At 60.3% G+C, this 56,751-nt stretch carries 50 protein-coding genes and 1 tRNA gene (2 of these 51 running past the window's edge); 28 read left to right on the top strand and 23 right to left on the bottom strand.

Translation table 11 applies throughout. The features are described from left to right. Positions 1–1,246 carry the 3' portion of a hypothetical protein gene (locus ACNAZA_RS14130; RefSeq protein WP_415797188.1) on the top strand. The gene continues 401 nt to the left of window position 1, outside the view, so only the last 1,246 of its 1,647 coding nucleotides appear in the window; the start codon falls outside the window, past its left edge; its stop codon occupies positions 1,244–1,246. Here ACNAZA_RS14130 and ACNAZA_RS14125 read toward each other — a convergent pair whose 3' ends face one another. After that, complete coding sequence (locus tag ACNAZA_RS14125; RefSeq protein ID WP_415797187.1) at positions 1,247–1,609, bottom strand: hypothetical protein; 363 nt, start codon at positions 1,607–1,609, stop codon at positions 1,247–1,249. Between the two features lie 145 nt (positions 1,610–1,754). Between ACNAZA_RS14125 and ACNAZA_RS14120 the strand changes: the two genes are divergently transcribed. After that, positions 1,755–2,009, top strand: coding sequence for a type II toxin-antitoxin system Phd/YefM family antitoxin (locus tag ACNAZA_RS14120; RefSeq protein ID WP_415797186.1), 255 nt, complete (start codon positions 1,755–1,757; stop codon positions 2,007–2,009). Further along, on the top strand, positions 2,003–2,272 hold the full coding sequence (locus tag ACNAZA_RS14115) for a Txe/YoeB family addiction module toxin (protein WP_415797209.1): 270 nt from the start codon (positions 2,003–2,005) through the stop codon (positions 2,270–2,272). The genes ACNAZA_RS14120 and ACNAZA_RS14115 overlap by 7 nt, the downstream gene beginning before the upstream one ends. 108 nt (positions 2,273–2,380) lie before the next feature. Here ACNAZA_RS14115 and ACNAZA_RS14110 read toward each other — a convergent pair whose 3' ends face one another. Further along, positions 2,381–2,761, bottom strand: a complete 381-nt coding sequence (locus tag ACNAZA_RS14110) for a hypothetical protein (protein ID WP_415797185.1) — start codon at positions 2,759–2,761, stop codon at positions 2,381–2,383. A gap of 256 nt (positions 2,762–3,017) precedes the next feature. On the opposite strand from ACNAZA_RS14110, the gene ACNAZA_RS14105 reads away from it, so the two are divergent. From ACNAZA_RS14105 to ACNAZA_RS14025, 17 genes are all read left to right on the top strand, one after another. Beyond that, the gene (locus ACNAZA_RS14105) at positions 3,018–10,340 is read left to right on the top strand and encodes a phosphoribosyltransferase (RefSeq protein ID WP_415797184.1); all 7,323 of its coding nucleotides are present in this window, start codon (positions 3,018–3,020) and stop codon (positions 10,338–10,340) included. A 124-nt stretch (positions 10,341–10,464) separates the two neighbouring features. Further along, entirely contained in the window at positions 10,465–10,866 is a 402-nt protein-coding gene (locus ACNAZA_RS14100; protein ID WP_415797183.1) for a hypothetical protein, read from the top strand. A 12-nt stretch (positions 10,867–10,878) separates the two neighbouring features. Then, positions 10,879–12,045: a hypothetical protein gene (locus ACNAZA_RS14095; protein ID WP_415797182.1), complete on the top strand. Its 1,167-nt coding sequence runs from the start codon at positions 10,879–10,881 to the stop codon at positions 12,043–12,045. 18 nt (positions 12,046–12,063) lie between these two features. Then, positions 12,064–12,588: a hypothetical protein gene (locus tag ACNAZA_RS14090; RefSeq protein WP_415797181.1), complete on the top strand. Its 525-nt coding sequence runs from the start codon at positions 12,064–12,066 to the stop codon at positions 12,586–12,588. Beyond that, positions 12,582–13,748, top strand: a complete 1,167-nt coding sequence (locus tag ACNAZA_RS14085; RefSeq protein ID WP_415797180.1) for a hypothetical protein — start codon at positions 12,582–12,584, stop codon at positions 13,746–13,748. The genes ACNAZA_RS14090 and ACNAZA_RS14085 overlap by 7 nt, the downstream gene beginning before the upstream one ends. Beyond that, positions 13,745–16,072 carry a hypothetical protein gene (locus ACNAZA_RS14080; protein ID WP_415797179.1) on the top strand — a complete coding sequence of 776 codons (2,328 nt, stop codon included), beginning with the start codon at positions 13,745–13,747 and terminating at the stop codon, positions 16,070–16,072. Before ACNAZA_RS14085 ends, ACNAZA_RS14080 begins: the two co-directional genes overlap by 4 nt. Beyond that, positions 16,069–16,503, top strand: a complete 435-nt coding sequence (locus tag ACNAZA_RS14075) for a hypothetical protein (protein WP_415797178.1) — start codon at positions 16,069–16,071, stop codon at positions 16,501–16,503. The genes ACNAZA_RS14080 and ACNAZA_RS14075 overlap by 4 nt, the downstream gene beginning before the upstream one ends. 2 nt (positions 16,504–16,505) lie before the next feature. Continuing rightward, a complete protein-coding gene (locus ACNAZA_RS14070; RefSeq protein ID WP_415797177.1) occupies positions 16,506–18,326 on the top strand; it encodes a hypothetical protein in 1,821 nt (606 codons plus the stop codon). Between the two features lie 80 nt (positions 18,327–18,406). After that, positions 18,407–18,769 (top strand): hypothetical protein, encoded by a 363-nt coding sequence (locus ACNAZA_RS14065; protein ID WP_415797176.1) that lies wholly within the window; start codon positions 18,407–18,409, stop codon positions 18,767–18,769. Beyond that, positions 18,762–19,334, top strand: coding sequence for a hypothetical protein (locus tag ACNAZA_RS14060; protein ID WP_415797175.1), 573 nt, complete (start codon positions 18,762–18,764; stop codon positions 19,332–19,334). The genes ACNAZA_RS14065 and ACNAZA_RS14060 overlap by 8 nt, the downstream gene beginning before the upstream one ends. A 3-nt stretch (positions 19,335–19,337) precedes the next feature. Further along, positions 19,338–19,868, top strand: coding sequence for a hypothetical protein (locus ACNAZA_RS14055; protein ID WP_415797174.1), 531 nt, complete (start codon positions 19,338–19,340; stop codon positions 19,866–19,868). Beyond that, on the top strand, positions 19,868–20,692 hold the full coding sequence (locus ACNAZA_RS14050; RefSeq protein ID WP_415797173.1) for a collagen-like domain-containing protein: 825 nt from the start codon (positions 19,868–19,870) through the stop codon (positions 20,690–20,692). The genes ACNAZA_RS14055 and ACNAZA_RS14050 overlap by 1 nt, the downstream gene beginning before the upstream one ends. Continuing rightward, positions 20,689–21,897, top strand: coding sequence for a phage head spike fiber domain-containing protein (locus tag ACNAZA_RS14045; protein WP_415797172.1), 1,209 nt, complete (start codon positions 20,689–20,691; stop codon positions 21,895–21,897). Before ACNAZA_RS14050 ends, ACNAZA_RS14045 begins: the two co-directional genes overlap by 4 nt. Next, a complete protein-coding gene (locus ACNAZA_RS14040; protein ID WP_415797171.1) occupies positions 21,894–22,181 on the top strand; it encodes a hypothetical protein in 288 nt (95 codons plus the stop codon). The genes ACNAZA_RS14045 and ACNAZA_RS14040 overlap by 4 nt, the downstream gene beginning before the upstream one ends. 55 nt (positions 22,182–22,236) lie before the next feature. Further along, on the top strand, positions 22,237–22,527 hold the full coding sequence (locus ACNAZA_RS14035; RefSeq protein WP_120967064.1) for a hypothetical protein: 291 nt from the start codon (positions 22,237–22,239) through the stop codon (positions 22,525–22,527). Next, on the top strand, positions 22,524–23,168 hold the full coding sequence (locus ACNAZA_RS14030; protein ID WP_415797170.1) for a glycoside hydrolase family protein: 645 nt from the start codon (positions 22,524–22,526) through the stop codon (positions 23,166–23,168). Before ACNAZA_RS14035 ends, ACNAZA_RS14030 begins: the two co-directional genes overlap by 4 nt. Positions 23,169–23,317: 149 nt before the next feature. Then, positions 23,318–23,818 carry a hypothetical protein gene (locus ACNAZA_RS14025; protein ID WP_415797169.1) on the top strand — a complete coding sequence of 167 codons (501 nt, stop codon included), beginning with the start codon at positions 23,318–23,320 and terminating at the stop codon, positions 23,816–23,818. On the opposite strand, the gene ACNAZA_RS14020 is transcribed toward ACNAZA_RS14025, so the two are convergent. Continuing rightward, the gene (locus ACNAZA_RS14020; protein ID WP_415797168.1) at positions 23,806–24,207 is read right to left on the bottom strand and encodes a hypothetical protein; all 402 of its coding nucleotides are present in this window, start codon (positions 24,205–24,207) and stop codon (positions 23,806–23,808) included. The two genes, ACNAZA_RS14025 and ACNAZA_RS14020, sit on opposite strands and share 13 nt — an antisense overlap. A 77-nt stretch (positions 24,208–24,284) precedes the next feature. Here ACNAZA_RS14020 and ACNAZA_RS14015 point away from each other — a divergent pair, with 77 nt between their 5' ends. Beyond that, positions 24,285–24,746, top strand: coding sequence for a DUF2829 domain-containing protein (locus tag ACNAZA_RS14015; RefSeq protein ID WP_415797167.1), 462 nt, complete (start codon positions 24,285–24,287; stop codon positions 24,744–24,746). 293 nt (positions 24,747–25,039) lie between these two features. On the opposite strand, the gene ACNAZA_RS14010 is transcribed toward ACNAZA_RS14015, so the two are convergent. After that, entirely contained in the window at positions 25,040–26,584 is a 1,545-nt protein-coding gene (locus ACNAZA_RS14010; protein ID WP_415797166.1) for a methyl-accepting chemotaxis protein, read from the bottom strand. 232 nt (positions 26,585–26,816) lie between these two features. Between ACNAZA_RS14010 and ACNAZA_RS14005 the strand changes: the two genes are divergently transcribed. After that, the gene (locus ACNAZA_RS14005) at positions 26,817–27,167 is read left to right on the top strand and encodes a hypothetical protein (protein WP_415797165.1); all 351 of its coding nucleotides are present in this window, start codon (positions 26,817–26,819) and stop codon (positions 27,165–27,167) included. 39 nt (positions 27,168–27,206) lie between these two features. Here ACNAZA_RS14005 and ACNAZA_RS14000 read toward each other — a convergent pair whose 3' ends face one another. The 9 genes from ACNAZA_RS14000 to ACNAZA_RS13960 form a co-directional block, all read right to left on the bottom strand. Then, entirely contained in the window at positions 27,207–28,184 is a 978-nt protein-coding gene (locus ACNAZA_RS14000; RefSeq protein ID WP_415797164.1) for a reverse transcriptase family protein, read from the bottom strand. A gap of 145 nt (positions 28,185–28,329) precedes the next feature. Beyond that, positions 28,330–29,058, bottom strand: a complete 729-nt coding sequence (locus ACNAZA_RS13995; RefSeq protein ID WP_415797163.1) for a hypothetical protein — start codon at positions 29,056–29,058, stop codon at positions 28,330–28,332. Beyond that, entirely contained in the window at positions 29,048–29,542 is a 495-nt protein-coding gene (locus ACNAZA_RS13990; RefSeq protein ID WP_415797162.1) for a hypothetical protein, read from the bottom strand. Before ACNAZA_RS13990 ends, ACNAZA_RS13995 begins: the two co-directional genes overlap by 11 nt. Positions 29,543–29,819: 277 nt before the next feature. Then, positions 29,820–30,317: a thermonuclease family protein gene (locus tag ACNAZA_RS13985; RefSeq protein ID WP_415797161.1), complete on the bottom strand. Its 498-nt coding sequence runs from the start codon at positions 30,315–30,317 to the stop codon at positions 29,820–29,822. A 106-nt stretch (positions 30,318–30,423) separates the two neighbouring features. After that, a tRNA-Thr gene (locus ACNAZA_RS13980) sits at positions 30,424–30,499 on the bottom strand. 26 nt (positions 30,500–30,525) lie between these two features. Further along, entirely contained in the window at positions 30,526–31,533 is a 1,008-nt protein-coding gene (locus tag ACNAZA_RS13975) for a class 1 fructose-bisphosphatase (RefSeq protein ID WP_120967550.1), read from the bottom strand. Positions 31,534–31,605: 72 nt separating this feature from the next. Continuing rightward, positions 31,606–34,329 (bottom strand): aminopeptidase N, encoded by a 2,724-nt coding sequence (gene pepN / locus ACNAZA_RS13970; RefSeq protein WP_415797160.1) that lies wholly within the window; start codon positions 34,327–34,329, stop codon positions 31,606–31,608. 20 nt (positions 34,330–34,349) lie between these two features. Then, positions 34,350–35,454, bottom strand: a protein-coding gene (gene prfB / locus ACNAZA_RS13965) for a peptide chain release factor 2 (protein ID WP_415797159.1) whose coding sequence is annotated in 2 segments (ribosomal slippage) — positions 34,350–35,372 and positions 35,374–35,454 — 1,104 coding nt in all. Because the reading frame shifts where the segments join, the coding sequence is not laid out codon by codon here. Positions 35,455–35,626: 172 nt separating this feature from the next. After that, the gene (locus ACNAZA_RS13960; protein ID WP_415797158.1) at positions 35,627–36,580 is read right to left on the bottom strand and encodes a LysR family transcriptional regulator; all 954 of its coding nucleotides are present in this window, start codon (positions 36,578–36,580) and stop codon (positions 35,627–35,629) included. A 119-nt stretch (positions 36,581–36,699) separates the two neighbouring features. Here ACNAZA_RS13960 and bla point away from each other — a divergent pair, with 119 nt between their 5' ends. Further along, the gene (bla, locus tag ACNAZA_RS13955) at positions 36,700–37,602 is read left to right on the top strand and encodes a class A beta-lactamase (RefSeq protein WP_415797157.1); all 903 of its coding nucleotides are present in this window, start codon (positions 36,700–36,702) and stop codon (positions 37,600–37,602) included. A gap of 76 nt (positions 37,603–37,678) precedes the next feature. Here the strand turns inward: bla and ACNAZA_RS13950 are convergent, their stop codons facing one another. From ACNAZA_RS13950 to ACNAZA_RS13935, 4 genes are all read right to left on the bottom strand, one after another. Continuing rightward, positions 37,679–38,002, bottom strand: coding sequence for a hypothetical protein (locus ACNAZA_RS13950; RefSeq protein WP_415797156.1), 324 nt, complete (start codon positions 38,000–38,002; stop codon positions 37,679–37,681). Between the two features lie 71 nt (positions 38,003–38,073). Beyond that, positions 38,074–40,461, bottom strand: a complete 2,388-nt coding sequence (locus ACNAZA_RS13945) for an adenosylcobalamin-dependent ribonucleoside-diphosphate reductase (RefSeq protein ID WP_415797155.1) — start codon at positions 40,459–40,461, stop codon at positions 38,074–38,076. 107 nt (positions 40,462–40,568) lie between these two features. After that, positions 40,569–41,060 carry a peptide-methionine (R)-S-oxide reductase MsrB gene (msrB, locus tag ACNAZA_RS13940; protein WP_415797154.1) on the bottom strand — a complete coding sequence of 164 codons (492 nt, stop codon included), beginning with the start codon at positions 41,058–41,060 and terminating at the stop codon, positions 40,569–40,571. 224 nt (positions 41,061–41,284) lie between these two features. Next, entirely contained in the window at positions 41,285–42,649 is a 1,365-nt protein-coding gene (locus tag ACNAZA_RS13935; protein WP_415797153.1) for an OprD family outer membrane porin, read from the bottom strand. A gap of 125 nt (positions 42,650–42,774) precedes the next feature. Between ACNAZA_RS13935 and ACNAZA_RS13930 the strand changes: the two genes are divergently transcribed. Further along, the gene (locus ACNAZA_RS13930) at positions 42,775–43,944 is read left to right on the top strand and encodes a DUF1624 domain-containing protein (RefSeq protein ID WP_415797152.1); all 1,170 of its coding nucleotides are present in this window, start codon (positions 42,775–42,777) and stop codon (positions 43,942–43,944) included. Between the two features lie 69 nt (positions 43,945–44,013). Then, positions 44,014–44,397 carry a Fur family transcriptional regulator gene (locus ACNAZA_RS13925; RefSeq protein WP_415797151.1) on the top strand — a complete coding sequence of 128 codons (384 nt, stop codon included), beginning with the start codon at positions 44,014–44,016 and terminating at the stop codon, positions 44,395–44,397. 234 nt (positions 44,398–44,631) lie between these two features. Here ACNAZA_RS13925 and argA read toward each other — a convergent pair whose 3' ends face one another. Continuing rightward, a complete protein-coding gene (argA, locus tag ACNAZA_RS13920; protein WP_415797150.1) occupies positions 44,632–45,978 on the bottom strand; it encodes an amino-acid N-acetyltransferase in 1,347 nt (448 codons plus the stop codon). A 286-nt stretch (positions 45,979–46,264) separates the two neighbouring features. Beyond that, on the bottom strand, positions 46,265–47,482 hold the full coding sequence (locus ACNAZA_RS13915; RefSeq protein ID WP_415797149.1) for an MFS transporter: 1,218 nt from the start codon (positions 47,480–47,482) through the stop codon (positions 46,265–46,267). A gap of 142 nt (positions 47,483–47,624) precedes the next feature. On the opposite strand from ACNAZA_RS13915, the gene ACNAZA_RS13910 reads away from it, so the two are divergent. Then, positions 47,625–48,983: an XAC2610-related protein gene (locus tag ACNAZA_RS13910; RefSeq protein WP_415797148.1), complete on the top strand. Its 1,359-nt coding sequence runs from the start codon at positions 47,625–47,627 to the stop codon at positions 48,981–48,983. A 186-nt stretch (positions 48,984–49,169) separates the two neighbouring features. Here the strand turns inward: ACNAZA_RS13910 and ACNAZA_RS13905 are convergent, their stop codons facing one another. From ACNAZA_RS13905 to ACNAZA_RS13895, 3 genes are all read right to left on the bottom strand, one after another. Continuing rightward, positions 49,170–50,864, bottom strand: a complete 1,695-nt coding sequence (locus ACNAZA_RS13905) for a zinc ribbon domain-containing protein (RefSeq protein ID WP_415797147.1) — start codon at positions 50,862–50,864, stop codon at positions 49,170–49,172. A 110-nt stretch (positions 50,865–50,974) separates the two neighbouring features. Then, entirely contained in the window at positions 50,975–51,637 is a 663-nt protein-coding gene (locus ACNAZA_RS13900; RefSeq protein ID WP_415797146.1) for a hypothetical protein, read from the bottom strand. Between the two features lie 116 nt (positions 51,638–51,753). Next, entirely contained in the window at positions 51,754–52,650 is an 897-nt protein-coding gene (locus ACNAZA_RS13895) for a zinc ribbon domain-containing protein (RefSeq protein WP_415797145.1), read from the bottom strand. Here ACNAZA_RS13895 and ACNAZA_RS13890 point away from each other — a divergent pair. Continuing rightward, positions 52,569–52,856 carry a hypothetical protein gene (locus ACNAZA_RS13890; protein ID WP_415797210.1) on the top strand — a complete coding sequence of 96 codons (288 nt, stop codon included), beginning with the start codon at positions 52,569–52,571 and terminating at the stop codon, positions 52,854–52,856. The two genes, ACNAZA_RS13895 and ACNAZA_RS13890, sit on opposite strands and share 82 nt — an antisense overlap. A gap of 129 nt (positions 52,857–52,985) precedes the next feature. Here the strand turns inward: ACNAZA_RS13890 and ACNAZA_RS13885 are convergent, their stop codons facing one another. After that, positions 52,986–54,155: a metallophosphoesterase gene (locus tag ACNAZA_RS13885; protein WP_415797144.1), complete on the bottom strand. Its 1,170-nt coding sequence runs from the start codon at positions 54,153–54,155 to the stop codon at positions 52,986–52,988. A gap of 123 nt (positions 54,156–54,278) precedes the next feature. Between ACNAZA_RS13885 and hrpA the strand changes: the two genes are divergently transcribed. Next, positions 54,279–56,751, top strand: the 5' portion of a protein-coding gene (gene hrpA / locus ACNAZA_RS13880) for an ATP-dependent RNA helicase HrpA (RefSeq protein ID WP_415797143.1). It continues 1,601 nt past the right edge of the window; only the first 2,473 of its 4,074 coding nucleotides appear in the window; it begins with the start codon at positions 54,279–54,281; its stop codon lies off the right edge, out of view.

Raw genomic sequence — 56,751 nt, 5'->3', positions numbered from 1 at the left:
TGCTGCCGCGCCAGCCGCTCCGGCTAAAGCCGCTGGCACACCGGCCACCGTGCCTGGTGATGCAATGACTCCAAGCCTGAAGCCTGGCTTGACGAACAATCTAGGTACCATGCCTGACACCCCTATGCAGGCAGCGCCAGCCGCGCGCACCACTGCATTACCGGATGGCGTTTACCAGCATGGGCGCGGCCAGTTCAGTGATCAGGCTGGCAGCATGGGCTTCGCTCCAGGCTTTACTGGCAAGCCAAGCCAAGAAAATGATGCGGCAGCAGGCGCGCTCGACCGGCGCACTGCGCTTGCGAGGATGGGCGGCTATTCCTATGCCCCCGAAAGCAATACCGCTCCGAGTTCACCCAATCCGTCAGCGGCTGGGACAGCTTCTACGAGTAGCGGAGTCTCCCTAGCACCTTCATCGGCCCCTTCGAGCCAGCCCGCTCCCCAAAACCAGCGCGCGGCCAGCAGCCTCGCAGCAATGAATTCGCCCATCTTGGCGGAGCAACAGGGTGGAGTTCCCGCATTCAATGCTCCGAGTGTGGCGCACAGCGGCAATGACTGGTCGGCGCGGCAGCGCCTGAAGGATATGGAGACATCGGCCAGCTCGATCACCAATACCGAACGCTGGGGCGGCAGGGGGGCGTCTCACAATCCTGCAGTACTGAACTTTGTGGATGCCAGCCGCGCCGACCTGGCCGCCCAGGGCAAGGTGCCTGACATGCAGCTCAAAACCAATGAAATCAATGCCGGCTTGAAGCGCACGGCCATGGCCGAAGCAGGCGCGGACCGACGCGCGACCCTGGCCGAGTCGGGTGCCAGTTCCCGTGCAGCAGGACAGTTGGGGCTGGGTTTGCGGCGCCTGTCTCTTGATCAGCAGCGCGCCGGCAGCGAAGACCGATTGCGCGAGCCGCAGATTCGGGCCGCTGAGCGTCAGGGGCAGTTGCAGGAGGCCTATTTCAACGCCAAGACACAAGGAGAGCGGGACGCAATTGCAAGCCAGATGCGCGCCTACTCTGGCAAGGATGAGGCTGATTGGAAGGTGCAAGTCACGCCAGCCACCAAAAATGTGGATGGCTCCACTACCGCAGGGTCCGTCATTCGCTACAACAGCCGTACCGGGGATGTGCAGGACGTAGGTGGAGTTGGAGGCAGTTCTCAGTCCTTGCCACCAGGTATGAACAAGCAGGTCGGAACGGCGGGAGGTAAGCCGGTGTACGAGGACGCAAAGGGAAATCGTTTCGTGGGCGGATGACTATTTTTCCCCATCGAGCTTTCCACTGAATGGTGTGAGTTTGATGGGCTCGTCATACAGCTTCCTGCAGGCGACACCAATCAAGACTGCAGCGCGGTTGCTGCGCGTGTCGCCGGCCTTTTTTGCCGTGCACTCCACGCCGCTGTTAAAGCCAAACAGGCCGCGCGCCTTTCCCTGAGGGATGACCTCAATGCCGCCTGGATGCTTGTCCAAGCACACCTGCATATTGGCTTGGGCTGCCACATCGTTCTGCGTGCCGGGCAATTTGTCCAGCAGGCAGGTGGCGTAGTTGGCAGCCTGGGCCTGCGCGGCGCCCAGCGCCAGCAGTGAGCCGCCCAGCAGCCTCCATATCTTCTTTTGCATGTTCCCTCCTGCGAGGAAATGTAGCAGAGCAGATTGATTTCATTGAGCTTCCGAGTTGTCCGTCCTCTAAGCGCTCTACGAGTGAACGTCTGCAGGGGGTACATTAAAACATGTACAATATGTGGTACGTATTAAGGAGTGCAATATGCATGTAGTGAGCTTCACCCAAGCGCGCAGTGAGTTCAAAGGCGTGATTGATCGCGTGGTAGCTGACTGTGATGCAACGCTGATCCATCGTCGCGATGGAGAGAACGCGGTTCTGCTCTCTGAGTCCACCTACAACAGCATGCTGGAGACTCTGCATCTGCTGCAGAGCCCGGCCAATGCGCGCCGTTTGATGGCTGCTGTGGAGCAAGACCGCAAGGGCGCGGCCAAGACTCGGGAACTGCTTGAATCGTGAGTCGTGCCATCAAGTTCCTTCCCAATGCCTGGGAGGATTACCTTTATTGGCAGGGCCAAGACAAAAAGACCCTCAAGCGTATCAACCTGCTGCTGACTGAGGCGACACGAGACCCGTTTGTGGGCACAGGCAAGCCCGAGCCATTGGTGGGTAACTTATCCGGCTACTGGTCGCGGCGCATCGATCAGACCCACCGGCTGGTGTACCGGGCAAGCGATGATGATGTGGTGGTGCTGGCCTGTAGATACCACTATGACGATTGAAACGACAAAGCCCCTTGCGAGGGGCTTTTTTTGTGGCTCTTTTGCTGCAAAAGACAGCCGCTACTTCCAAATGTGCCCAAAAGTTGGCATCGCATATTCTGGTGCGTCCTAGCGAGTTTGCTTCGAGTAGGCGGCATGGGACTTCAGGGCAGCGTGTAGTTCCTGAATGACGATGCTTAGCTCAGAATGTGCCGAAGAAACACAGGGTAACCATCTGGAGTTTTTAGGGGAGGTGTTTGTATAGCAAGCCAGCGATAAATATGCATTGCGGAGTGCACTTTGGTAGCTGGTGATGTACCAGGGCGGTACTTTTGAATCCCATTCTTCGTTTGCAGTGATGAGCAGTTCTCGTATCGATGTTTTTAAAAGCTTGTACCTTTCCATAGCTGATTTGGCGACTAAAGAATCGTTAGCTCCCTTCTCTCCTAATGTGTAGAGGATCTCTGCTTCAGCTTGCAGAAGAGTAAGTTTTTCGTAAGTTTTATTCATTAGGAACTAGTGACTTGTCATTTCCATAGATTATTGACTTACGTCAAGTTTGACTAAATTAATAAGTTAATTAATGCTAATGAAGAGAATTCACTTTTTTATATTTCGATAAATATTCCTGATCTCGTAGGCACGATTGGGTTTTGATTGAGGTGAATTGTTAGCAGTCCTAAGTTAGTTGGTGTGCACGGCGTTGAGTCGATTTGTGCCCCCTCTAGGGTTCGACTGACACTCAGGTGTGAGGTGTCATTGGGGGATGAATCAATCGCCTCTCAAGCCATTTCAGGGAGAGCTGGATGCACCAAGCTCTGTCACTCAAGGTCTAAAGCCGTTCGATGGAGCCTTGGACGGCGAGCCTGCCTCGCGCGGTATCAAAGGCATTGCTCAGGATGCGGCAGCTACCGCAGTAAAAGCAGCGCTTGCCGTGCCGGAAGCTGCAGTAGGCATTGCTGACTTGGCTACAGGTGGCAAGGCGGGCAAAGCGCTAGAGGGCGTGGGCGTGCGATTCAAGGAAGCCCGCGAGATTGCCGAGGGCTGGCACTCTGATGTGACCAAGGCCCAAAAGGCAGAATTCCATAATGCGGATGGCGTCACCGGCAAGGCCGCAGTGGCGTTGGCGAATCCATCGCTGATCGCTATGGCCGTTGGCGAGTCGCTGGGAGCGATGGGGGCAGGCGGTGCTGTCGGGCGCGGCGCCATGGCTGCCACCCGCCTGGGCCAGATGGGTGCCAAGGGCGCGGCCATTGCTGGAGGTGTTGGTGAAGGTGTGGTGGGCGCGGGCTCGGCCGCCGAGCAGATCCGCCAGCAGACCGAAGACGGCGAGCTGACCGGCAAGCAAGCCGCGCTGGCCGCCGGTACCGGCCTGGCTACTGGTGCGCTGGGGGTGCTGGGCAACAAGGTAGCCAACAAGCTGGGCGTGGGCGATGCCGACATGATGCTGGCCCAGGGCACCAAGGGCATGGCCAAGGATGCTGCAGAGCGCGCCACGGCCGCTGCCGTTAACCCGCTGGCCCAGCCTGCACAGAAAAGCATCCTGCGCCAGATGGGCGAGGGCGCGACTGCCGAGGGCGTGCTGGAAGAGCTGCCGCAGTCGGTATCCGAGCAGATCCTGCAGAACGAGGCTTTGAACAAGTCTTGGAGCGATGGACTGGACGAAGCCATTGTGATGGGTATTCTGTCGGGCGGTGCCATGGGCGCAGGCGCGGCCGGCTATCGCGGCTTCAAGGACAAGCAGCTCGATGACGCGACCGCCAAGACCCTGGATGCGCAGCGTGCGGCACAAGCGGCTGGTGGTGCGCCAGCCGGTCAAGGTACTCAGGAAGCGCCGCCAGCCAACTGGTCCACCGCCGCCGGCGCAGCTTCGGCACAGGATGCTGGGCCTGGCAGCACACCAGCCTCTCCCGCCAATGCGCCAAATCTGGATTACGCCACCAGCCTGGGCGCGACGCCAGTGGCTGCAGGCAATGAAATCGACTTCACGCGCGACTTTCCTGCTCCTGACTGGAGTTCCGAGGCCGGCGCGGGCACTGGCATCGAGCCGGTGGCGAAGGCTGCCCCTGCAGCACCCGACTGGCAGCTGACCCCCTCTCAGGCCATGGGCCTGGACCCCAATGCAGGTGCTTTGTCCAAGGCGGCAGCCATGGCTGTGGATTCGGGTGCATCGCAAGTGCTGCAGACACCGGCTGCTGCAATGGGGCCAGCGCCCGTGCTGGAGCAAGCCGCGGCACAGGTGCCTGCCGGCGTGGACCCCGAAACCGGCGAGGTGTCCCTGCAGACCCAGATGGACGAGCTCAAGGACCGCATTGCCTTTATGCAGCAGCAGGGCGCGGCCCAGGGTTGGAGCAAGGACATGGTGGCCCAGCGCAATGCGCTGCAAAGCCAGCTGACCCGGATGGAGGTGCAGTCGGCCGCCGGTCAGGCGCAAGGTGCATCGACCACTGGCGCGCCAGCCCCCGCCCAGCTGAGCGGCATTACCCAGATTCTGGCCAAGCAGGTTCCTGCCATGAGCGAGGACGAGCTGCAGCAGGCCATTGCCCACTACGGCCCCAATCACAAGCGCACCAAGAAGCTAGAAAAAGCACTCCAAGCGCTTGCGCAGAAAACGCTAACAGCTATTGAAACAGGAGCAATCAGCAATGTCTCTCAAGCCGATCAAGCCCAGCAAGGTGGCCCGAAACCTGCGCAAGCAGGAGCAGCGCAAGCTGGCCAAGCTGCTGCCCAGGGTGTAGCCAAGGCGGTCCAGATCGCGCGTGACGGGAACGCAGAGCGCGACCAGGAGCGTCAGCTCCAGTTGGAAGCCAGCGAACGCTGGACGCGCATGACCACGGTGGAGCGCCAGGCGCTGGCCAAGGTGGCACCAGGCCTGAATGCCATCGCCAAGGCCAATGTGCATGGCCGGGCCTGGGGTGACCTGTCGGAGAAGGTGCGCGGTAAGCTGTCCGATGCCATGGGCAATCAAACAGCGGTGGCCGGGAAAGGTGCGGGAAATCAGCCGGTACCGCCTGTAAACAGAACGCCGCAAGCTATTGAAACTGTAGCGAATTCGCCAGCCGCTCAAAAACCCGTCAAACAGGGCGCGCAGCCGGTAGGCGATGAAAAGCCCTTCGCGGCCGAGTCCGGTACGCTGGGCATTCCCCGCGCGGACATGCCCCAGGTGCCCGCAGCCAACCATGGCGGCATGGTCAAGCACCTGAATGCCCAGGGCATTGCCCACGAAACCAAGACCGTGGACGCGGCAGCGCTCAAGCCCACGCAGGCCGAGTATTCGCCGTCCAAGGTGGAGGCCGCCAAGAGCGCGACCGGCGACCGCGCGGTGATCGTTTCCAGTGATGGCCACATCATCGACGGCCACCATCAGGCAGTCGCGGCAGCCGAGGAAGGCAAGCAAGTCAAGGCCATCGTGCTGGATGCACCGGTGGAGCAGGCGCTGGCTGCGGTGAAGGCTTCGCCCAGCGCGAATGTGGCACCAGCACCAGCAACCGAGCCCGCGCCGAAGTCGGTACCGCAGCGCATGAAGGAGGCCAAGGCCGCCAAGGAGGAAGCCGCGGCATCCAAGCGGGAGGAAAAGCCCAAGAGCGTGCCGGCCAAGATGCGCGAAGCCATGGCGGCGCGGGCAACCGAGCGGGTTGTGGGCGGGGACGAGGCACCAAGTTTCCGTCGCCAGGAATCTGAGCAACTGTCAGGCGCGGACTTTGATGTGGCTGGCTTCCTCAAGACCATGAACGAGGGGCAGCCTGCGCTGCAGGCCCGTGGCGAGGCTGGTGCGGGGGGGAAGCCAGCCGGATATTCACCAGCTGCCCGAGCTCAGGCCGTGCGCGCCGTGCAAGGTACGGCTGATGCGGTTCGCAAGGCCTGGGCCAACGGTCCCGAAGTCATCGTGGCCTTTGACATGCAGGACACATTGGTGCCAGAGAGCGCCCGGCGCGCCGATCTGAAGCAGCGCAGTGGCGGCGCCCAGGGCACACCAGAAGGCTTCTATTACCAGGGCAAGGTGTATTTGATGGCGTCAAAGTTGAAGACGCCCAACGATGCTGCCCGTGTGCTGTTTCACGAGGCCTTGGGCCACCATGGCCTGCGCGGTCTGTTCGGCAAGGACCTGGGCCTGATCCTGAATCAGGTGGCCGCCATGCGTAAGGCGGAAGTGGATGCCAAGATCGAAGAGTACGGCCTGCGTCGAGTCAACAGGCTGGACCGCCGCACAGCCGCCGAAGAGGTTTTGGCCGAAATGGCGCAGAGCACACCCCAGATTGGCTTTGTGCGCCGTGCCGTGGCCGCAGTTCGCACCTGGCTGCGCGCCAATGTGCCTGGGTTCAAGTCGCTAGCTCTGACCGACGCCGAGCTGATCCGCAATTACATCCTGCCTGCGCGGGCTTGGGTGGAGCGCGGCGCTGGCGCTGGTTCGGACCAGGATATTGCATTCAGCCGCTCCGGTGCGACCAGCATGCCTGATGCCATCATCGGAAACGTGCTTGGTGCTGCATCGTCACATCCTGACTACCAAGCAGCCAAGGGCGGGGACATCGAGGCGGCTGTTCGCCTGGCCCAAGACATCGTCACGCCTGAGCTGGTGGCCAAGGTGCGGGCTGTGATCGGGGATTCCAAGCCGCTGGTGGTGCCTGTGGCGGCCGAGGAAGCTACGGGGCGCAACAGAATCCCGTTGGCTGCTGCTGGGGTGCTGGCGCAACGCCTGGGGCTTGAGGCCGCCACTGGCATTGTGCAAGCCAACCGCGCGCATCGCACCGGCATGGATGGGCTGGATCGGATCTTCGCGCCCGTGGACTTTGCTGGCACCGTGGAGGCTGTGCCTTACTTGTTGGTGGACGACACTCTGACCCAGGGCGGCACGTTTACGGCGCTGGCCAGCCACATTCGGGAAGGGGGCGGGACCGTGGCCGGGGTCATTGCATTGACCGGCAAGCAGTACAGTGCAAAAATTCAACCCTCTCCTGAAACCCTGGCTTCCCTTCGACAAAAACATGGTGACCTCGAAAACGAATTCCGCGCCGCCACAGGCTACGGCTTCGACGCCCTCACCGAGTCGGAAGCCCGCTACCTCGCGCGTTACGAACCGGCTGACCGACTCCGAGATCGAATCTCTGCAGAAGGACACCGCAGCCGCGATGGCGAAGATCCGGGAAATGCTGGCTCGGAGCCAGTAAACGACGACCCGGTATTCAGCCGTTCGCGCCTGGCTGACCTCAAGACCAGCGCGCTGGACCAGCTGAGCCAGACCTTTACCCATGAGGGCAAGGTTTCGCTCTGGGACAAGTCCGTGGGCACCATGCGCCACCTTGGTGAGCGCGCTCCAGCCTTCAAGCCGGTGTACGAGTCGGCCCAGCAGAACATCGATGATGTGTCCATGCTGGCCAATGACGCGGCCGACATGGCGCCACGCATCCTGCCCCGGGTGGAGTCTCTGGGCGACCTCAAGAAAAAGCCGGTTTCCGCCGAGGACAACAAGGCCGTGGCCAAGCCGCTGTTTGAGGGCACGCTGATCTGGGCGCGCGACGAGAACGGCAAGGCCACGCTGGTGGATGATCTGCAAAAGCGCTATGCCAATCTGTCGGTGCACAACAAGGCGGCCATGCTGCTCAAGCACGGCAAGATTGATGCGGGTGTGCTGGCCATGTGGCAAGGCCTACCGTTGGCCCAGTTTGAAAAGCAGATCAACTCCCGATTTGAGAGCATGTTTCTCAAAGCGGGCATTGTCTGGAGCGATGCCGAGCTGCAATCCATGTTTGGCGCCAATGCCAATCAGATCAGCCTGTACCGTGAGGCCCGCGCGGCCATTGATCGCTCCATCGACATGACAGCCCGCACCGACATGCTGCGCGTGGTGGGCGAGAAGTACGAGCCCATGCGCGAGGCGGTGCTGGCCCAGCCATCCGTGGAGGCTGCCGCCCAGCTGCTGCTGGATACCCTGGAGCAGGACGCCAAGGCCGACCCGGACGCGCGCGACCGCCTGGCCGGCTATATGCAGCTGATCAGCCTGCGCCTGGACACGGCCGTGGATCTGCAAAAGGCCGGCTATGCACCCCTGTCGCGCTTTGGCCGCTACACCGTGGACGTGGTGGATGCCGCCGGCGAGCGCCAATACTTCGGCATGTACGAAACCGCGCGCGAATCCAACCTAGCCAAGATGCAGCTGGCCCAGGAATTCAAGGGCGCGACCATCACCACCGGCACCATGAGCGCCGAGGCTTACAAGCTGTTTGCCGGCGTGACGCCTGAAACGCTGGAGCAGTTCGGGGAAATGCTGGGCCTGAAGGCGGAGGGCAACGAAGCCCAGGACAAGGCATTCCAAGAGTTCTTGAAGCTGACCAAGAACAATCACAGCGCCATGAAGAGGCTGATTCATCGCAAGGGCGTGGCCGGCTTCAGCCAGGACGTGGGCCGCGTGGTGGCCAACTTTGTGTACTCCAATGCGCGCGCCGGGGCCATGGGCCTGAACGCGGGCAAGATGGAAACGGCCATTGGTGCGATCCCCAAGGAGCAGGGCGAGCTCAAGGATCTGGCCATGGGCCTGCGCGACTACATCCGCGATCCCCAGGAGGAGGGCCAGGCCGTGCGCGGCATGCTGTTTGCCCAGTATCTGGGCGGCTCGCTGGCTTCGGCATTCGTCAACATGACCCAGCCATTCCAGATCACCATGCCCTGGCTGAGTCAGTACGGCGGCATGCGCAAGGCCGCCGGCCAGATGGCGCGTGCGCTCAAGGATATGGGTCGCTCTGTCGCTGACAAGAGCTTCCAGTACGAACCTGACCTAGCCAAGGCGCTCAAGGCGGCCGAGGATGATGGAACGGTCTCGCCACAGGAAATCCATGCGCTGATGGCCCAGGCGCGTGGCAACGGCATGCTGCGCTCGGGTGACGGCACCAAGGCCGGCAACCTGCGCGCCAATGCAGCCAACAAGTGGGAGCAGGGTAAGGTGCTGTGGGGCCAACCCTTCGCGCTGGCCGAGCAGTTCAACCGCCGCAGCACGTTCATTGCGTCTTACCGCATTGCCAAGGAGCAGGGCATGGCCGATCCGGCAGGCTTTGCACGGAAGGCGGTGCTGGAAACGCAGTTTGTCTATAGCAAGGCCAACAAACCCAAGTGGGCGCGCGGCGCCGTGGGCGGGACTTTGTTCACCTTCAAAACCTATAGCGTGAGCTATCTGGAGCTGATGCAGCGCATGTGGACCCAGGGTGGCCCCGAGGGTAAGCGCGCCGTGGGCTGGGCCCTGGCCATGCTGGTGCTGATGAGCGGTGCCGGCGGCGTGCCATTCATGGAGGATGCAGAGGATCTGATTGATGGCATGGGCCAGCTGGCCGGCTACAACATCAGTTCCAAGCAGTGGCGCAAAGAGTTTCTGGCCGGTGCCGTTGGCAAGGAGCTGGCTGAGTTCATGGAGCAAGGTATCTCGGGCCTGCCGGGCGCGCCGGTTGATGTGTCAGGGCGCCTGGGCATGGGCAACCTGATTCCCGGTACCGGCCTGTTCCTGGATAAGCCCAGCCGCGAGCGCGATCTGACTGAGATTGTGGGTCCGGCTGGTGATCTGGTGTCGCGCGGCTTTGGCGGTGCACGCGATGTGATCAAGGGGGTGCTGAACGGCGATGGGGTAACCGTCGGCAAAGGTGTGCTGGAGTGGACACCCACGGCCGTGCGCAACCTGGCCAAGGGCGCGGACATGGCGGCCACTGGCATGTACCGCGACACCAAGGGCTACAAGGTGATCGACACCACACTGGCCGAGGCAGTGGCCAAGGCCGTTGGTTTCCAGCCCAAGCCCGTGGCCGAGGTGCAGGAGGCCAATAGCTTCATGCAGCGCTCCAAGTCCTTTTATGTCCAGACCAGCAGCGACATCAAGGCGCAATGGGCAGACGCGCTATTCCGCAAAGATGAGGCGGCCGTACAGCGGGTGCGCGAGCGCCTGGCCGACTGGAACCGCGACAACCCAGAGCAGCCCATCGTGGTGAAGATGCCGGACGTGTGGAAGCGGGTGCGGGAAATGAACAAGGACCGCACCCAGCGTATTGCCGATACGGCGCCCAAGGCGCTGCGCGAGCAGATGCGTGAGCAGGCTCGTTCACTGAGCTGACGGCACCCCTCTAGGGTTCGACTCCAAGGCATGGCCGGGCAAAACTCCTGGCCATGCCTTTGCTATTGCTGCCGCTGCTCGCCGGCGCGGCAGGGCTGAGGCGCCCCATTCAAGGAGCTTCACCATGGCCAATAAATTTTTCCCCCGGGGTGCCCAGAAGGTTCTCGGCGCATCCATCAACCTCGCCACCGACACCATCAAAGCCGCCCTGGTGCCCGATTCGTACACCTACACCGAGACCCATGAGTATCTGAACCAGCTTGGCACCATCGTGGGCGCGGCGGTGGAGCTGACCGGTAAAACCGTGGTCGGCGGCGTGTTCGATGCAGACGATCCGGCTTTTGGCGCCCTGGCCGCAGGCAGCACCGTCAAGGCCGTTGTCTTGTTCAAAGACACGGGCAACCCCGCCACATCCCCGCTGGTGTGCTATCTGGACGTGATCACTGGTTTTCCCTTCAGCACCAACGGCGGCACGGTCAGCGCCAACTGGTCTGACGGCTCGGCCAAGATCCTTTCCCTGGTGTAAGCGGGAGGCTCTATGCGCAGATTGGTTTTTTTCAATAACGCCTCCTTCAAGCTGAGCCAGGCCTTGACCGATTCCTACGACCGGGTGAAGGTGCAGATTGACCGCTCCCGGGCTGCAGCGAACCTGGCCATGCCGGACTTTTCGGCCGGGTGCTACACCATCGCCACCATCTTGCCCGCTCCAAGCCCAGGCCAAACTGAGCCGGATGCCTCTCAGGCCGGCGTCTATGAAATCATCTTGCTGCGAGAAGTGACCGATGAAGGTGACGGCACATTCTCGGCCACCGTGGAGCGCGGCGCAGGCATGACCGCACCGCTGGTCTGGCCCGCCGGCTCGCTGGTGGAATGCCGCGTGACCGAGAACATGCTGTCGCTGCTGCGTGCGGCTGGTCTGCGCAGCGAGTATCAGGACGCGGCCTCCATCAACAAGGGTGATGTGTTCTTGGATTGGTCTGCCAACAGCGACTACGAGGCCATTCGCGGCGCTTTTGCGCTGGGCGGCTTGCCCGTGGCGCCGGCCTCCGGCCCGGAAGAAGGGCCTAACGCCGATCATTTCCCCAAATCACGCATGGCCACGCAAGTGGAGGGCGTGGGCTATAGCTCCATGGTGGAGCTGGGTGTGGCTGCCGTCTATGACCCCGAGAGAATCTATCTGCCCGGCGAATTTGCCATGGATGCGGAATCTTTGACGGTGCATGCGTACAACCGTGGCAATGCTTTCGCCACTCCCCAGGCGGCCTTGGGTGACTATCCCTGGTCCATATTCAACGCCAATTCCTATTGGAACGGAGCCGCTTTCAGCTGTCTGGACCAGTATTCCGTCAATCCTGACATCTGGTTCTACCCCACCGAGATCGGCTTTATCTGCGAGGAATACAGCGCCACGGCGCCGCCCACCATCACGGTTAAAGAAATGGACGGCGAAGCCTCTACCTTGGGCGAGCTGATTGCCGCCCAGGAGCTGACCGGGATCGGCGCACGCGAGCGCCGAGTGCTGTCCAACACGGTCACCAAGGGCATCAAGGGCCTTAAATTTGAGCTGACGGCTGCGGCCGCCGGCGGCCTCTGCCGGGGGCGCTTTTACTGGAAGGGGCTGTTCATTTGCAGCAATACCTTTAATGGCTACCCCCAGGAACCCAGCACCACGGACGGCAGCGAACCCATTGGCGTGCCGATGTAAGCCTGTGGAAGCAGCCCTATGACGCTTTGCCAAATCAACGCCGTAGCCATCAACGCAGCGCAATCTGCTGGCGGTGAGCCCGGCACTGAGACGCCCGGCGATGACATCGCGGTAGCGGTGCAATCGCTGCGCCCGGTGGTCTTTGGCACGCCGGTACTGCACAGCGCCTATGACGCGGGCGTGGTGGAAAGCCTGGCCCCCGTGAGGTTCGGTCAGCCCCGCGCGGCCTTCAAGTTCCCGGCCCAAAGTCTGCAGCCGGTGAGCTTTGGCGAGCCAGTGCTGGCCATGCGCGCCCATGCCCAGTCGCTGCGCCCGGTGCAGTTCGGCACGCCGGCTGTTGGGGGCGGTTTACGCGCGGCCAGTCTGCAGCCGGTGCGCTTTGGCACGCCGACCCTTCACCTGGGTGGGCTGACGTTGGAGGCTGAAAGCCTGCGGCCGGTGGTTTTCGGCACGCCGAGTCTGGGCGGCATGTCCGTGCGCGTCAGACCGCTGTGCCCGGTGCGCTTTGGCGTGCCTTTGTTGGATAGGGAGGATGCATGCTGACATTCAAGGGTTTCACAGGGATCAACAACCAGCAGCCTGAGCACCGCCTGGAGACCTCCGACCTGCTGCAGGCCCAGAACGTGGACATTGGCCTGTCCGGCGAGATCCGGCGCCGCGGCGGCCTGGCCCGGGCCCATGACTGCTGCCACAAGAATCTCTGGCAAGCCAGCGGCTTCATGCTGGCCACGGTGGGCGAGGCGCTGACGGCCATTCACCCGGACGGGGCGCGCCACATCATCCACCCCGCACTGGGCGAGGACCGGGTTTGGTACTGCAATCTGCCTGACGGCCGCACCACCTTTACCAATGGGCTGATCGACGGCGTGACCGATGGCCTCACGGGCCGCGAGCGCAGCGTGCCCGCGCCCGAATCCCTGGGTGTACCGGATGTGGCCTTTGGGACCCTGCACCCTGGCCAGTACCGCTATCACCTGAGCTATGTGCGCCTGGCCGACATGCTGGAGGGGCCGCCCATCAGCTCGGCGCCGGTGGAGCTGGCCCAGGGCGGGCTGCAGCTGGACAATCTGCCGGTGCGCGAGGGCTTTGCCATCAGCGTTTATCTGAGCGGCAAGGACGGGGAGGGCGCCTACCTGGCCACCACCACGGTGGCGGCTTCGGTGGAGATCGGCGTGGGCAATGCCGCCCTGGTGCTGCCTTGCCGCACGCTGGGCGCGCAGGCCTTCCCGGTGGGCACCATCACCGCATTCTGGCGCGGCCGCGTGCTGGTGGCCCAGGGCAATGTGCTGTGGGCCAGCCGCCCCGCAGCCCCCCACCTGTCGGACTGGCGCGACTTCAAGCAGCTGGCCGGGCAGATCACGGCCGTGCAACCGGTGGACGATGGCGTGTATGTGGGCACGACCGAAGACTTGGTGTTTCTGGCTGGAACCAGCTGGGACCAACTGGCCCACGTTCCCACCTTGCGCGGCCCGGTGGTGCTGGGCTCGGGCGTGGCCGCCCCCGGCCACCGGCTCAAGCTGGGCGACGGCACGGGCGGCGGCCAAGCCATGCTGTGCATTGCCGGCGGAGAGGTTGTCGCAGGCTTTGCGGGCGGGCAGACCAGCAGCCTGACGGCCAACCGTTACCGGACCCCGGCCGCCGAGGTCTGCGCCACGTTCCGCGAGGTCGATGGCCTTCCCCAGTATCTGGCGGTGCCGCAATGAGTTTGTACAACCCCTACGCCTTTGATGTGCTGGGCAATCCGGTGCCTGTTGCGGCGCAGCCGGTGCTGCGGCTAGAGAACGGGCAGGCCACTGTGGCCCAGCTGGCCCAGGCCCGGGCCGTGTTCTCGCGGTTTTGCGACATCGCGCGCGTGTCGCAAGTGCCCAACCCGGTGGCAGCCGGCAAGCTGGCTGATGGCTCTCCCTACCGAATCACCGTGGTGGGCGCCCAGACCATCATGCAAGTCTGGCCAGTGGGCAGCGAGAGCCAGGAAAAATACCTCAACGGCATCAAGGTGCTGGCGCTGGACAAGATCTGGCTGCTGGAGCCGCGCAAGTGGCGCGATACAGAGAAGTGGACGACCAGCGGCTGGAACACCACGGCGCGCAAGGAGCTGTACGGCGGCTTGGGCTACACACGCTACAAGGATGGCGAGTCTCCAACACCCGACAAGCCGGACAAACCGGGCTGGTTTAGCCACGGCAAGGAAGGCATCGCCGCGAATGGAAAAAACATCGCGCCGCAGCTGGCGGGTGTTGCGGCAGCCCAGTTGCCCAATGTCTGTATGCCGGTCCTCAACCCAAGCGCTTACTACGATCAGGTGGCGCGTACGGTATCTCAGTTGGTGAATCCAAAGGGGTTTGCAGCTGTGGCTCTTTACTCTGAAGCGATTTACTTGGGCTATAGGCCGATGCCAGGAAACGACCCACCAGCTTTTGGCGGGAAGCGGGAGTTATCCAGAACCGAGACTGTGCCAGCGGATACGCGGCCTTGGTACCTCACCGCGAACAACAGCAACATCGTTGTTTGCTACATGAAGAATATTCCGCTGTATGCCTCGCATAACTTGGTCAATGGTGCAATTAGCATTGTTCCACCCTACAGCCTAAGAGAGCCTCGCTACGGAATTGCGCCAATTACCGTTGTGAGCGCCTTGTCTGATATAGCCATCAACGTCATCACAAAACCGGACGGAAGCAAAGACCTTGGGATGACGGGGGCAGGCCCGGTAAGCGCGGCGATTGAAATCACGGACGACCATCAAGGGCTCCCTTATTGCGTTGCCATCGGGTCAGGAAACGCGGTATCCACTGTCGATCAAACCTCGGAGGAAGGCTACAACACCCCGGGCCAGATGACGGATACAAGAGTCGCTAGAACAGCCAACGCGAACTATGAGACATCCCGTAATTTCACAATGGATGCAGCGTACCGAAAATATTATTTGAATGGCAAGCTGTACGCGGACAAGGTAAAGGTATCAAGCGCTTTCTCAGACAACGAGAGTTTTTCGCTGAACAGCCTTAAAACTTTCTCCAACGATGAGACGCTCACAAATGAATTTCAATCTCAATCGTCAGCTGGCATAGATATGCTCTGGCGCAGCGTGGTCGAGCTGGACATTCAAGGGTGCGGCAAGCTGAAGGTCAGGGATTTGAACTACAGCCATCAATTCACGGCCGTAAACTCGCATAACGACCATCTGGATTACGCCTCCTACACTCTTGAAACGCTCCCGCCAGATCAGAATGGAACGCCCCAGGAGCCAGTCAAGCACCGATACCCGACCCGCTCAAACAGTGAAACCTGTGATGCATCCGCCAGCATCACCCTGGAAATGACGGGCGAAGAATTGATATTTACCGAGCCTGTTTTTGGCGCCATGGTCAGCGTGAGAAGCCGACTTAAATTCTCTTGCTCGAAATCGACTAAATACAACTACTCATTTTCTGGTGCAGGCAGCGCAGATGCTGATGACCCATTGGGGGCGTACTACGTCAGGGAGCCTGACGGCTTCGAGCCCAATACGGTATGGCGCCAGATAAGCGCTTCTACCGCTGGGGCGGCGGGCTTTAGTGTGATTGAGCCATCCAATCTGACAGAGGCTTCCACTACCGACGTAATGGATAGAACTGTCGTTTTCAGAATAAATGGCACGGTTGTGCTGGAGATTGATATCCCGGTAAGGGGCTTAGAGGTTGCCAGCATCAATGAGCGCCTTGGGTTTATTCGCAGTTCATTGGGCGCCAACTCATCGGGCTTTAGGGCGTTGCCATACAACGCCGGGCCGCAAGAACTTGAGGTAGTGAATAGTCCTGACTACGAGGTGCTATGGCCCGGACACATGGGCTATATCAACCGCGAAAAAGTCCAATACGCCACCGACCCGATCAGCAAAGAGGGGTTTCTTTCGTTCACTCTTAAAGGCGTGGTTGAAGGCGACGCCACTTACAACTACGTCCTCAACGCAACCGGCTTCACACCATCTGGCGATGTGACCGGCATTCCATCCAACGCGGTTATCAGCGAGGTGTCCACCGTATGATTGTTCTCAACACCCTCAGCGGAGCCGTGTCCGAGTACACCGGCCATGCATTTCAGAGCATTACGCCCACCCACGGCGGCAATGCCACGGGGCTGTACGCCTTGGGCGGCGATACCGATGCCGGCGCGCCCATCGTGGCCCAGCTGCGGCTGCCGGCCACATTGCGCAAGTCCACGCTCAAGCTGCGCATACAGATGGCCTACCTCTCCATGCAGGGCGAAGGCGAAGCAGAGTTTGCCGTGCACGGGGCTGGTGATCAGGCCTGGCGCTACCGCTTCCCTTTGCGCGCCAGCGGCCAGACTCGCTGCCCCGTAGGCAAAGGCATACGCGAAAACTATCTGGGCTTTGGCCTGAGCAACCCCGATGGCCAGTCGTTCACGCTGGACCGCGTTGAGATTCTGGACGTGCAGTCCCCCACCCGGAGAATTTAAGAATGGCAGACCTTGATCTGAACGGCCCCGCCGAGATAGTCCAGGACAAATACGATCGCTCGGTGGTTTATGCGGAACAGGCCCTGCTGGAAACCAAGTCCATGCAGGATACGTTCAACAGCCTGATTTTTCAGACCCCGACGATCAGCGTGCAGTGGGGCACGATTGCCGCGCCGACCTTGCCCGTGGTGCCGGATCTGCCCACGCTGCCGCAGGTGAGCTTTGTCACACCTGGCGATATGCCGGGCGCGCTGGATCTGGCCGGGTTGCCCGATGTGGAGGTGGTTGGCTTCGATCTGCAGCCGCCGGCCATGGACTTTGGCACGGCGCCGAATCTGGTGATTGGCCAGGCCCCGGCCTTGCCCCAGATGCGCGAGGTGGCCATTCCCGATGCGCCCGATGTGCAGCTGCCCGATGCGCCGGCATTTTTGGCGCTGACCACGCACACCTTTGGTGGTGTGGACCTGCGCGAGGACTGGCTGGCCAGGCTGGACGATACGCCCGAGCTACATCTGCTGGAGCCCGCGCCCTTTGAGTTCAAGCGTGCGCCTGGCTATGCCTCCGAGCTGTTGAGCAACCTCAAAGCGGTCATTGCCGCGCGCATCCAGGGCGGTACCGGCCTCAGCCCCGTGGTGGAGCAGGCCATCTGGGACCGCTCGCGTGACCGCGAAACCCAGGTGGCACTGGCCCGGGAGCAGGAGGTAATGCGCTCTGCCGAGTCGCTGGGCTTTCCGCTGCCGTCCGGGGTGCTGGCCGGCCAGCTGGCCGATGCGCGCCGCGAGTACCTCGACAAGCTCTCGGGCCTGTCGCGCGACATTGCCATCAAGCAAGCCGAGCTGGAGCAGTCCAACGTCAAGGATGCGATTGCCCAGGGGCTGCAGCTGGAAGGGCAGCTGATGGAGCAGGCCATGCAGCTCGATCGCCTGTCGTTTGAAGCGGCCAAGACGGCGGCCGACCACGGCATTGCTGCGCACAACGCGGCGCTCGAGCGCTACAAGGCGCTGCTCGATGCCTACCGCACCTTTGCCATGGCCTATGAAACCGTCATCAAGGCGGAAATGAACAAGGTGGAGGTGTACAAGGCCATGCTGCAGGCCGAGCAGACCAAGGCCGAGATCAATCAGTCGCTGGTGGCGCGCTACAAGGCCGAGATTGAGGGGCGCATGGCGGCCGTGGAGATTTACAAGACCCGGGTGCAGGCCGCACAAACGCTGGTGAGTTTGGAGCAGACGCGCATCCAGGCCGGCGGCGAGCAGATCCGCGCCTTTGTGGCCACGATCAATGCAGAGTCGTCCAAGATGGAGCTGTACAAGATCAGGATTCAGGCAGAAGCCACCAAGCAGGAGGCCTACAAATCCCAGGTGCAGGCCTACGGCGCCTATACCGGTGCCCAGGCCGAGCGCGCCCGCGTGGCAGTCGCCAAGGCCCAGGCCCAGATTGCGGCCAAGGGGATGGAGTGGGATGCCTGGAAGGCGCGGCTCTCGGGAGAGGTGGCCAAGATGGATGCCGCGGTCAAGCAATCGACCGTTCTGGTGGACGGCTACCGCGTGAGCGCCATGGCCATCGAAGCCAAGGCCGGCAGCTATATGCGCCGCTGGGAGGCCGACATCAAGCAGTACGAGGCCAGCAAAAACATCACCCTGCAAACCGCCAAGCTCAACGCCGATGTGGCGATACAGGCCAATGCCGCACGGTTGGAGGCGGCCAAGATCGGTTTGACGACTGCGGCGCAACGCGTGACTTCGGCCTGGAGCATGGTCAGCGCCAGTGCCAGCATCTCTGGCTCGGTCAACCAAAGCATTAGCACAGCCACGGGCGCTTGATGCCAGGTGTTTAGCGGCGATGCCGCTTTGCACCCCGCTAGGGTTCGACGGCATAAAGGCGGCCACTCACACTGCCGCCTATGCCTGCCCACAAAGTCAAACTTGAAATCGACCAGGGTGCCACGTTCGACAAGACTTTTACTTGGAAGACGGGCACCAAGGCCAATGCCGTGCCCGTGGATCTGACCGGATGCAAGGCGCGCGCCCAGTTCCGGGAGGACATTGAAAGCGACGTGGTGCTGCTGGAGCTGACCACGGAAAACAACCGCATTGTGCTGGGCGGCCCCACGGGCGAGATTCGTATTCTCATCAGCGCTACCGACACGGCCGCCTTGCGGTGGACCGGAGCCGTCTTCGATCTGGAAATCGAATTCCCAGATGGCACTGTGGTGCGCCGCATGGCTGGCGGCGTGATGGTGTCGCCGGAGGTGACCCGTGCTTGATCTGCTGGAGATCCCTCAGGAGCATCTGCTGCAGGAGCAGGTGCAGACCCTGGTGCTGCTGGAGCCCCAGGGTTCCGACGAGATTCTGGAAGTGCCCACCGAGCAACTGCTGCTGGAGGCGGGCCAGGACAACACGCTTTTGGAGTCGGAGCAGGAGCTGGTGCTGCTGACCGAGGCCAAGCAGGGGCCACCTGGCATCCCAGGCCCAGCCGGTGGCCAAGTGCTGCAGCGCATGGCAGGCATGGACATCAGCGCGCTGCTGGTGGTCTATGAAGACTTGAACGGCGCTGTCTGGCCGGCTGACCCCGATGTGGAGCGCGATGTGCTGGCGCTGCTGGGCGTGACGGTGAGCGCGGCCGTCGGCGGCCAGCCTATCAATGTTCAGCGCTTGGGCCACATCGATGACGCGGCTTGGCAGCTGCAGCTCGGCAAGCGCGTTTTCTTGGCCAGACAAGGCCGGCTTACCCAGCAGCCACCAGAAGCTGGCTATGACGTTCTGATTGGCGTGGCGCTGTCCGCGACCCGCCTTCTTCTCAATATTCAAGACCCTATAGAACTGGAGTGAGTCATGGCAACACAGGCTACCCAAGGATTTTTGGCCCGCGTGTCGGGCAAGACCAGGCAGATTTTTGGCTTGGCAGCATCAGCAGGTGCGGCGGATGCAGGCAAGCTGGTTGCGACCGGCTCGGATGGCAGGCTGGATGCGAGCCTGATGCCTGTGGGCATTGGTGCCAACACGATCATCGTGCCCGCAAGCGAGGCCATTGGCGCGGGCAAGTTTGTCAATTTCTACAGCAATGCGGGCGCGATGAACGTGCGCCTTGCTGACAACAGCAACGCCCGTCAGGCGGATGGCTATGTCAAGGATGCTGTGGCGAATGCTGCGCAAGCTACGGTTTACCCCCTGGATACAACCAATACAGCGATGACCGGGCTGGCACCGGGCGCGCGCTATTGGCTTGGCACTGCGGGTGGGACGATTCCTGCAGCGCTTGACTCTGCGGATACGGCCAATGTAGGCAAGATTTGCCAGGAGCTGGGCGTGGCCAAGAGCGCGACGGAGCTGGTGACAGACGATCTGGGTTTTGTGGTGCTCTGATGGCCACTCGGCGCCCTTTGGTTCGTATCGCTGGCCGCACTCGGCAGCTGCCTGACGGTGATCAGCTGGACTTGCCGGTAGGGCCGAGCCCTGACCAGCTTCCAGCTGGCACGCATTTGGGCGCGCTGGCTTTTGTGGACGACTTGGGAGCGCTGACGGTGCTGCGCCATGCCCAGGACAGCGTACCGGGTCAATGGTGGCGCGAATGGGGCAGCGACACGTCCACCATCATCAAGTTCCATGGCTTTGACGGTGTGGTGCGCGATATCTCTGAGGTCGGGCCGCAAGGGATTCAAGGCATCCAGGGTACCCAGGGTGCTCAAGGCCCGAAGGGCGATGCAGGAGCCACTGGTTCGCAGGGCCTAAAAGGCGACAAGGGCGACATCGGCGCTCAGGGTATTCAAGGCATCCAAGGCCCAACCGGGGACGCGGGGGCCATGGGTGCTCAAGGTCCGCAGGGTGTGAAGGGGGATGCTGGCCCCCAAGGATTGAAAGGCGATGTTGGGCCGACTGGCCTTCAAGGACTCAAGGGTGATACGGGCGCCCAGGGCATTCAGGGCCTGAAAGGTGACGCAGGCGCCACAGGTGCTACGGGGGCTTTTGACATGGGCCAGATTGGCACAGCCCCTGATCAGGTGCCATCAGTCCAACAACTGGGCCGCTCGGTGTTTCTGGACAACACAGGAGTCACCACGGTGCAAATGCATGTACCCGATAGCCAGCCTGGGGACATATGGAGTGAGTACGTGAGCAACACACAAACAATTCGCAAATTCCACGGTTTCGATGGCGTGGTGCGCAGCTACACGGAGACATGGGCATGAGCGCATTGCCTGACTTCCCGAACATTCGTCCGCGGCTGCTAATGGATTTTGCCAACAGCCGCCGGACACACCCGCTGCTCACCTGCACGCGGGCCAGTGCTGCTACGTGCTTTGGGCCCGACGGTAAGCTGAGGACTGTAGGAAGCAATATCCCGCGTATTGACTATGACCCGGTTACGGGAAAGTGTCTTGGATTACTGATTGAGGAAGCCCGTGCCAATCTTTTGCTTAACTCGGTATTTGCAGGTGCCGTATCAGGTACACCGGGTACAGCACCAACAAACTATGGATTCGGAGTAGGAAACGGAAGCACCACTGTTATAGCTGGTGGTCTAGTCACAACACTCAGATTGTCCGCAACGGCTGCACGTCATTTTCTTGCGTATAACAACGTGGCTGTTGCAGTTGGTCAATATACGTTTTCTGTTCCGTGTAATGTGTTCACAGCAGCCGCTATGAGTGCAAGTATCGGCAGGATAGATGGTACGGCTGTTTCTGCAGTTAAGTATTTCATCGACGGAGTTGAAGTTACAGCAAATACATCAAATGGTTTGGGCAGAAAAAAACTTTCTATATTAATTGATGTTACGACTGCAGGCACAATTAACTTACGTTTTGGTGTGGGAGTTTCTACTGGTGTAACGGCTGATATAGAGATAGGAACACCACAGTTTGAGTTGGGTTCCTTTGCTACGTCTCCAATTCTCACAACTACTGCAACGGCAACACGAGCCGCCGACAATGTCAACCTGGACATTACGCTTCCAACTGTTGGGGCCGTTACGTCTGCCGTTTTAGGGCTACCCAGTGGTAGCACAAATAACGCATACGTCTGGAGTGCAATAAACCCAGCAGATATCAATGCCGATCATGCGTACTTCTATTTTTCTGGGACAGCTAATACTACAAACTGGTGGGTGAACAAGGCAAATGTCGGGCAATCGGGAAGGAGCATCGCAGGTCGCATGCCGAATTCTGGATTTGCGTATTCCGATCTAGCAAAAACAGCGGCAATTGCTTCCGGTTCCCTAATCAGCATTGATGCAACGGCCAGGGCCAAAGACTTTCCGTCAAATTTGACGAGACTCTATTTGGGAAGAAGTCACTCTGCCGCCAATACCGGGTATCTCAACGGCTGCATTTCTCGCCTTGCCATATACGGCGGCGCTATAACCCATGCGCAACTTCAAAGGCTCACAGCATGACTACGTTTCTCCGCTTTACTGACGAAGAGGTTGCGCGCTTTGCCTTTGTTGATTACCTGGGCGAGAACGGCGAGTGGCCCAGCTACATCGGCACGACTGCCGTGGATGTTCTGGGCACAATCCAGCGCCCCACGGGCGAACTGCTCCAAAGTGATGACGGCCCTGTTCCGGTCATGGCTCCGATCCCTGGTTTTCACGTCAATCTTTCTTCACCTCTGGCTGAATTCGCGCTTTATGCAATCGATGCACCTGCAAACCCAGAACGGATTTTTGCAGGCGCATAAGCGGCCACCCCTCTAGGGTTCGACCAAAGAGCCCGGCCCCGGAAAACTCCGGGGTATGAAAAAAGCTCTCGCATCAATGCTGGCGCTGCTGGGCATCCACCAGCATCTGAGTGCCGAGCAAAAACAGGACATTGCCAGCGCGGCATATCACGCCACGCCTGGGGCGGTTACCGCCGGCGGCTTCCGGCTCGCGGGCCTACCGCTCAGTGACTGGCTGGTGCTGGCTTCCATCGCTTTTGTGGCATTGCAAGCCTCCTACCTGATCTGGAAGTGGCGCCGCGACTACTTGCGCGCTCAGAACCGCCAGCAATTGCGTGAACGCGCCCAGCAAAGGGGGCGCCCATGAGTGGCAAAGTCCCCCGTTTCCTCGCCGGTCGCCTGGCCGCGCTGGTCTTGACGCTGGGTGCCGGCGGCGGTGCCTACTTGGCTGCTGATCAGGTCGCCATCGAGCAAGGCCTGGCCGACCGGTACGTGCAGGCCGTGGCCGCCGACCCCAGCACCAGCCAGGGCGTCAAGGTGGCCATGGTGCTGGGCCACTTCTATGAATCCAGCGGCAAGCACATTGGCACACCCTACATCGACAAGCTGGGCAAGGGCGCGCCCCTGACGGTGTGCAACGGTATCACCGGTGCTGGCGTGATCGCCGGAAAGTGGTACAGCCCAGGCGAGTGCTACCAGCTGGAAAAGGGACGGTATCTGCAATCAGAGCGCGAAGCCCAGCGCCTGCTTGCGTACTGGGCCAGCTACGACGCATTTGCCCAGGGCACGTTCATCGACTTCCTGCACAACAAGGGCGCAGCCAGTTTTTCGACCAGCACGATGCGCCGCAAGGCCAATGCCGGGGATCTGCCGGGCGCTTGCCGCGAAAACCCGCGCTGGAACAAAGGCACGGTCAAGGGCGTATCGACCGTGCTGCCGGGCCTGCAACTGCGCGGCGACTCCAACGACGAGATTTGCCGGGAATGGCGCATGGGAGTCAACGGCTGATGTTCCTGCTCTTGGCCTTCATCGCTTGCCTGATGGGCGCGCCGTATTGGGGTGCCTTCTGGATATTCATTCACGTTTTCACAAAGGACTGACATGAACCCGCTTGTCTTCTACATGCTCTACGACCCCAGGTTTTGGTGGGCGCTGACATGGGGCGACTGACTGTTTACAGCGGCCTGCTGGCTGCCGCCCTGGGCGCGGCCCTGGCCTGGTACTTCCAGGCAGCTCGCCTGGGTGCCGACCTGGCCGACGAGCGACTGCTGGCCAGCCAGTACCGCGAGCAGATCGCAGACGAGCGCACCGCCGCCGGCCGCCGCCTGCTGGCCGTGGAACGCACGGTCAATGACAAATACCAAGGAGCACTGAATGCCGCCATCCAGAAGCAAACCGCTTTGCAGGCTGCTGCTGATCGCGCTCACCGTGAGCGTGACGGCCTGCGCAAGCAACTGTCCGATGCCGAGCAGCGACTTGCCGACGCTTCCCCCGCCGCCCTCATCGAGTACGCCTCAACCCTCAACCGCGTATTCGGACAGTGCAGCCAGCGATATGCAGCGCTGGCAATCCGAGCTGATGGCCACGCAGCTGATGCAGCAACCTGCCGCGCCGCGTGGCCAGTGATGCCTAGAGCTTCAGAGGTTCAGCGCCCGTGACCCCTGGCAAGTCGATGCGCATCAACGTCCCGAGCGCAGTCATCTGCACGCGCTCTGTAAACATCAATAGTGAAACGATGGGGAGGGCTGCCATCGCCAAGGCTTGCTTGGAAGTTATCCAGATGCGCCGTGTAGCGATCCTCAGGGTTCTTTTCAAGGTTGACCGAGCGTTCAGTGCCATCTTCAGCGCGCTCCACATAGAACCCGTCGCCAATGCGTAGCACTTCCCCTTGTGGTCCGCGCCCGCTTGCAGCTTGGGCGACCAGCTCCACAGAGGTGTGCAGTTCTGCAAAGCCCTTGGCAATACGAGCAGATTGCTCTGCCATGAGTTTCTCTTTCAGACGCCTGTCGGCCCGCGCCTTCTTGATTCGTGCAATGAGTCCAAGCATGCGCCGATCCTATTTCCAATACTGCTTTCAATCAACCCGCGTCGCCCGGATGGCGGCACCAACACAGAGAGAACGTAATGAATTTCGGTGACGCTATCAAGGAATTGAAGCTAGGCAAACGCCTGCAGCGCACAGGATGGAACGGCAAAGGCCTGTTCATCTATCTGGTGCCTGCTGCCAGTTACCCGGTACAGACCGGCGCGGCCAAGGAGCATTTTGGCGAGGGCTCGATGGTGCCCTATGCAGCCTACCTTGCTCTCAAGAACGTGGACGAGACTGTCAGCACCTGGGCGCCAAGCATCAATGACACCCTGGCCGAAGACTGGCAGGTAGTCGGCTGCACAGTCCCGCCCCACCAGCAGCGTGTGCTGGATGAAAAGCAAGAGTTGGACCTGCGGATCACCAGGCTGGACGAGTTCATCGAGCGCAGCCCTGTGTTCGCCCAAGTCCCCGGTGATGAGCAGGCGCGCCTGAAACGCCAGCTGGATGTGATGCACGAGTTTTCGGCCATTTTGGGCGAGCGCATTGCCAAGTTCTAAGCCTTCCGGCCCGCACCGGCCCGCACCGGCCCGCACCGGCCCGCACCGGCCAGCTTGCCATGCCGAAATTCTCAGATCAACATGAGCGAATCGCCGTTCTTGCTGGCGAAGGCGCGGGCGTGGTTGGCCAGCTGGTCGAGTGGCGAGATGCATAGGTGAGCGCCTTGCAACGGTAGATGGGGCCAGAACGGCCTTTGGTTAACGCACTTGGCTGACACTCCACCGATGCCCGCTGCTGAGTGGGTGATTAATACATGGCGGTGCACCAGCACGTGAATGCTGGTGTGTGTGCTCTATCGAAAAACACCGATCGCCTCGACCAGATTTTTGACCTGCTTTTGCAGGCTGGCAGATGCGGTGGCACCCTGGGTCACCAGCTGGGCGTTCTGTTGGGTCAGATGATCCATGTCCATGACAGACTTCCCGACCTGTGTAATCTCCTCGCTCTGCTCGCGTGTGGCAGCGCTGATCTCACCGATGAAGTCCGACACTTTGCGGGCCTGGGCAACGATCTCTCCTATGTTTAGGCCTGCTTCATTCACGATGCGAGAGCCGTTCTCGATATTGGCGGTACTGGCCTGGATCAATGACTTGATCTCTTTGGCTGCTTCCGCGCTGCGCTGCGCCAATGCCCGTACCTCACCTGCGACGACCGCGAAGCCCCGGCCTTGCTCGCCCGCCCGAGCCGCTTCCACGGCCGCATTCAGAGCCAACAAGTTTGTCTGGAACGCGATGCTGTCGATCACCCCGACGATATCGGCGATGCGGTGAGAGTTTGCTGTAATGGTGCCCATGGTGGAGACGATCTGCTCCATCGATTGGCCGCCACGCATTGCTGCCACACTGGCTTCATTGGCCAGCACTCCGGCTTTCTGAGCGGTATCAGCTGTGGAGTGAACTCGGGCTGTAATCTGTTCCATCGAGGCCGATGCCTGGGCCACATTCACCGCAAGCTGTTCGGTTTGCCCATGCAAATAGGTGTTGCCTTGCTCGATTTCATCACTTGCTCTCTGGACATTGAGTGCCTGCTGGCTCACATCATCGACCAGCCAGCGAAACATGAGGCCCACCTGATTCACTGTGCGAAGCGTGGTGCCAATCTCATCAGTGCGCTGCAGGTGCTCTGCATGGCGGTTATTGCCCGTGGCTACGTCCAAAGACTGGCGCTTGAGCAGCTCAAGGGGGCTGGCAAACTGGCGCTCCAGCAACAACGTCAGGACAATTAACACGCAGGTGAGAAATATTCCCGTCGCCATAAATTGCGTTTGGCTATTGCTCAGAAGCCAACTACCCACCATCAGCGTGACCCATAAAGTTAGCGTGTTAAGACGGATACGTTGGCGCACGCCCATATGACGCAAGATTGAAAGCGGACGCCAAATGCCTTTGAGCGACACAATTCCTTTGTGCAGCTTGGGAGCGCTACTGCTCTTGTCGAGCATGGTTTCGTAGAGTTTTTGTGCCGCTTCAACTTCCTTGCGCGCCGGCTGGGTGCGCACCGACATATAGCCCTTGGCCTGTCCTCCGCGAATGATGGGAATGGCATTGGCCCGAACCCAATAGTGGTCGCCATTTTTGCGCCGATTTTTGACCAATGCACTCCAGGGCTCGCCACTCTTGAGTGTTGCCCACATGTCTGCAAACGCTGCAGGTGGCATGTCAGGGTGCCGCACTAAATTGTGGGTCTGTCCGAGGATTTCCTCCGGCGCAAAACCGCTGACCTCCATAAATGCCTCATTGGCATAACCAATGTAGCTCTCTGTGTCCGTGGTGGACATCAAAGTTGCGTTGTCAGCAAATGTGTATTCACGTTGCGTGACGGGTGCGTTTACTCTCATGTTTATCGCCTTGGGGTCATGGTTTGACGAGAAGAGAACTACACAGCCTTCGCCACAGAGTCAGCTTGCTTTGGTCACAAGGAGTTCGGCTACTTCTCTGTTAGACAGAGGTTAATTTACTCTGTGTGTATTAATTATTTACACATTTTTTGATTTGCATCTAGAAATTTAACTTTGTAAGGGTTCGCCACTGACTTGAACTAGGTAGAGGATGCTAATGGAGAGCTACACCATGCTGACGATCAATGCCGACTCACACCCCCTGATGAGCCGTATGCACAAGCCCGACCCCAAACTGCCAGCGGACCAGCAAGATAAGAGGTCGGTGATTGCGATTGAGTTGGAGGATGTTGATCAGTGGCTGACTGGCACGCTCAAGGAAGCTCAGAGTCTGCTGAAACTGGCGCCGGTTGAGGGTTTGATGCATCACCCGCTTAGCCGCGTGCTGACCACTGTCGGCCAGAAGCAGTCGTCAAGCGTTTGGCCGCGAGCGGCCTGCCTAAGCTGCTTACAGTCATTCAAATTAGAAATACCGATGACTGCTGATTTGCTCACAGCCGTCATTCAGCTAAGACTTATCTGAAGCCTCCCCATTGCCCTATTAAAGCAACCTTAGGTCTACCTAGGAAAGCTTGGTTGATTCACGATCAACGACAGAAGAATAAGACAGATGCCCTCGTACACGCGCAATGTCTTCAGGTTTAATAGCGCCCTTATCGTTCAAATGCTTGAAGGCACGCAATTTGTTCCTATATCCCTTGGTCAGACGAACTTTACTGCCATGTACAAGAAGTCCATGTACCTTGAGACGCGCGGGCAAGACCCCGAGATGAGTTTTATGTGCAGCAATCCGCCACGGCGTTTCCGAAAACAAAGAACAAACCTTCTCAACAAGTCCCTCTGGAAGATCCTCTGTCCCGGATAAAACAATGTCATCAGCGTATCTTGTGAGGCGCAATTGATGATCTTGGGCCAAAGCACTCAACTCAGCGTCCAAGGGGGAAAAAATGATGTTGGACAAGATTGGACTTGTAGGTGCCCCTTGTGCCAGATAAGACTGAAAACATGCAAGACTCGAGATTAGACTTGCTCCCTCTTCGGGATAACCAATCCGAAGTAGGCTTTCCTTAACCTTGTTTTCCGGCGTTGAGGGGAAGAAATTTTCTATATCAACGCTAAGCACCCATTTGGCATTCAGGTGGCATACTGCTGCATCAATGTGGCTAACACCTGGCACGAACCCAAAAACATGAGCAGGCCGCTCATAAATGGCTTGAAAGTGTACAGAGAGCCATTTTTGAATAACTTTAAGTACTACTCGAGGGGCTGTAATTCTTCGAACGCCTTTGCCTTTTGGAATATCAAAGGTTCGGTAATACCGATGCCTCCGATTAACAATAGACCAAATCAAGCCAACGTTAACCCCTAACATTGCAGCCAAAGCCCTATCGGATGTGACAGGCGGAAGTCCCTTGGCAACCAATTGGCTAATCAATTCTGCTTCTGGTGCTTTTATGGAGTCTCCAAGCACACGCAGCAAATCCTCAGCACTTTTGAAGGTGAAGCACAGATTTTCAAGTAAAGGTTGCGGGAGCCTCATTTAGCAAAGAACACTTTCGTAATGGAACCGGCGTAATGGCTGCGGATTCGAAGGAGCCGCAGCCATTACGCCGGGTCCCTTCTGTCCGCGATCTTGGCAAGTGGGCATGATACACACCCGCGCCGAAGCTCCCGCATCAAACAGTTTACCTCTTACCACGGGCAAGCGCAAGAAGGCGAGAGATATCAGGACTACGAGCCGTGCGCGATGAACCCATTGCACTCATAGTCACGGCTTTCAGGGCATACGTTCCATCCCCCAGTCTAAGAACATCTCCGAAACGCCTGTACCCATCGAGCTTCCGTCTGAGCCAATCAAGTGAAGGTACAGTGAAGCCACTGGCTTGAAGCAGATTCATTACAGAATCAAGCGTCGCAGGCGCTCCAATCCGCACAGCGCGCAGAAGTGCTAGCTTACCCGGGACATTGCCTTCTCCGAGAGTCGCAAGAGATTCGAACTTGAGATCAAACTGTTCAAGATAGACAATCAATCGCTCTGCAATTGATTTCCTAAGTTGCTCATCTAGACTGCGTTTTGCATCTATCCAAACATTAACGCTTTGCTCAATAACGCTCAGAAATACATTTCTTACTGCATCAGGATATGCATGGAGTAACGATGCTCTTGCCCCAGCTTCGATGTCGAGCGTACGTGTATCAACTAACAGAACCTCTACAACCAAATTTTGATTCTTGAGGGTTTCGGTGGCGGCGTCAATTGCTGTTCTGCTTGGCCTCTGTTTACCGTGTTCATCAAAATCCACATGTATAAAAACAAAAAATCGATTATCCCCTGCAGGGTCGCGAATTGGATCTGAATTGGTTATTAGACCATGTTTTGAGAATTCTGCATTAATCAGATCATTACTGCTCATTAATTTGCCTCCAAGCATTACTGATTGCTTCAACGTAAGCAACAGCCCTGCCTGGCCATTGTTTCGCAGCACTCACCGGAACTGAAGCAAGACGAAAGTCTGTACCCGATGTGAAGTCTACTGGTACAGCTGAGTTGTAGTCTGCGGTGACGCGAATCGCATATCCAGACTCCATTAGATCTGCCAATTGGTGGCAATAGTCGATTGCGCGCGAGCACACGCTAACTGTTTCATAATCCCCCACCCGATTCGCACGCTTCAATCCTTCTTTGAGTCCCTTAATAACTGATTCACGAAGTACCGTAGGGACGTTCTTATGCGGAAGTCCACCCCATTCAGGCTTCATTTTGGCAAGCGCGTTACTAAGTGGGATAAACGTAGCGTAGTAAAAGCGATTGAACGCACTTCTGCCAAAAAGATCTCGCTGATGCGGATCAGTCCGTTGAATTGCTTCGCGCTGAAGGTAATTGCCAACCTCTTCCATTAAGCCGATTCTTTTACATAATGCACAACATTAGATCAAGCCCAAGGCTAGGCAATCGTTGTTTGTATTCATGCCTTTATCGAATAAGGCCACGCGAAGGCTCCTGAATCGAGCAACTCTTCGTAGACGGCTTCCGACTTCTCACAAATACTACACCACCTTTGCTAAAAGACTGCTTGTCGGCAAAGAGCGAGCATTCATGTTACAGAGTCGATTTGCGGCATTCGCTGCGAGGTAGACCAAGAGCGATGGTCGGCGAACGACCGCCGCGGGTCGTTTACGGCCGTCGAACCTGTTGAGCTTCACGCGCGCTTTTGCGCCAATCCCATGGCGCAATTGGCTCGGGATTGCGCCACAGCCCAATTTTGCGAGCCTTGGCCTCTTGCTCAGCAAACTCATACTGCCCGCGTTCTTGGGGAGACTGTTCGCTGGCATAGGCCCGATACCACCAAGCCATGCCTTGGGTGACCATGGCTAGGCCAACGTCCAATGTCTTGTTGGAACCGGGGGCCTCGTTCGGCTTAACCCAGACGCTGCAGACATGACGCTTGTAGCGGTCGATCTTGTTGCAGCGCAACTCCGCCTGCTTCTGGAATGTGAGCTCGGCCAGCGCCTGGCGGGCGCGCTCTCCGAACGGCTGTTTACGCTCAGGGGCGTCGATACCCTGCAGTCTCACCTTGACCTGTTCGTATTGCCCAGGTTCTCCACATCGGGCGGTCAGGGTGTCGCCGTCTGAGACGCCGACGATAAGGCATAGGAGGGTGGCTGCAAGCATCGCTACACTTTAGATGCGGGCAAAAAAAATGGGTAGAAACCGTTTCAGGTTTTCTACCCACTTTCTACCCACTTTTCGTGGGGAATGGCTTGTTTACTAGCAATTCTGGTGCCGGAGAGATGAATCGAACACCCGACCTTCTCATTACGAATGAGCTGCTCTACCGACTGAGCTACACCGGCAATAGAAAAATATTATAGCGCGAAAATCAGGCTTCTGTGTGGTACTTGGTCACGCGCTCGACTTCGTTCTTGGAGCCTAGGACGACACTGACGCGCTCGTGCAACTGGGTGGGCTGTATGTCCAGAATGCGCTGGCGGCCGTTGGTGGCGGCGCCGCCGGCTTGTTCGATCAGCCAGCTCATGGGGTTGGCTTCGTACATCAGGCGCAGCTTGCCGGCCTTTTGCGGTTCGCGCTTGTCCCAGGGGTACATGAAGATGCCGCCGCGGCACAGGATACGGTGCACGTCGGCCACCATGGCTGCCACCCAGCGCATGTTGAAGTCCTTGCCGCGCGGGCCTTCCTTGCCTGCCAGGCATTCGTCCACGTAGCGCTTGATGGGTTCATCCCAGTGGCGCATGTTGGACATGTTGATGGCAAATTCCTTGGTGTCTTCCGGAATCGTGACGTTTTCCTCCACCAGCACGAAGGAGCCTTGCTCGCGGTCCAGAGTGAACATGCTCACGCCGTCGCCTACGGTCAGCACCAGGGTGGTCTGAGGGCCGTAGATGCAATAGCCTGCTGCCACTTGGCTGGAACCGGGCTGCATGAAGTCGTTATCGTGCACGCCGGGGTGGCCTTCGGGCTTCTTGAGCACGCTGAAGATGGTGCCGATGGAGGCGTTGATGTCGATGTTGGAGGAACCGTCCAGCGGGTCGAACATCAGCAGGTATTCGCCTTGCGGATAACGGTTGGGCACCACATAAATGCCTTCCATTTCTTCCGATGCCATGGCGGCCAGGTGACCGCCCCATTCATTGGCTTCGATCAGTGTCTCGTTGGCGATGATGTCCAGCTTTTTCTGCACTTCGCCCTGGACGTTCTCGCTGCCGGCCGTGCCCATCACGTCACCGAGTTCGCCCTTGTTCACGGCAAAGCTGATGCGCTTGCAGGCGCGGGCCACCACTTCCAGTAGCAGGCGCAGCTGGGGAGGAATGCGGCCGTCCATGCGTTGTTGTTCGACCAGATAGCGGGTCAGGCTGACACGTCGTGTCATAAGTGCTCCTTGAAAGGAAACAGGGCGCCGCATGCAGCGCCCGAATGGTTGAAATAGGAAAAGGCTAAAACTTTAATCTGCCAGCGCGCGGGTGATGACCTCGCGCACGTCGTTGGACAGATTGGGCTTGGCAGCGACGCGCTCGATGGCGGCATGTGCCGCCGTGCGATAGGGATCGGCCAGTTTTTTCCAGCGGTCCATCACACGGGCCAGACGCGCGGCCACCTGAGGGTTGAAAGCGTCGATCTCGATCACGCGGTCGGCCCAGAACACATAACCTGCCGCATCGCTGCGGTGGAACGCTCCCTGGTTGTTGCAGAAGCTGAAGATCAGGCTGCGGGCGCGGTTGGGGTTCTTGATCTGGAAGTCCGCATGCTTCATCAGGGCCTTGACGGCGGGCAGCACATTGCCGCCGCGATCACAGGCACCGCCTTGCAGTGAGAACCATTTGTCGAGCACCAGTGCATCCTGCTGGAACATGGCGTGAAAGCGCTGCAGGGCTTGCTCGGCCAGCGGACTGGCGCTGTAGAGCAGGGCAGACAGGGCCGCCAGGCGGTCTGTCATGTTTCCTGCATCCTTGCAGCGCTGGTAGGCACGGCCTGGCCAGACGCTGTCGCCGCTGCGCACCGCAGTCAGGCACAGCATGGTCAGGGCGCGGCCGGCCAGCGCGCGGCGTCCGGCGCTGACATGGTCAGGCGTATAGGCGCCGGTATCGCGATGGGCTTCCCACACCGCTTCCCACTCGCTTTGCAGCGCGCCCGCCAGTTGCAGCTGCATGGCTTCGCGCACAGCATGCACGCGCTGCGGGTCCACCTCGGCCAGCTGTTCGGCGATATAGCCTTCCGATGGCAAGGTCAGCACCAGGTCCTTGAACGCGGTGTCGAGCTGGTCGTTGCACAGCACATCGCGCAAGGCTTGCACATAGGCTGCAGGCAAGATTTCAGTGCCAAATTGACCGCTAGCGCTTTCTGTATCTGCGGTGGCTGCTATCGCCTTGAGAGCGTAGCGCAGGCCCAGGCGCTGGCTGGCTTCCCACTGGTTGAAGGGGTCGCTGTCGTGGGCCAGCAGGGTCAGCAACTCGGCATCGCTGAACTCGCAGTCCAGCACCACGGGGGCGCTGAAAGCGCGCAGCAGCGAAGGCACGGGAGCTGCGCTCACGTTGGTGAAGACAAAGCTTTGCGTGGCTTCGGTCAGCACCAGCATGCGGCTGGTGCTGGCTTGCGCAGCGTCTTCGCCTTGCAGCTGCAGTGCAATTTCCTGGCCGCTGGCGGTGATCAGACCCATTTGCACGGGAATTACGAACGGCAGTTTCTGGGGTTGGCCCACGGTGGGTGCGCAGCTTTGCGACAGCGTCAGCGAATAGGTTTGCGCCGCCGCATCGTACTGGCCCACGGCCTTGAGCACGGGCGTGCCGGCCTGGCTGTACCAGTGGCGGAAATGGGGCAGGTGCTGGGCCAGGGGCGAGTCGGGGTTGGCATCGGCAATGGCTTGCGAGAAGTCGTCGCAGGTCACGGCCTGGCCGTCGTGGCGCTCAAAATACAGCTTCATGCCCTTGGCAAAGCCTTCGCGGCCTACCAGGTTGTGCTGCATGCGCACGACTTCGGCGCCTTTTTCGTAGATCGTGACAGTGTAGAAGTTGTTGATCTCGATATAGCTGTCAGGGCGCACCGGGTGGGCCATGGGGCCGGCATCTTCGGGGAATTGCGCGGTGCGCAGCACACGCACATCGTCGATGCGCTTGACGGCACGGGCCGAAGCGCTGCCCGCCATGTCCATCGAGAACTCCTGATCGCGGAAAACGGTCAGGCCTTCCTTGAGCGAGAGCTGGAACCAGTCGCGACAGGTGACGCGGTCGCCCGTCCAGTTGTGGAAGTATTCATGGCCGACCACGCTCTCGATATTGAAGTAATCGGTGTCGGTGGCCGTGGCCTGGTTGGCTAGAACATACTTGGTGTTGAAGATGTTCAAGCCCTTGTTTTCCATGGCGCCCATGTTGAAGTCGCTGGTGGCGACGATCATGAAGCGCTCCAGATCCAAGGACAGACCAAAGCGCGCCTCATCCCATGCAATGGAGTGCATGAGCGAGTTCATGGCGTGCTCGGTCTTTTCCAGATCGCCGGGGCGCACAAACACCTGCAGCAGGTGGTTGTTGCCGGCACGGCTCTTGATCTGTTGCTCGCGGGCGACGAGCTTGCCGGCCACCAAGGCGAACAGATAGCTTGGCTTTTTGTGCGGATCGACCCACTTGGCAAAGTGGCGGCCTTCTTCCAGATCGCCGGAATCGACCAGATTGCCGTTGGACAGCAGCATCGGATACTGGGCCTTGTTGGCGCGCAGCGTGACGGTGTACATGGCCATCACATCGGGGCGGTCCAGGAAATAGGTGATGCGGCGAAAGCCTTCGGCCTCGCACTGCGTGAAGAACGTGTCCTCGCTCACATACAGGCCCATGAGCTTGGTGTTCTTGGCCGGCGCGCAGGTGGTGAAGATTTCCAGATCCACGGGCTCGAGGCCTTCGGGCAGGTTCTCCAGTACCAGCTGGTCGCCGTCCATCTTGAACGAGGTGCCCGCGCCGTTGACCAGCACGCGCGCCAGATTCAACTCGTCGCCATCCAGGCGCAGCGGCTGGGCCGCCACATCGGGGTTGCGGCGCACGCGCATCTTGCTGAGCACGCGGGTCTTGGCTGGGTCCAGGTCAAAAGTCAGATCCACCGTGTCTATCCACCAGGCGGGTGCCTGGTAGTCGGCGCGGTAGATGGCGGTGGCAGGGGCTTGCCCGTCACGCAGTTGCAGCATATCGATTCCTTTCGAAAGGATCAGAGGCCTTGCTTGAGCGAGGCCTCGATGAACACGTCCAGATCACCGTCCAGCACCTTCTGGGTGGCAGAGACTTCGACGTTGGTGCGCAAGTCCTTGATACGGCTGTTGTCCAGAACGTAGGAGCGGATCTGGTGACCCCAGCCCACATCGGTCTTGGTGTCTTCCAGCTTTTGCTGCTCTTCCATGCGCTTGCGCATCTCGAAGTCATAGAGCTTGGAGCGCAGGCGCTGCCATGCCACATCACGGTTGCTGTGCTGGCTGCGGCCATCCTGGCATTGCACCACGATGCCGGTGGGCATGTGGGTCAGACGCACGGCGGAGTCGGTCTTGTTAATGTGCTGACCGCCGGCGCCCGAGGCGCGGTAGGTGTCGGTACGCACATCGGACGGATTGATGTTGATCTCGATGGAGTCATCAATCTCGGGGTAGACGAACAGCGAGGAAAAGCTGGTGTGGCGCCCGCCCGAGGAGTCAAACGGCGACTTGCGCACCAAGCGGTGCACGCCGGTTTCCGTGCGCAGCAGGCCGTAGGCGTATTCGCCTTCCACCTTGATGGTTGCGCTCTTGATGCCGGCCACGTCGCCCGGAGTCTCTTCTTCCACTGTCGCCTTGAAGCCCTTGCGCTCCGCGTACTTCAGGTACTGACGCAGCAGCATGCTGGCCCAGTCGCAAGCCTCGGTGCCGCCGGCACCGGCCTGGATGTCGATAAAGCAGTTCAGCGGATCGGCTTCACCACCGAACATGCGGCGGAACTCCAGCTCTTCGATCAGCGGCTTGAGCTTGGCGGTTTCGGCTTCGATGGTTTCAAGGCCGGCGTCATCGCCTTCTTCCTTGCTCATCTCGAACAACTCGGCGTTGTCGGCCAGCTCGGTGGTGAGCTTTTCCAGTGTCAACACGACGGAGTCGAGCGACTTCTTTTCCTTGCCCAGTTCCTGTGCCTTCTTGGGATCGTTCCAGACGGCAGGGTCTTCCAGCGAGGCGTTTACCGTGCGCAGGCGTTCGTACTTTGCATCGTAGTCAAAGATACCTCCGGAGATCGGCCGTACGAGCGGCCAGATCTTCGAGGGTGTTGCCGATTTGGTTGATGCGTTCTGCTTCCATGATGTACCTGTAATGTTCTTTGAGAATTAGCCTGCGATTTTCGCATGCTGGGGGGCTGTGAGGACGCAATGCCCGTGCACACGGTGTTTTTACGCTCGAATCAGCGCGATGGTGGCCGGAGTTTGAGCGTTGTATTCGTGGCGCAGGCTTGCAAATATGAGCAGCACGGCCATCAGTATTCCTGCGAAATCTCGTGGGTTTTCCTTCGCTGCCCGATTGTGCCTGGCGGGTTGTCCATTGCATCGTGTCCGCCGTCGTCCGCCGGGTCTCTCTCCAACTGTGCCAGCAGCCATTGCCGGAAATTGGTCAGCGCAGCACTTGGCTGGCGGGATTTGAGGTGGGTCAGCCAGTAGGCCCCGGTATTTACTTCCTGAATGAACGGGCGCACCAGCCGGCCCTGCAGCAGCATGTGTTCAAACATGCGCGCGGGCAGCAAGGCTACGCCCGCGCCCTGGGTGGCGGCTTCGGCCAGCGTCAGCGATGAATCGAACATGGCGCCGCGCGCCAGCGGGGCGGGCAGCTGGGCTGCGGCAAACCAGCCGTCCCATTCATGGCGGCGGTAGGAGCGCAACAGCGTCTGGCCCGCCAGATCTGCGGGTTGGCGTAGGTGCTGCGCCAGTGCCGGGGCGCACATGGGAGAAAGCGGGGCGCGCAGCAGCATGTGGGCATGGGTGCCGTGCCAGGAACCATCGCCAAAGCGCACGGCGGCATCCAGCCCTTCACCGGCCAGATCCACCCGGTTGTTGTGGGTGAGCAGGCGCAGATCGATATAGGGATGCAGTTGCTGAAACTGGCCCAGGCGTGGAATCAGCCAGCCAATCGCAAAAGTGCCGACCACGCCCACCGTCAGTATCTCGCGCGGGCGCGGTTCAGCCACCTGTTGCAACGATTGTTCGATGCGCTCAAAGCTTTGCGCCACCACGGGCCACAAAGCCTGGCCTTCATCGGTGAGCGCCAGACCGCGGGGCAGGCGTCTGAACAGCGGCTTGCCCAGGCGCTCTTCCAGATTGCGTATGTGCTGGCTGACTGCCGCCTGGGTGACATGGAGTTCCTGGGCGGCACGGGTCAGGTTCAGATGCCGGGCGGCGGCGTCGAACATGCGCAAGGCGTTGAGAGGCAGTTGCATAGTGCCATTGTGTTTTAGTCAAAAGTTTTTCTTATGACAGATGTTAAATATTACCGATGGTCTTTGTTTTTACAGCGTTATATGCTGCAACTTGTAGGACGCAATCAGTAGAGGAACTTATGCAAAGACGCAGCGTATTGGCATCCGCTCTGGCATCAGGGTTGAGCCTGGGCTTGGGCGGCTGTGCCTTGTTGAACCGACGGCAGGCCACAGCGGCCAATGCCTTGGCCGAGGAGCTGGCGCAGATAGAAATCCAGACACAAGGCCGTCTCGGCCTTTATGTGATCGACACCAACTCGGGCGCGACGGCGGGCTACCGCAGTGACGAGCGCTTTCCCATGTGCAGCACTTTCAAGACGCTGTTGGCCGCGCGTGTGCTGTATCTGGCGCAACAAGGCCAAATCGAGCTCTGGCGCAAGCGGTATTACTCACCCTCGGAGCTGGTGCCCTGGTCGCCGGTGACGGAAAAGCACGCAGGCGCCAACGGCGGCATGACGCCGCTGGAGTTGTGCGAGGCGGCCGTGGTCTTCAGCGACAACACCGCTGCCAATGTGCTGCTCGATGCCACGGGCGGCCCGGCGGCATTGACCGCTTGGCTGGCTGAATTGGGTGACAAGACCACCAGGCTGGATCGCCGCGAGCCGCAGCTCAACACAGCCATTGCCGGAGACGAGCGCGATACAACCACGCCCGCCGCCATGGCGCAAAGCCTGCAGACCTTGCAGCGCGGTGACGTGATCGAAGGGTTTGGCAGAGCATTTTTGCGCCAATGGCTGATAGAAAGCCGCACCGGCGACAAGCGCCTGCGTGCCGGCATGCCAGACAATTGGAAGTTTGGGGGCAAGACCGGCTCGGGCGAGAACGGCACAGCCTGCGACAACCTGGTGGTCTGGCCCACGCCCCAGTCCTCCCCGATTCTGGTGACGGCGTATCTGACGGGCAGCAAACTGGACGGCCCCGGACGCGATGCCGTGCTGGCCAAGGCTGGGGAGGCAGTCAAGCGCTGGTACTACTCCATCTGACGGCGGTTTGGCGCAGCGAAGAATCCCGGCGAGCCCGGGATTCTTCGCTTTTGAAGCGCCTCCAGCGCCCTGAGTTTCAGTTGTCCATATCCTTGCGCTGCACTGGCGGCTGTTGTGCATTTCTGCGGCTGGCGCCGGCGCGGCCGGCCTTGCTCCAGTCATAGGCGTGGCCGTCGGGCGTCTGGCCGTTTTCTACGGCTGCCACGCCTATGGGGCCCACCATGGCGCGCAACTCCGAGGAGATGGTGACATGGGCGTTGCGCGTGTCGCCGCGCAGCAGCTGGCATTGCTTCAAGGCTTCGCTCATCTGGGCGTCGCTGAACGACTGGCACAGGGCCTGCCATGCCGGCTCGGCCCCTTCGGGGCTGCTGTTGTGCAGGTAGTAGACGACGATGCTCATGGCCGGTTGGGTAGAAATTGCATACCGCAGTTGTACCTCAGTCTGGAGCCGTTCATGCAGACCGCAGTGCTTTAACCGCAGGCTCCGATATGGCCGCAGGCCGTGCAAAAAGAGCAGCCGTCCTTCTTGATCACCGCATGGGCGCCGCATTCCGGGCATTTGCCGCCCATGAAAGTCGAATTGGAGGGGGCTGGCGTGGCAGCCGTGCTTGGCGCGGGCTGCGGCTGGCCGCGGTTGGCGATGATGCTTTGGATGGCATAGGCCAGCAGGGCCACCTCGCTGTCGTGCCACAGCGGGATACGGCTGCCGTCTTCGCGCGTCTTGTGGCCGTAGCGCACCGGGCCTCTATCCCAGGCGACCTTGCGCAGATCGGCCAGAGCCTTGTCCAGAAAGCCGCCGCGAGCGGCCAGGCTCAGGCTGCGCATGGTGGCGGTAATCCACTGCTGGCTCTCTCCGGTCTGGCCCACGGGCATGAAAAATTCTATGGGGCGCTCCACGCCGTCGATGACCACAAAGCTCACCACCAGATACAGGCGGCGGGCACCGTCGTGGGTGAAGTACTCGATCTTGTCCACCACGGCGTTAAGCGGTCCTTCAGGGCGGCGTTCGATGACGGTGTTCATTCCTGAATTGATAGCTGGTAGCGAATTCTCCGATTGGGTTGGAACCTGATTTTTATCAGGTTCAGGGGCTAGAGCCAGCACGGCGCCCAGCGTATCATTGGGTCGGTAGGTGGCGCAGCCTTTGAGCCCGGCCTCCCAGCACTCCATATACAGATGCTTGAAATCCTCGAAAGGGTAGTCTGCCGGGATATTGACGGTTTTCGAGATCGAGGTGTCTATGAACGGCTGCACCGTGCGCATCATGGCCACATGCTCGCTGGCACTGAGCTCCAATGCGCTCACAAAGTAATCGGGTAGCGGCGCATCTTCGCCATGCAGGGCTTTGTAGAGACGGTAAGCATGGTCTTGCACGCTATAGAACTGCTCGCCACCATCGGCAGTGCGCTTCTTGCGGGTGTAAGTCCAGGAAAACGGCGGCTCTATGCCGTTGGAGGCATTGTCGGCAAAGGCCAGCGAGACCGTGCCCGTGGGTGCAATCGACAGCAGATGGCTGTTGCGCAGGCCGTGCTTTTTGATGGCAGAGCGTAGGTCTTTGGGCAAGCGCTTGGCAAAACCGCTTTTGAGGTATTGCTTGGCATTGAACAGGGGAAAGCTGCCTTTTTCCTGCGCCAGCTCCACCGAGGCCGCATAAGCGGCATCGCGCAGGGTGCGGGCAATGGCTTCGGCCTGTGCCAGGCCCTCGGCGCTGGCGTAATGCAGTCCCAGCAGAATCAAGGCATCGCCCAGGCCGGTAAAACCCACGCCGATGCGGCGCTTTTGCTGGGCTTCGCGCTGCTGCTCGGGCAGAGGCCAGACGGTGGCGTCGAGCACGTTGTCCAGCATGCGCACCTGAACGGTCACAGCGGCGGCAAAGCCCTCCATGTCGAAACAGGCCTGGCTGGTGAACGGCTCCCGCACAAAGCGGGTGAGTATGACCGGCCCCAGATCGCAGCAGCCATAAGGCGGCAACGGCTGCTCGCCGCAGGGGTTGGTGGCCGAAATTTGCTCGGCATACCAAAGGTTGTTGTCCTGATTGATATTGTCCAGAAACAGAATGCCAGGTTCGGCAAAGTCATAGGCCGAGCGCATGATGGCATCCCACAGCTGGCGCGCCGGCAGGCTTTGGTACACCCACACACTGTCTTTGCCCGTTTCCCTGAGGTGTGCGCCCACCTGAATCTGTGCCTGGCTGGGCATGGCGACGTGCACCAGCTCCCAGGGCGCATCGTCCTTGACGGCTTGCATAAAGGCGCTGCTGACTCCTACCGAGACATTGAAATTATTCCAGCGTCCCTTGACGCGCTTGGCAGTGATGAATTCGTGCACATCGGGGTGGTCAATGCGCAGCACCCCCATTTGTGCCCCGCGCCGCGCGCCTGCGGATTCCACTGTGGTGCAGGAGGCATCGAACACATCGATAAAAGAGCAGGGGCCGGAGGCCAGGGAGTTCGTGCCCCGCACCAGTGCACCGCGCGGGCGCAGGTTGGAAAAATCGTAGCCCACGCCGCCGCCCCGGCGCATGGTCTCCGCCGCCTGAGAGAGGGCTGTGTAAATACCGGGGTTGCCCTGGGCATCAAAGCCATTGGTGGCATCGGCCACCGGTTGCACAAAGCAGTTGATCAGCGTGGCCTTGGTATCGAGCCCGGCTGCGGCCATGATGCGACCCGCGCCAATGGCGCCGCACGCCAGATTGGCGGCAAACTGCTGCTCCCAGTGGGCCTGCAACTCGGGCGCTTCCACCGCTGCCAGGGCCTTGGCCACGCGGGCAAACAGCTCTTGCTCTGATTGCTCGCCTGCGGCCAGATATTTTTCGGCCAGCACATCCTGGCTGATGGCTTGGGGAGAGAGGGATTTCATGGCGTATCACTTGCTTGAGTCGGATACGCCTTTGTACCCAGTTGGCACAAAAAAGCTGTGACGCAGCGCAACAAACTCCCTGTGCTTATTTCCCGTTGAGTGGCAACTCAGGCTGGAGTTGGCGCAAAGATGAGCGACAGGCCGTTCATGCAGTAGCGCAGTCCTGTCGGGGGCGGTCCGTCGTCGAAGACGTGACCTAGGTGACCACCGCAGCGCCGGCAGTGAGCTTCGGTACGCACCATGCCAAAGCTTCGGTCCTGGCGAGTGGCCACCGCCTTGTCCAAGGGCTTCCAGAAGCTGGGCCAGCCGGTGCCGCTATCGAATTTTGTAGTGGATGCGAACAGCGGCAGCGCACAAGCCGCGCAGGAGAAGATCCCCGGGCGGTGCTCCTTGTTCAGCGGACTGCTGCCAGCAGGCTCTGTGCCCTCCTGGCGCAGCACGGCGTATTGCTGCGGGCTGAGTCGCGCCCGCCATTGCGCATCGGTGTAGCTGACCTCGAAGGTTTCGGTCGCTGCGGTGGCGCGGAGTTGGAAAACTCCGGCGTAGAGCGCGGCGGCAGAACTTGCTGCGCCCAGGATCAGGTGGCGTCGGGTTGTCATGGCATAGGCTTTCAGGAGTCAACGCCAATCAGCTTACAAAGGCGCGATCTCGAAGTCCTCACGCAAAGTTAAAAGATTCGTGATAACTGCTGGCTCTCAGTTTGTGCGCTATTTGAAATAAGTAAAAGTCGATGTGTTTTGGAGATATTCGAGCAGAGATAGAGCTTCGATGTCGATTGCATCGACTGGCGAATCTACAGTTCTGTTATGCGGCTTATTCAGGTTTATCGGATGCTAAATGGCATTTCTGCTTGCAGTCGAAGTTGATTCATATTTGACTCTCCTTGGGGTTTATTCGTGCGGTGCACTCCATAGCGCAGTTGCAAAGATAGGTTCTTCGCAGTTCCATGCTGCACGGTGTATCGAACCTGAATATCTCGCTCCCAGTGCTTTCCGTTGATTCCTGAATAACCTAGGTAGTTGGCATACATGACGTTGAGATGGCTGTTGTTGATACCGGATCCCCGGGTGTAGGCTAGGCCCAGGCGAAGTCCAGGGATTGCGATGGTGGAGAGGTCTACGTCGTACTTGAGCTGCCAAGAAGCTTCGCCCGGACCATTGAAGTCAGATAGCTGCATTGCGTTTTCCAACCAGATGGAGCCTCGATTCACATAGTCAAACGGATTGTTCCCGTTGACTTTCTGGTAGCCGACTCCGAATTTGTGAGCGCCTATGCCGTAGGTACTCATCAGACTCCAGGTTGTGGTGTCGATCTCGCCAGATTTTGCTTTGCCTGTATCGGTGCTGCGATAGAGATTTAGATTGAACGACAGCGAACGCTTATCTGAAAGAGGAAGCTTGTAGAAACTTCCCAAATACGCGGTGTTCCAGTTATCCGCGTATTTTCCGTAATAGCTGCTAAGCGTCAGATGGGTGATGGGGGTTGTCCACGCCCCACCTATAAAGCTGAATGAGCCGCTGGTCACGCCTGAATAGTTAGCCAGCAAGTCAGCCCCGTTCTTGCGCGCATTGCGATCGGCCCAGCCAGTAAATCGCCCAGCTTGCAGCGTCAATGTCGGGATGTCTCTGCTGATGACTTGCCAGCCTCGATTGCTCTCCGGCAGCAATCGACTATCGGATGAACTGAAAATCGGCGTCTTGGTTCGCATCTCGCCCAGTTTCAGTTCCGTGGATGAGATCCGAAGTTTTAGCGCAGCACCGGCGCGTCCGAAGCTATCGGCAATCTCTGGTCCATCCTTGGCCACATAGCGAGGTGTGGCACGCGTGTGGTTCGCTTCAGTGCCCAAATTAGCAGCTCCATAGGCGTGAGCATCCAGTCCCAGACCAAGGAGTCCGTGTGTATAGCCGGATACATAGGTGAACATCAGGCCGTATGCTGACTCTTGAGCCCGTGTTTGGCCTCTCTGTCCACTGACTGCACGAAAACTACTTCCTTTTTGATAGTCGAGCTGTTCAAAGAGCATGCGGTTTTGCATGTTGAATGCACTGCCCTCGACAAAGCCCTTAGCCTCTTCCTGTGCCGTAGCGAAAGCCGTGCTACTCACGAAGAGCAACGCAGTACCGGCTGCTAGGACGAAGGGGGTGATGTGGGGAGTCACGATAGATTTTTCAGAAAAGGCTATGCGCATGTGCTTCTATGCTCTTGAGCAGATAGGCGGTTTGCTAGCGATGGATGGCGTTCAAAGCACGCTGAATGCGGGTAAACAAAGAATTGATATGATAGTGATAAGTCAATATCAATAAGGAAAGTGACTTGTTATCCTCTCCGTCTTCGCTAGCGAGCGCTGGCCGCCTGCAATCGGTCGATGCGCTGCGCGGTCTCGTCATGCTGTTCATGCTGCTTGACCATGTCCGTGAAACCTTTTACCTGCATCTGCAAGTTCAGGATCCGATGGTGGTCGCTGACACCCCGCCGGGCCTGTTTTTCCCTCGCATGCTGGCCCATTTATGTGCGCCGGTGTTCGTGTTCCTGACAGGACTGGGGGCGTACTTGTATGCCAGCCGCCATGCCGAGGGCGGTCAGGCGCGCGCAGCGTCGGGCTTTTTGTGGCGGCGCGGCCTGTTTTTGGTGCTGCTGGAGGTGACGGTAGTCAACTTCGCCTGGACTTTCCAGTTTCCACCCGCCAAAGTGTTCCTGCAGGTGATTTGGGCCATTGGTCTCTCCATGCTGGCGCTGTCGGTGCTGGTGTGGCTGCCACGCAACGCCTTGCTGCTGCTGGGCTTGATACTGGTGGCAGGGCACAACCTGTTCGATAGCCTGCATTTCCCTGTGGGCCACGTGATGCATGTACCTTGGGCCATCTTGCATGACCGTGGCTGGCTGGAACTGGCAGGCGTGCAACTGCGTACGTCCTATCCGCTGCTCCCCTGGATTGGCGTGATCGCCTTGGGCTATGGCATCGGCCCGTGGTTTAGTAAGGCGTGCGACACGGCACAGCGCAGACGCTATCTGCTCATTGCAGGCGTTAGCTGTCTTCTAGGCTTTGCGGTGCTACGCATGCTCAACGTGTATGGCGATGCGCCATGGATGACCGGTGCGAACACCCTGCAGACGGTGATGTCCTGGTTCAATGTCACCAAGTATCCGCCGTCGCTGTTATTCCTGCTGTTGACGCTCGGTATCGGTTTGCTGCTGCTGTGCGCATTCGAGAACGCCGCAAGTCCCAACTGGCTGAAGCCTCTGGCCACGTTGGGAGCCGCCCCTATGTTCTTTTATGTTCTGCATCTGTACGTGCTCAAGTTCATGTACCTGGCCGCAGTGACGATCTGGGGTGTCAACCAGGGGCAACTGTTTGGGCTAAGCAGTTTGTTGTGGCTGTGGGCGATATCGGCGCTGCTTGCCATGGCTTTGTATCCTGCAGTACGCAGGTTTGCGGCCCTCAAACAGCGTCGGCGTGACATCACTTGGCTCAAGTACCTGTAGATGCAGGTCAAAGAGAGAGTCGCGGCACAATATTGCCTCCTGCCACTTCCATGACATAGCCTCGCCACAATGAATTCCTCCATGCAACGATCCACGAAGCAGCGCACGGCCATTGAGCAGGCCATGACAAAGGCCGATAGGCCGCTGACTCCGCAAGAGGTACTGGAGTTGGCGCAAGCAACGTTACCTGGGCTGGGAATTGCTACCGTGTACCGGGCGCTCAAGGCGATGGCTGAAGAGGGGTTGCTGCATGAGGTTCACTTGCCGGAGCGCACTCCCATGTACGAGGTGGCGCACCACGGCCATCACCACCATTTTCAGTGCACGGTTTGCCAGCGGGTTTTCGATGTGCATGCCTGTCCCGGAAACTTAGCCGGTTTGGCACCTCCTGGCTTTTTGGTCGATAGCCATGAAATTACGCTTTATGGCCGCTGCAGCGATTGTGCTGCGTAAGCTCACTTTCAACTGTCCAGGGCGTGTTTGCCGCATCAATGTTTGAAGGACAGGCAGGGGACTTGATCATGACCAATTCTGTGCTGTAGCAGCCGTTCACAGGCAGACATAGATAGCCTGCAACGGGCGGGCACGCTCCGTGTCAGTCAAGCAATTTTAGAAGCCTGATTCCAAAAAATAGCTGCCAGCGCTTATGCATCAAGCGCTGGCAGCTATTTTTATGCAGATCGGTACTTACAGCTTTTTGACCAGCACCTGGCTTTTGCGGCTTTTGTTGTATTTGGCTTTGCGGGCTTCGGGCAGCCATTCGGGGTCCACGGGCTGAAAGCCGCGCTTGATGAACCAGTGCATGGTGCGGGTGGTCAGCACAAACAAGGTGTCGCAGCCCTGGGCGCGTGCGCGTTGCTCTATGCGCTTGAGCAGTTTTTCGCCATCGCCCGTGCCCTGGCTCTTGGGAGAGACGGTGACCGCTGCCATCTCGGCCGTTCGGGCTTCGGGGTAGGGGTGCAGGGCTGCGCAGCCGAAGATCACGCCGTCATGTTCGATGACGGTGTAGCTGGCGATGTCGCGTTCGATCTCGGTGCGGTCGCGCTTGACCAGGGTGCCGTCGTTCTCGAATGGTTCGATCAGCTGGATGATGCCGCCCACGTCGTCAATCGTGGCCTCGCGCAGCTCTTCGAGCTTTTCGTCGATGATCATGGTGCCGATGCCGTCGTGCACATAGATTTCCAGCAGCAGCGCGCCATCGACCGTGAACGGCAGGATGTGGCTGCGCTCCACGCCATGCTCGCAGGCTTGCGCGCAGTGCTGCAGGTAAAAGCCCACGTCGGTGGGGTGTTGGGCCGGTGGCAGCTGGGCCAGCATGCGACGGGCGGCGTCCAGCGGCAGCTCGGTGTCTATGGGGTTGCTTTCGTCGGCCGGGCCCGTGGGGTCCATGCGGATGCCGGGCACTTCCGACAGGAACAAGAGCTTGTCGGCCTTGAGCTCGATGGCCACGCGCGTGGCCACTTCTTCCATGCTGAGGTTGAATGCCTCGCCTGTGGGCGAGAAGCCAAAGGGCGAGACCAGCACCATGGCGTCCGAGGCCAGTGCGCTGCGAATGCCTTCGACATCCACCTTGCGCACCAGGCCCGAATGCATGAAGTCCACGCCGTCCACAATGCCCACGGGGCGGGCGGTGAGGAAGTTGCCCGAGATCACGCGCACGCGGGCTCCGGCCATGGGGGTGTTGGGTAGGCCCTGGCTGAAGGCGGCTTCAATCTCGTAGCGCAGCTGGCCGGCAGCTTCTTGTGCGCAATCGAGGGCGATGGAGTCCGTCACGCGCACGCCGTTGTAGTAACGCGGCTCCTGGCCTTTGAGGCGCAGCTGCTCGTTCACCTGGGGTCTGAAACCGTGCACCAGCACGATCTTCACGCCCATGGCCTGGATCAGCGCCAAATCCTGCACGATGGAGCTGAGCTTGCCAGCGGCAATGGCTTCACCGGTCAAACCCACCACAAAAGTCTGGTGTCGGAACTTGTGGATATAGGGGGCCACAGACCGGAACCAGGGGACAAAGGTGAAGTTGAAAACGGTGGACATGGCGGTGGGGAGAAAACCTCGGAAGTCAGAGTCAAAAGGCCTGCGTTGCCATCGGATGGGTCACGCAAGCCTGCGGCGCAAAGTGTAGCGGCTACTAGCGCGCCCGAGCCGCTGGCGGCGTGGATTTCTCTACGCAGAATCCGCAGTTTGCGGTGCAAAAACAGGTGTGCTTTCAAAACCATAGCGGCTGGCGCCTGATATGGGCTTGTTTCAGGCTGAAAGCTGCATAAAAACAAGATATATCAAGCGCAGGCAGCTTTGTATTTGATAGCGCAAGCAAATGCACTCATCCCGCCGCATTGGCCTTGACGGTCTGGAAGCGTCGGATGCCCAGCAGCACCAGCACCACGGCCACCAGCGGCAGCATGCCGATATTGATGCCGTTCCAGCCCGCGCTGTGCAGCAACTGGCCCGAACCGAAGGAGGCGACAGCCACCGTGCCGAAGACCAGAAAATCGTTGAGCGCCTGCACCTTGGCCCGCTCGGCCGGGCGATAGCACTCGGTCAGCATGGCGGTGGCGCCGATAAAGCCGAAGTTCCAGCCCACGCCCAGCAAGATCAGCGCGCCCCAGAAGTGAAAGATGTCCAGCCCCATCAAGGCCAGGGCGCCAGCCAGCCCGATCAGCACCAGGCCTAGCGCCGTGATCTGCCGCTTGCCAAAGCGGGCAATCAGGCGGCCGGTCACAAAGCTGGGCGCAAACATGGCCAGCACATGCCATTGAATGCCCATGGCCGCTTCGCCCACGCTGTGGCCGCAGCCCACCATGGCCATGGGGGCCGCCGTCATCAAAAATGCCATCAAGCCATAGCTGACCACCCCGGCGGCGCAAGCCACGATGAACTGCGGCGTGCGGGCAATCTGGGCCAGCGGTCTGGCCTGGCCCGCCGCCTGCGTCTTGGCCTGGGGCGGCGGCAGGCGCAGCGACATCAGCAAGGGCAGGGCCAGCAAAGCCAGCACGGCCTGGCTGTAAAAGCTGCCGGCAAACGGTGTGGCGGGCTGCAGATCGCGGGTCCAGATCACCACCTGCGGACCGATGATGGCGGCGATCAGTCCACCAATCATCACGCGTGAAATGGCCTTGGCCTGCTCGCCGGGGTCGCCCACCAGGTCGGAGGCCGCAAAACGGTAGCTTTGCACGCAGGCCGCATAAAAGCCGGCCAGCGCCGTGCCCAGGCAAAAAATCACAAAGTTGGACTGCGCAATGCCTTGCGCGGCCACCAAGCCCGAGATCACGCCCAAAAGCGCGCCCAGCACATAGGCGGCGCGCCGCCCCATGCGGTTCATCATCCAGGCGGCAGGCAGGGTGGAGAGCGCCAGGCCCAGCTGATAGATGCTGACCGGCAGGGTGGAGGCCGTGGGATTGCTCGACAGCTGCTGCCCCACCAGCCCGCCCAGCGAGATGATGATGGGCGGGGATGCGCCTCCCAGAGACTGGGCTGCGACCAGCAGGCCCATGTTGCGGGCGGACTGTGTTGGAGGCGGTGTTGGAGTTTCGGTGTGCATGGGTTGCGCCAAAGGAGCGGGCTTGCGGCAAGATACAAGCCATCTTGCCGCAAGCCCATGGCGGATGGGCTTCAATACAGTCAAATCGCCTGAAACCAATGTGCGTATTGCGCTGGTTGCTATTGTTTTTTATGGTCTGAACATGCACTTTCTGCTTCGCCTTCTTTCACTGCGTTCCTGGCGAGCCGGCGCAGCATTGCTGCTGGCCTTGAGCACGGCGCTGCTGGCTGCCTCGCAGCTCCAGGCGCAAACCCGTGACAAAGCGGCTGATGATCTGGGCGGGAATGCAGGCGAGACAGCGCAGGCCGAGCCGGTGTTTGAAGCTCCCACCTGGGCTGCGCAGTACCAGGGTCAGATTGCCGGCAAGCGCGTCGAGGTTCAGCTGTGGCGGCTTGGTGATGCGCTGATGGGAAGCTATTGCTACTTGCCTTGTCGGCCCGAGGGGCGTATTGATCTGCAGGGAACGGTTGAGGCAGGGGCCGGCAGCCGCCTGACTGAAACACCGGCGCTAGCGCCCAAGGGCAGTGATGAGGCCGCGCCCAGCGGGCAATGGCTGCTGACGCCGCTGACTGGCATGGCTCCGGTGCAGATTCAAGGCCGGTGGCAATCGATGGACGGCAAAAAACAGTGGCCGCTGCGGTTGCAGCAAAGCCAGAGTGCATTTGCGCATGCGCCGCAGCATGAGCTGCGCCTGGTGCTTGAGCGGCCCATACGCTCGGCCAAGGATTGCGATTTTCCCGCCAACGAGCTGCAGGTCAGTGCCATACGCATCTATGGCCAGGGCCGTCTGCTGCAGACGCTGGCGACGGATGCCTATGGCAGCTGCGGGCTGGTGCAGCCGCAGTGGGTAGACGCCAATTTCGACGGCTGGCCCGATCTGACCCAGGCCCTGGCTTTGCCGGCCGGCCCCAATATTGCGCACACCACCTGGCTGTATGAGCCGGCACAGCAGCGATTTGTGCTGGCACCGCCGGCCTTGCAAGACATCACCTCACCCAGCTTTGATAGTCAGGCCAGCCGCATTTACCACTATTGGCGCGGTAGCTGCTGCAGCCATGGCGTGGATATTTATGCCTGGCAGGGCGGCCAGTTGGTGGCGGTGGAACAGGCTCAGAGTTATGTGCTGCCGGTACGCCAAAACGGGCGCTTGATGGGTTGCTACATCATGCCTGTCTATGAGCGCGGCCATGTGGCCTGGCCCGATGCGCTCTACCAAACGCCGACCGGCCTGGCCATGGGCAGGGCGCCTGGCCCGTGGTGCGATATCGCTGCGGATGCGCTGCCGCAGCAAACCCAGCTGGAGGTACTGGCCCCGCCGCAAGCCGGTCGCTCGCCGCGCGTGCACGCGGCCTATGCCATGAGCTATCTGCGCGTGGATACGCCCAAAGGCCCACGTTACTGCCCCGATCTGCCGGTGTTTGATGCCGATGCGCGCAAAGTGGTGCGCGTGACGCTGACACAAGACGCCGAGCAGCTCTGCGAGCTAGAAAAGCCGCAGTGAAGTCGAAGACTTGCCTGTAAGCCGCCAGTTGGGTTGATGTGCGCTTGCCCATGCAGCCGCGTGTCTGCAAAGCACTTCGCCCAATATCCAAAGAAAAATGCCAGTCAGTGCTTGAACTGACTGGCATTGCCTTAAAGCCTAATTGTTTGAAAGTCAGCGCCCATCAAGCGCTGTTTGCTATGCTTTTTACTTAAGCTTGTGTCCGCATTCGCCGCAGAACACATCGTCTGGAGTGACACGGGCCTGGCAGCTGGGGCAGTGGTTCGCCGCGGCGGCGGCCTGCTGGCGCGCTTTTTCTGCCGCTTCGGCTTCGGCCTTCAGGCGTGCTTGCTCGGCTTGTTCACGTGCAGCCTGTTCGGCTGCTGCGCGCTTTTGGGCGGCCTCAGCCTCAGCACGCTGGTGCGCTGCTTGAGCCTCTTCGCGTTGACGGGCGGCTTCGGCTTCCTCACGTTGGCGGGCTGCCGCAGCGTCGGCTGCCGCAGCTTCGGCCTGCAGGCGTTCGGCTTGCGCCTGGGCGCGCAGTCTCTCTTCCTGCTCTGCACGGGCTAAGGCTTCGCTGGCAGCGCGCTCGCGTTCCGCCTGCAGGGCGGCTTGCTGCTCGGCCTGCAGACGTGCGGCTTCAGCTTCGGCCTGGCGGCGCACAGCCTCTGCGGCTGCCTGTGCATCCAGTGCCGGTTGCTCGCTGGCTTGGTCTGGGGCTGGGTTATGCATGGCACCGCTGACGGCGGCGGCACCGGCTAGGCCAGCGGCCGTTGCTGCAGCAGCACTAGCTGAGCTATTGCTCGTGGGGGGCACGTCGGCAGCAGCGGCTTCCGCGCCGGCCTTGGCGTCGGCGCGTTCCTGCATTTTTTGCGCTGCAGCTTGCTTGGCACGCTCGGCAGCAGCCATGGTGCGCTCCTTGGCTTCCTCGGCTTTTTTGCGCACATCGCCAATCAGGCCGTCCAGAGCGCCTTCGGCTTCGGAGGAGTCCACGCTTTCGCGGGCCTGCAGATAGATCAGGTTCATGCCCATGATCATGACTTGGGCCAGCATGGCGCCGACCACGCAGTACAACACGCCCAGACCGGCCATCAGGCCCAGACCGGCGCCGCTGCCCATCATGCTGGCCATGGGTCCCATGCCGCCATAGCCGCCCATGCCACCATAGCCGCCGCCCATGGCCGCACCCATCATGGCGTTGGCGCCACCGGTAATGCCCAGAGCCAGGCCGGTCAGGCTGATGGTGGCCGGCATCAGGCCGGCGAACAGCATGATGGAGACCAGACCCAGGATGACGTAGAGCACGACTTCCATGAGCACGACTTCCACCAGGCGGGTACGGGCAATGCTCACCACATTGGCCAGTGCCGCCTTGAGGGACAGGCCGCTCCATAGCGCGGGAGCCATCAGCGGGCCAATGACCCAGATCAGCGCAATCAAAATGGCTGCCGCCGCCAGCACCAGCACGGGGTGGGCGACAAAGGCGATGAAGCCGCCGATGAACGGAATCTTGCAGATGTAGTAGACGACGGCAGCCACAATCATGTAGGCCAGAAAACCGACCAGCAAGATGATGCCAAACAGCAAAAACTTGGGCAGGCACATCAGTCCGGCCGAGGCGGCGGCGCCAAAGGAGCGCACCGGCTCATTCTTGGCCTTGTCCATCAGCATGATGCCCACGCCTGACGAACCCGCCATCAGCACCACAAAGGCGAGCAGCATCATGATCAGCCCGAGAAACGCTCCGGCGCTGATAGCCAGCCATTGCGCCAGGCTGATGACGATGGCCGTGGACAGCAGCGTCAGAAAGCCCAGCAGCAGCGGCCGCCACTGCGTCAGGCCTTCGGCCGCCCGCGCCAGCGTTCCGAAGCGAACCTCTCCCAATGATTGAACTTGTTTCATATCCCGTCCTGTCTTGAAGGTGGATGCTTTACCAAGGGTGGCCGTTGCCGGATCAGCTCTGGGTACAGGGCTGGCGGCAGGGCGGGTGATTGCCGTTTAGGCTTGAATCATCAGAGCTGGCCGCGAATTTCACCGGCCTGGATGGTGTAGCGCTCTATGCCGGCGGGCAGGCTGGCATCGCTTTGCTTTTGTACGCTGACCGGTTTGCCATGGCTTGTCTGGCTGGTGCCGGTCTGGGTGTTGACGCGGCCGGCTTTCACATCGGCTTCGGATTGCGTCACCACAATCGCCGAGGAGCCCCGGTTGTCTGCCAGCTGGTTGGCCAGTTCCTTGAGCGTATCCATGGCCCGCGTGTATTCGGGTCGGCCCTTGGCGGCCAGCGGCATGTCGACGCTGACGGAGGAGAAACTGATCAGGCGCCGGGTGGAGTGGCTCTGGCTGTCGGTGATCTCTATGGGCTTGGTGCGAACCGGACCGGCCACGCTGCGCAGATTACCCGGCAGGTTTCTCATGGCCTCCACGGCCCTGGTCTGTGCGCTCTGGGCCTGCTGGGTCTCCTGATTCAGCGCGGCTTGCAGCCGGCCGAAGCGATCGGCCTGAGCGCCCGTGCCGGTGGCAGGCGCTGCGCCCGCTTGCTTGGCGCAATTGGGGTCGGCGGAGTTGGTGACCTGCGATAGCATGCAGCTGAGGCCGATGGAGGCTTCCTCCAGCGTGGCGCAGCCGCTGGCCAGAACGGCGGCGCAGGCAATAAGAGTCAGTTTGAGAGAACGCATGGCAGGACTTTCAGAGAGAACGCGGGTGCCATCGCTGGCTTGAGCCCTCAGCAACCCGGTGTAAACAGGCAATAGCGGGCAGCGGCCGAGTCGGTCGGCACGCTGCGGGCTATGCATTAATCGAGCAGGTCATCCAGCGATGGCGGGCCCTTGGGCTGTGGCTTGGGCTTGGCTACGGGTTTGGGCGCGGGAGCTGGGGCCTCAACCGGCTTTGTCTGGTTGCTGTCGGCTCCCATGCCCTGCGCCGGGATTACCGGGGCTTGAGGGGCAACGGTTGGCGCAGGGGCGGTCGAGGCTTCGCCACCTGTCGAAGCGTCGGGCGGCACAACAATGGTGGTTGAGGGATCGACGGGCTTGGCCGTTGCGCCTTGCGGGCCTACCAGGGCATCGGCCCTGGCCTTGTCCTCGGCCGAGATGGCGTTTTTGTCTGCTGCTGGAACAGGCGTGCTTGGATTGCCGGAGCTGCCGGGAAACGCGCTCATATTGCGGGCCAGCAAGATGCCACCTGCGATGGCTGCTGCTACCAGAGCCAGGGCCGACCATTTGATCCAGGCCCGGCTGCTGCGTTGCGGCTCTTGCGGAAAGGCCGGCGCGCTGTAGGCGTGCTTGTCTGGCGCTGGTGGCAAAAAGCCGGGAACTGGTTCCGATACCAGATCCGATACCGGCGCCGATGGCGCAATGCTTGGCTGATTGCCTGAGGCTGCGGCCTGAAACACAGGCTCCTGGCGTGCCGGCGCGGGTGGTGGTGGCACAACGATATTGGCTTCGGGCAGGTGCACGGCGGGCTGAGGCGTCGTGGCTGCCGCAGCGACGGCAAAGGAATTTCCGCATTGCGGGCAGAACCTGGCCAGGGGCTTGCAAATTGCCTGGCACTGGCCGCAGATTTTCTCCACTGCCGGTGCGGGAGATTTTTCGGCTGGTGCAGCTTCGGGTGCAAGCACTTGCTTGCTGCCACAGCGATTGCAAAACTTGGCCGAAGGGCTCAACGCGTTACCGCACAGTGAACAATTCATTTGCTGTTGAGATCAAAAAAAGTGGTTTGCATGGGGGCAGGCAGGGCTATATCTGGCTTGCATCTTACTATCTGAATAAGCGCCGGTGCCCAGGCATGATTCGAGCAATGCTCGGCGCCATGCAATATCCGGGGCTGCGCAATATGGGCCAAGATATAGCCGATACCCAGGCTTGGGGTGGCAAGAAAATAAAGTGGATGGCTTGAATATTCAAAAGATTTGGGCCAGCGAAAACGTCTTTATGGCAGGCAAGAATATGGGTAGAAAATCATTGGCTGATTTCATTCAAATAATGCTCCATATTCAAGACCGCGTGCGGGCCGCGATATGGGCGCTTACGGGGCGCGCTCCAGCGTCAGCACCTCGATGGCGGGCGGCACGCCAAGGCGCACGGCAAAACCGGCCCACAGACCTGCACCGCTGCTGACCAGCAGCTTCATGGCACCCACGTCATACAGGCCGCGCACAAAGCCCTGGTTTACGGGCGCCACCACCCATTGATCCAGGCCGCGTATCAAGCCGCCATGGGTATGGCCCGACAGCTGCAGATCAATGCCCTGGCCAGCGTTGTCGCGCGCAAATTTGGGTTGATGGGCCAGCAGCATATGGAACTGTGCCTGGGCCGCTTGGGCCTGGCGGGCCACGGCCTCCACATCGGGCGGCACGCCTTCGGGCTGGGCCGGGTCGGCGTTATGGGGCGAGGTCCGGCCGTACACCGGATCACCTACGCCGGACAAGGCCAGCTTGGCTCCGTTGATATGGAGCAGCTGCATGCGGTTTTCCAGCACGTTAAGACCGAGGCGGCGAAACTCCGCCATCCAGCTGTTGTAGCCGCTGTAGTACTCGTGATTGCCGGGCGCCAGCCAGACCCCATAAGGCGCTTTGAGCTGGGCCAGCGGCGCCACATTCACGCGGCCGCTGTCTACATCGCCGTCCACCATATCGCCGGGCAGCACGATCAGATCGGGGCGAACGCCCAGGGTCCGGTCCACCACCGTCTGCACATAGGCGCTGTTGTTGACCGGGCTGGCATGGATGTCGGCCAGCACGGCAATGCGCAGGCCGCTGAGCTGCGGCGGCAGATTCTTCAGCGCCACAGTTTGTTCCTGGATTTGCGGCGGCTGCAACGCGTTGTGCACGCCAAGCCCTGCCAGTGCTCCGGCCGCCATCAAGGCACAGCCGGTCAGTTGGGGGCTATGCAGGCCACGCGCCAGCGCCTTGGCTCCGCCCAGCTTGGACAGCAACCAGCTCGCATCGCGCAGCAGCACCAAGACCAGGGCCAGCATCAACACGGCCAGCACCCAGCCGCCGGGCACCTGCCAGGGGGCAATGCTTGCATAGGGGGCGGCCCCGCTTTGCACCAGCTTGAGCAGCAGCGCAGGAAACAGGCCCAGTGCCACCGTGACCAGGATGGCCACTAGACGCGCGCGGCGGGCCAGAGAGTTGAGGGGCCACCACAGCCACAGGGCCAGCAGCGGAATGAAGAGCGTAGCAAGAGAAACCATGGAATCAGCAGTAAGGCAATCGGGGCCGAGCATAGCAACTTCGTGTGGCAAAACAGATCGGCGCCACGGAATTGAACACGGCGCCCGGCAACTGCCGCTGCGCACAGGGATAATCACGCCCCTATGTCTTTGAAGATCACCTTCCCCGAGCAACTTCCCGTATCCAGCCGCCGTGACGAGATCATGGAGGCCATGGATCGCCACCAGGTCATCATCGTCTGTGGCGAGACGGGTTCGGGCAAGACCACGCAGCTGCCCAAGATCGCGCTGGCGCTGGGCCGGGGCAAGGTCAATGCCGTGCCCGATGAAAAAGGGCAGGTGCGCGGCCACTTGATCGGCCACACCCAGCCGCGCCGGATTGCGGCCTCATCGGTGGCCAAGCGCATTGCCGAAGAGCTCAACACCCCGCCCGGCGAAGTCGTGGGCTACAAGGTGCGTTTTCAGGACACGCTGCAAAAAGGCGCTTCGGTCAAACTGATGACGGACGGCATCTTGCTGGCCGAAACTCAGACCGATCCGCTGCTCAAAGCCTACGACACACTGATCATCGACGAGGCGCACGAGCGCAGCCTGAACATCGACTTCTTGTTGGGCTATCTCAAGCAGATCCTGCCCAAGCGCCCCGATCTCAAGGTGGTGGTGACTTCGGCCACCATTGACGCCGACCGGTTTGCCAAGCATTTCGAGTCCAAGAACGGTCCCGCGCCGGTGATCATGGTCTCGGGCCGTACCTTCCCCGTGGAGATGCGCTACCGCCCCTTCGAGGAAAAGAAGGAACTGGACCTGAACGACGCCATTGCCGAAGGCGTGGACGAGTTGTGGCAAGGCGGCAAGGGCGGCGACATTCTGGTGTTTCTGCCCGGCGAGCGTGAAATCCGCGAGGCGGCCGACCATTTGCGCAAGCATTTACAGCACTCGCCCGTGCTGCGCAGTGCCGAAGTGCTGCCGCTGTTCTCGCGCCTGTCCCAGGCCGAGCAGGACCGGATTTTTGACGGCCATACGGGTCGCCGCATTGTGCTGGCTACCAATGTGGCTGAAACCTCGCTCACGGTTCCCGGCATTCGATACGTGATTGACGCAGGTACGGCGCGCGTCAAGCGCTATTCCTTCCGTAGCAAGGTGGAGCAGTTGCTGGTCGAGCCCATTTCGCAGGCCGCAGCCAACCAGCGCGCCGGCCGCTGCGGCCGTGTGGCCAACGGCATCTGTATTCGCCTCTATGACGAAGCGAGTTTTGCCAGCCGCGATCGGTTTACCGACCCGGAAATTCTGCGCTCCTCGCTGGCCGGCGTGATCTTGCGCATGAAGGCGTTGGGCCTGGGCGATGTGGTGCATTTCCCGTTTCTGGAAGCGCCTTCGGGCCGCGCCATTGCCGACGGCTACCAGTTGCTGGCCGAGCTGGGCGCGGTGGACGACCACGGCCAGCTGCTGCCCATGGGCAAGGAGCTGTCGCGCCTGCCGCTGGACCCGCGTGTGGGCCGCATGATTTTGGAGGCACGCAGCCGGCGCGCTCTGGCCGAGGTACTGATCATTGCCTCGGCCCTGTCGGTGCAGGACGTGCGCGACCGCCCCATGGAAGCGCAGCAGCAGGCCGATCAGGCCCACGCCAAGTTCGACGATGAGAAAAGCGAGTTCACCGGCTATCTGCGGCTGTGGAAATGGCTTTCGGATGCGCGCGGCGGCAAGGTGGTGGCCAAGAGCCGTGCCGAAATGGCAGCGCAAAGCAAGCCTGCGGCCAAGCCCAGCGCCCGCAGCCAGGCTTTTCTGCCGGTCAGTCAGCGTGCCAGCGGTGCGCAGGTCGAAGGTACGGTGGAGGAGAGGCTGGCGCTGTTCAACCCGGCCGAGACCGAAGAGGCCACGCACAAGATCAGCAACCGCCAGTGGGAGCAGTTGCTGCGCCAGAACTTCATCAACATCCGCCGCGTGCGCGAGTGGCGTGACATCCATTCCCAACTGCTGACCGTGGTCAAGGAGCAGAAATGGCTGCTCAACAACGAGGCCGCTGGCTACGAGGCCGTGCACCTGTCCATGCTGGCCGGTTTGCTGGGCAATATTGGCTACAAGGGCGAGGAAAGCGAGTCCTATTTGGGCGCGCACGGCATCAAGTTCCACCCGCATCCGGGCGCGCATCTGTCCAAAAAGCCCGGACGCTGGATTGTGGCGGCCGAGCAGGTCGAAACCTCGCGCCTGTACGGTCGCGGCATTGCGGCCATAGAGCCCCAGTGGCTGGAAGAGGTGGGCGGGCATTTGCTCAAAAAGCAGCTGCTGGATCCGCACTGGAGCAAGAAGCAGGCCGATGTGATTGCGCTGGAGCGCGCCACCTTGTACGGCCTGGTGGTCTATAACGGCCGCCGCGTCAGCTATGGTCGTGTCGATCCGCACGAGGCGCGCAATCTGTTTATCCGCCAGGCGCTGGTGGAGGGCGAGTGGGAAACCAAATGGCATTTCCTGCCCGCCAACTTGAAGCTGATGCGCAAGGTGGAAGAGCTGGAGCACAAGAGCCGCCGCCAGGACGTGCTGGTCGATGACGAGCTGATCTTTGCCTTCTACGACCAGCAATTGCCACGCGATGTGTACAGCGGCGCCACCTTCGATCACT

Origin of the sequence: Comamonas aquatilis, from assembly GCF_965139575.1 — a bacterium.
Classification (GTDB): Bacteria; Pseudomonadota; Gammaproteobacteria; order Burkholderiales; family Burkholderiaceae_C; genus Comamonas; species Comamonas aquatilis.
The sequence above is the reverse complement of the archived record's forward strand: the minus strand, read 5'-3'. Positions and strand labels throughout refer to the sequence as shown.

What these genes read in the sequence shown, in the direction of transcription:
- ACNAZA_RS14025 (WP_415797169.1), top strand. Translation starts at nt 23,318, where the DNA reads ATGGGGCGACTGACTGTTTACAGCGGCCTGCTGGCTGCCGCCCTGGGC.
- ACNAZA_RS13925 (WP_415797151.1), top strand. Translation starts at nt 44,014, where the DNA reads ATGAATTCCTCCATGCAACGATCCACGAAGCAGCGCACGGCCATTGAG.
- ACNAZA_RS14085 (WP_415797180.1), top strand. Translation starts at nt 12,582, where the DNA reads ATGCTGACATTCAAGGGTTTCACAGGGATCAACAACCAGCAGCCTGAG.
- ACNAZA_RS14000 (WP_415797164.1), bottom strand. Translation starts at nt 28,184, where the DNA reads ATGAGGCTCCCGCAACCTTTACTTGAAAATCTGTGCTTCACCTTCAAA.
- ACNAZA_RS14100 (WP_415797183.1), top strand. Translation starts at nt 10,465, where the DNA reads ATGGCCAATAAATTTTTCCCCCGGGGTGCCCAGAAGGTTCTCGGCGCA.
- ACNAZA_RS13910 (WP_415797148.1), top strand. Translation starts at nt 47,625, where the DNA reads ATGCACTTTCTGCTTCGCCTTCTTTCACTGCGTTCCTGGCGAGCCGGC.
- ACNAZA_RS14030 (WP_415797170.1), top strand. Translation starts at nt 22,524, where the DNA reads ATGAGTGGCAAAGTCCCCCGTTTCCTCGCCGGTCGCCTGGCCGCGCTG.
- ACNAZA_RS14125 (WP_415797187.1), bottom strand. Translation starts at nt 1,609, where the DNA reads ATGCAAAAGAAGATATGGAGGCTGCTGGGCGGCTCACTGCTGGCGCTG.
- ACNAZA_RS13900 (WP_415797146.1), bottom strand. Translation starts at nt 51,637, where the DNA reads ATGCGTTCTCTCAAACTGACTCTTATTGCCTGCGCCGCCGTTCTGGCC.
- pepN (WP_415797160.1), bottom strand. Translation starts at nt 34,329, where the DNA reads ATGCTGCAACTGCGTGACGGGCAAGCCCCTGCCACCGCCATCTACCGC.
- ACNAZA_RS14045 (WP_415797172.1), top strand. Translation starts at nt 20,689, where the DNA reads ATGAGCGCATTGCCTGACTTCCCGAACATTCGTCCGCGGCTGCTAATG.
- ACNAZA_RS14075 (WP_415797178.1), top strand. Translation starts at nt 16,069, where the DNA reads ATGATTGTTCTCAACACCCTCAGCGGAGCCGTGTCCGAGTACACCGGC.
- ACNAZA_RS14065 (WP_415797176.1), top strand. Translation starts at nt 18,407, where the DNA reads ATGCCTGCCCACAAAGTCAAACTTGAAATCGACCAGGGTGCCACGTTC.
- ACNAZA_RS13960 (WP_415797158.1), bottom strand. Translation starts at nt 36,580, where the DNA reads ATGCAACTGCCTCTCAACGCCTTGCGCATGTTCGACGCCGCCGCCCGG.
- ACNAZA_RS14095 (WP_415797182.1), top strand. Translation starts at nt 10,879, where the DNA reads ATGCGCAGATTGGTTTTTTTCAATAACGCCTCCTTCAAGCTGAGCCAG.
- ACNAZA_RS14015 (WP_415797167.1), top strand. Translation starts at nt 24,285, where the DNA reads ATGAATTTCGGTGACGCTATCAAGGAATTGAAGCTAGGCAAACGCCTG.
- argA (WP_415797150.1), bottom strand. Translation starts at nt 45,978, where the DNA reads ATGTCCACCGTTTTCAACTTCACCTTTGTCCCCTGGTTCCGGTCTGTG.
- ACNAZA_RS14105 (WP_415797184.1), top strand. Translation starts at nt 3,018, where the DNA reads ATGAATCAATCGCCTCTCAAGCCATTTCAGGGAGAGCTGGATGCACCA.
- ACNAZA_RS14110 (WP_415797185.1), bottom strand. Translation starts at nt 2,761, where the DNA reads ATGAATAAAACTTACGAAAAACTTACTCTTCTGCAAGCTGAAGCAGAG.
- ACNAZA_RS13975 (WP_120967550.1), bottom strand. Translation starts at nt 31,533, where the DNA reads ATGACACGACGTGTCAGCCTGACCCGCTATCTGGTCGAACAACAACGC.
- ACNAZA_RS13995 (WP_415797163.1), bottom strand. Translation starts at nt 29,058, where the DNA reads ATGAGCAGTAATGATCTGATTAATGCAGAATTCTCAAAACATGGTCTA.
- ACNAZA_RS14020 (WP_415797168.1), bottom strand. Translation starts at nt 24,207, where the DNA reads ATGCTTGGACTCATTGCACGAATCAAGAAGGCGCGGGCCGACAGGCGT.
- ACNAZA_RS14090 (WP_415797181.1), top strand. Translation starts at nt 12,064, where the DNA reads ATGACGCTTTGCCAAATCAACGCCGTAGCCATCAACGCAGCGCAATCT.
- ACNAZA_RS14050 (WP_415797173.1), top strand. Translation starts at nt 19,868, where the DNA reads ATGGCCACTCGGCGCCCTTTGGTTCGTATCGCTGGCCGCACTCGGCAG.
- ACNAZA_RS14005 (WP_415797165.1), top strand. Translation starts at nt 26,817, where the DNA reads ATGCTGACGATCAATGCCGACTCACACCCCCTGATGAGCCGTATGCAC.
- ACNAZA_RS13950 (WP_415797156.1), bottom strand. Translation starts at nt 38,002, where the DNA reads ATGAGCATCGTCGTCTACTACCTGCACAACAGCAGCCCCGAAGGGGCC.
- msrB (WP_415797154.1), bottom strand. Translation starts at nt 41,060, where the DNA reads ATGACAACCCGACGCCACCTGATCCTGGGCGCAGCAAGTTCTGCCGCC.
- ACNAZA_RS13945 (WP_415797155.1), bottom strand. Translation starts at nt 40,461, where the DNA reads ATGAAATCCCTCTCTCCCCAAGCCATCAGCCAGGATGTGCTGGCCGAA.
- ACNAZA_RS13905 (WP_415797147.1), bottom strand. Translation starts at nt 50,864, where the DNA reads ATGAAACAAGTTCAATCATTGGGAGAGGTTCGCTTCGGAACGCTGGCG.
- ACNAZA_RS14055 (WP_415797174.1), top strand. Translation starts at nt 19,338, where the DNA reads ATGGCAACACAGGCTACCCAAGGATTTTTGGCCCGCGTGTCGGGCAAG.
- ACNAZA_RS13985 (WP_415797161.1), bottom strand. Translation starts at nt 30,317, where the DNA reads ATGCTTGCAGCCACCCTCCTATGCCTTATCGTCGGCGTCTCAGACGGC.
- bla (WP_415797157.1), top strand. Translation starts at nt 36,700, where the DNA reads ATGCAAAGACGCAGCGTATTGGCATCCGCTCTGGCATCAGGGTTGAGC.
- ACNAZA_RS14120 (WP_415797186.1), top strand. Translation starts at nt 1,755, where the DNA reads ATGCATGTAGTGAGCTTCACCCAAGCGCGCAGTGAGTTCAAAGGCGTG.
- ACNAZA_RS13895 (WP_415797145.1), bottom strand. Translation starts at nt 52,650, where the DNA reads ATGAATTGTTCACTGTGCGGTAACGCGTTGAGCCCTTCGGCCAAGTTT.
- ACNAZA_RS13935 (WP_415797153.1), bottom strand. Translation starts at nt 42,649, where the DNA reads ATGCGCATAGCCTTTTCTGAAAAATCTATCGTGACTCCCCACATCACC.
- ACNAZA_RS14010 (WP_415797166.1), bottom strand. Translation starts at nt 26,584, where the DNA reads ATGAGAGTAAACGCACCCGTCACGCAACGTGAATACACATTTGCTGAC.
- ACNAZA_RS14035 (WP_120967064.1), top strand. Translation starts at nt 22,237, where the DNA reads ATGAAAAAAGCTCTCGCATCAATGCTGGCGCTGCTGGGCATCCACCAG.
- ACNAZA_RS14080 (WP_415797179.1), top strand. Translation starts at nt 13,745, where the DNA reads ATGAGTTTGTACAACCCCTACGCCTTTGATGTGCTGGGCAATCCGGTG.
- ACNAZA_RS13885 (WP_415797144.1), bottom strand. Translation starts at nt 54,155, where the DNA reads ATGGTTTCTCTTGCTACGCTCTTCATTCCGCTGCTGGCCCTGTGGCTG.
- ACNAZA_RS13915 (WP_415797149.1), bottom strand. Translation starts at nt 47,482, where the DNA reads ATGCACACCGAAACTCCAACACCGCCTCCAACACAGTCCGCCCGCAAC.
- ACNAZA_RS13990 (WP_415797162.1), bottom strand. Translation starts at nt 29,542, where the DNA reads ATGGAAGAGGTTGGCAATTACCTTCAGCGCGAAGCAATTCAACGGACT.
- ACNAZA_RS14040 (WP_415797171.1), top strand. Translation starts at nt 21,894, where the DNA reads ATGACTACGTTTCTCCGCTTTACTGACGAAGAGGTTGCGCGCTTTGCC.
- ACNAZA_RS14070 (WP_415797177.1), top strand. Translation starts at nt 16,506, where the DNA reads ATGGCAGACCTTGATCTGAACGGCCCCGCCGAGATAGTCCAGGACAAA.